This is a genomic window from Mesonia algae (assembly GCF_003253545.1).
Lineage (GTDB): Bacteria > Bacteroidota > Bacteroidia > Flavobacteriales > Flavobacteriaceae > Mesonia > Mesonia algae.
This window is the reverse complement of the sequence record NZ_QKYV01000001.1, coordinates 614,602-672,272: the sequence shown is the minus strand read 5'-3', so window position 1 is coordinate 672,272 and position 57,671 is coordinate 614,602. Positions and strand designations below refer to the sequence as shown.

The window sequence follows — 57,671 nt, the reverse complement described above, 5'->3', positions numbered from 1 at the left end:
CTGCAGTTGACCAGATTGGAGTGCCTGTAGGTGCAGCATAATCTGTTCCTTTATGAGCTTTCCATCTTTTTTGAACAGGATGAAACCTTCTTTTGGTATATCGTGAAGAGATTCTAGAATATTTTAATGGAGCTTTTAGAAAGAAACTTTGAAGTGAATTAGCTTCTTCATCATAAAATTTCGCAAATCCGCTAAGGGAGTCTTTACCAAATTCAAAAGCGTAATATGGATTCTTATAATGCGTTAATACAGCCGCCTCTATGTTTGCTAATCCGGCGTAGACCGTATCGTTTATATATTTTTCGTTATAAATAATTTTGAACTGATCTCCTTTTTGAATTTTAAAGAAATCTATTTTCCATTGGTAAATATCGGCTAACTTATCTGCTAGTAAAATACTTAATCCCTCATTGTCCATAGCAGCAGAAAGAGAAGAAGTTATCACTCCTGATACTATATTTTTTTTAATAGTTACCGGCTTTTTATTTCTTAAAGCAGAAATACTATCTTTTAAATTAACAACCGTATAATTTATTCTACTTTCTTCGTAGATGAATACCTCCACATTAGATAAAGAATCTTTTGACTTTAATATAGTGTAGGGTTTACCAACATTGATTCTAGCAGGATCAAAAACATCTTTTACTTTTTCTGAAACCTCAAAAACTCTCCCTCTAGTAACTCCATGAGAATCCATTATCGCTCCAAAACTATCGCCCGATCTTACCGTATCTCTATAGACTTGATAATCATCTAGTGTAAAACCATACTCTTTAATAGAAGGTTTTGGTTTTTTTATTTCTGTTTGGACTTCTTCTTTTGGCGCCTCGTCAAACTCACAGCCAACTGCAATTAGAATTAATAATATTAAAGGGAGGTAAGATATTTTTTTCAAAAGAAATTGGTTCAGTTATATTTTTAAAAAATTTTATCAAAAATATTTAATGCTATACTTCTATACAACTTAATAGCAGCTTATTTATTATGCTTTATTTAACCTTTAGATAAGCTTTGTTCTATTTTTTTGCTGAGAATGGATTTTTTAAACCTTTGTATTCTTCTAAATCTGCTTCGAGAGAACCTACAGCCAGCTCTGCTTTAATTTTTACAGGCATTTTATTTTCATCATCACTTACCCAAAACGTTAGACTTTCTTCTTCTTCAAATATGCGATCTGCCTGTACATAAGGTCTAAATTTTAAACATTTAACCTTTCCAAACTTAGTTTTTACGACTTCTCTCTTTAAAAAAACAGTTTTAAAACGATAATTTTCATCGTCAAAAAACAAATCGAGTACAATTTCATCTCCAGGCTCAATGGTTTTACGATCTATTTTATTTCTTAAAAAATAAAAAACAGATAACATATCCTGAACTTCTTTTTTAGTTGAAAAAGTCTTTTCTGTTTTATGCTTATTGTCAACTACTCTTGCGACATTTTTATTTTGATTAAAATATATCTCTTTGTCTTTAGTATGACCTCCTTCGCTTATTTTTCTTATAAAATGTAAAGGCAGTTGTGTTTCTTTAGAAATATAAGTTTGGTAATCATCATCAACCTCAAAAAATAAATCTAGTAATCCGGTAGATTTTCCTTTACCAATTATATAAAAGGCTTCTTTATTATTATAAACTTCATCTTTCACCTCTAGTGTAGCATAACTAGCATTAAACCACCCATAGTGAATTCTAAATTTAAACCATTCTCCTGCCTTATATGCTTTTTCTGATTGCGCTAAAGCGGAAATATTTATCAAGCAAATTGCTATAATTAAAACTGATTTTTTCATAAATGACAAGTTGGTTAATGGAGGCTCTTTTAATTATTTTACAATTTCTATTCCAAAAATAGAAAAACAAAAAACCCCATCAAATTTAATGATGGGGTTTAATGCTTATTAACCAACTAAAACTTAAATTTATGAAAAAAAATTTCAAATTTACAATTTTGGTAACCACTCCAAAAATGCTGTGCAAAAGTACAGCAACTTGCAAAGGTAGAATGTAAAAAAATAAACTTTAACCTTTTCTATATCAAATCAGTAAATAAAACACATTTTAGCTAATCAATCTCTAACTATTTGTGAGTTAGTTAAGTGTTCCTCGCAATTCTTGCTCTCTTTCAATAGACTCAAAAAGAGCTTTAAAGTTACCTGCACCAAATCCTCGAGCTCCCATTCGTTGAATTATCTCAAAAAATAAGGTTGGCCTGTCTTGTATTGGCTTAGTAAAGATTTGTAGTAAATAACCTTCTTCGTCGGCATCTACCATAATTCCTAAACTTTTTAATCTTTCAATATCTTCTCTTAATTCGTGGCTGTGTTCTTCTAATCTACCCGGTACCGCTTTATAATATTCTTCTGGTGGTGTAGAAAGAAACTCGATACCTCGTGATCTTAAATCTGATACGGTTTTAATAATATCATCTGTTGCTACTGCGATGTGTTGTACCCCAGGACCTTCATAAAAATCTAAATACTCTTCAATTTGAGATTTCTTCATCCCTTCAGCAGGTTCATTGATTGGGAATTTTATTCTTCCATTACCATTACTCATCACCTTACTCATCAAAGCAGAGTATTCAGTATGTATTTGTTTATCATCAAAAGAAAGGAAGTTAACAAACCCCATTACATCCTCATACCATTTTACCCATACGTCCATTTCATTCCAACCTACATTTCCTACCATATGGTCAATAAATTTTAAACCAACTGGTTCTGGACTATAATCTGATTCCCATTTTACGTAACCAGGTAAAAATGTTCCGTTAAAGTTTTTACGCTCAATAAACATATGAACCGTTTCTCCGTAAGTGTAGATTCCAGCTTTTACAATTTCTCCACTTTCATCTTTCTCAACCGTTGGCTCTAAAAAAGATTTAGCTCCGCGTTTTGTAGTTTCTTCCCAAGCAGATCTTGCATCTTCTACCCATAGAGCGACAACTTTAACTCCGTCCCCATGCTTAACAATATGGTTATTGATGTCTTCTTGTTTTGAAGTTAAAGGAGAAGTTAACACCAATCTTATTTTATCTTGTTTTAATACGTAAGAGACAGTATCTCTACTTCCAGTTTCAAGTCCTTTATAAGCTAGCGACTGGAATCCAAACGCTGTCTTATAAAAATGTGCGGCTTGCTTTGCATTACCTACATATAACTCTACGTAATCTGTACCCAAGAGCGGCAAAAAATCTTGCGCTCCTTCAAATATTTTTTCTAATCCGTAATTAACTGATTCTATATTTTTTTTACTCATTTTCTTATTTTTATATTATTAAACATTCTTAAAACTATGCACTATCTATAAATAGTTTACCACATAGCTCTCGCTTGCGCGGAAATGTTTAATTGTAATTTTTCGCTAAGCATGATTTTCGTCTAACCAAGATTTGTGATAAGTGTCATCTGCTATTTTCATTCCTTCCTCAGTAACTTTTAAAGGCTTAAAAGTATCTACCATCACTGCAAGCTCTTCAGTTTTAGTTTGCCCTATGCTTCTTTCTACCGCTCCTGGATGTGGACCGTGAGGAATTCCTGAAGGATGCAAGGAGATATGACCTGCATCAATATCATTTCTACTCATAAAATCTCCGTCTACATAATACAACACCTCATCACTATCAATATTACTATGATTATAAGGCGCCGGAATAGATTCTGGATGATAATCGTATAATCTCGGACAGAAACTGCATACTACGAAAGCATCGGTTTCAAAGGTTTGATGTACTGGTGGTGGTTGATGAATTCGACCTGTAATAGGCTCAAAATCGTGAATTGAAAATGCGTAAGGATAATTGTAACCGTCATAACCTACTACATCAAAAGGGTGAGTAGCATAAGTAACGTCAAATATTTCTCCTTGTTTTTTTATTTTCATGAGAAATTCTCCTTTCTCATCATTGGTTTCTAACTCATAAGGTCTTCTTATATCTCTTTCGCAAAAAGGAGAATGTTCTAGTAATTGACCAAAATGATTTCTATAGCGCTTTGGAGTATAAATAGGTCTGTTAGACTCTACAATAAATAAGCGATTATCTTCATCATCAAAATCTATTTTATAAATAGTCCCTCTTGGTATTAAAAGATAATCTCCATATTTAAAGTCGAGATTCCCTAAGTGAGTTCTTAACTTCCCTGTTCCTTTATGAATAAAAAGAAGTTCATCTTCATCTGAATTTTTATAAAAATAGTCTCCCATAGATTCTTGTGGTGCCGCTAAGGCAATCGAACAATCTGAATTGGTTAAAACTACTTTTCTACTTTCTAAAAAATCTGGCGCGGGAACAGTTTGAAATCCGCGAAAGCGATATGATTTTATATTGTTTTCTACTGCAATTTTAGGCTTTATGCTATAAGGGTCTTTTACACTCTTTATTTGTGTTGGTCGATGTTCGTGATAAAGATTGGTAGACATCCCGTCAAAACCTATGGTCCCAAAAAGTTGTTCATAATACAAATCACCATTGGGCTTTTTGAATATCGTATGACGTTTGGGAGGTATTTTTCCTAATTTATGATAAAATGGCATAACTAAATGGGCTTTTCACAAATATCGGAAAATTTTCTATTCTATTGTTTTTTGTGAGCTTGCTTTTTAAAATTTTAAATGCTCTTTAAAACCTAGAAATAATACCCTAGTGCAAAAAACCATTCGCTTTCACCTCTCTCTGGAGAATAGGTGTACTTTAACTCTACAGGTCCTAAAATAGTTTCTAAGCCATAACCAAGAGCGAAACCTGTAAAATCTGGTGAAGAAAACCATTCTCCTGTTTTATACAAATCATCATCTACGTTGGCTATATTATAGCTGGCAATAAGGTGGTTTTTTTTAATAAATTCATAATCTATATCTATTAACCCTTTTATATAACTGTCTCCTGTAATGGTAAAAAAGTCATATCCATAAAATTGAACAATATTATTAATAGGTAGGTTACCATATCCGCCAAGGGAAAAATTAAGAAAAGACATATCGTTATTTCCTACTCGAAATCCTGTTTCGGTTTGCAATCTGGTACTTACTTTTGGCAACGGACTAAATGCATAGCCTACTGTTCCTTTTGCTATTGAAAATTCTGAAAAATTAAAAGTAGACCTAGAGTCGAAAAGATATAGATTAAAATCTCCTCTAAAATGAATCCCCTTACTCGGAAAATAAGAATTATCGTAGGTATCATATTCTAAATAACCTAAAGCACTAAATACATTGCTTTGTTCTAATATAGTAAATGGAAGTTGTTCATCTGCCTCTTGATCTATAATAGTTTCGGTTTCAACTTTTGAATATTTATGTTCCGCACCTAAACCTAATTTAAAAAATTTTAAAAAGAAGGTTTCTGCGTAAATTTGATTGGTAAAATCAAAGTTTTCTAACTCTACTTTATTTACATTATAATCACCAATAGTTGAATTTTGTTTTAAAAAATCGAAGTCTACGTCCTTATTAAATTGACTCACTCTCGAGTTGACTCCTATACTCCAATAGTTTCCTTTATCTATATAGTATTGAAAATCGTATCTAAAATTATCTCCCGCAATGAAATCTAACGAAATAATATCGTTAGTTAAAAACAAACTTTTTTTCGTGAGGTTTACCAATGCAGCACTTCTAAACAACTCATCATAATGTAAGCCTAAGCGTAAATAGGTGTTATTTTTATTTTCGGTTACTCTCAATCTTAGGTTATAGGTGTTTTTCGCATTAGGCACAAGACTGTATTCTACGCGTTTAAAATTTCCTGTGGCAGAGAGTGTATTAATCCCCCTGTTTAAATCTTGATATGAAGTTAATCTTTGTGTCTCCAACTTTAATTTACCACGAATATAATTTCTAGGATAATTGTGATTTCCTACAATCTCTATTTGATGAATGTAAATTGAATCTTGAAGTATGACGGGTTTTCTTACTTCATATTTTTGAGGGTTTTGTTGAGCTGCAATTGCTTTCAATTCTTGAATTTTTTTATCAGCAGCTTCTTCTCCTTTTTCTATAATTTTACTGCCCTTTTCAAAAGAAAGAACTGAAAAATCTATAATATCTGGTTTTATATATAAATCTGTTTTTTCTCTTTTTTCTTTCATGGCTTCAATCGTTCTAAAATTATTGACCTGTGTCATAATCTCAAAAACCGATTGGAGCTTCTTTCTATCTACCAAACTATCTTGTACATCTACACCAATAATAAAATCGACTCCCCTAGATTTTAGTTCTTCAATAGGATAGTTATTAGCAATTCCTCCATCTGTCATCAATTTTCCTTCAATTTCTACTGGACTAAATAATGTAGGGATTGCTCCGCTTGCAGAAACTGCCTGCGCCAAAGACCCATTTTCTAAAATAACAGCTTCCCCAGTTTCCATATTAGTTCCTATGCAAAAAAATGGAATTGGTAGATTTTCAAATTGCTGAATGTTATTTACATGAGCTGTTAACTGCGAAAGAAGATTATAAAGATTTTGTCCTTTTGATAATCCCGAAGGAAATGAAAGCTTAAAATCATCAAAAGGCAAGGTAAGTGTATAACGTTCTGAATCTTTACGTTCGTAAAAAGTTTTTACACTTCGAGGAAGATCATCTTGTATTAAAGTATTGAAATTGGTTTCTCTAAAAATAGAATCTAATTGGTGAGGTGTATATCCTGCTGCATACAATGAGCCTATTATTGCCCCCATACTTGTTCCTGCAATATAATCTACTCTTATCCCTGCTTCATCAATTTTTTTTAACGCACCAATATGCGCCAACCCTTTTGCTCCGCCACCGCTTAGAACCACTCCTACTTTCAAATCTTTTTTTGAAGCGGTGTTTTCCTGAGCAAAAATACTTCCTGTCAAGAACAAGAAAATGTAAAGCAGGTTTTTCATTCTTTTTCCTTTTTTTTCTGATAAAACTCGAACACTAAGCTCCCTTTAGAAACTCCTACCACATCTACTAGCTCTTTTTTTGTAGCCTCTGAAATTCTCTTAATCGATCTAAATTGCTTTAATAACTCTACCGCTGTCTTTTCTCCAATCCCTTCTATAGATTCTAGTTCGGTTCCTAGCGCAGCATTACTTCTCTTATTTCTATGAAAAGTTATCCCAAAACGGTGGGCTTCATTTCTTAACTGTTGAATAATTTTTAAGGTTTCCGTTTTTTTGTCTAAATATAGAGGATATTTATCTCCCGGATAAAACAATTCTTCTAAACGTTTAGCAATACCTATTATGGCTATTTTTCCGCGTAAGCCTAAATCATCTAATGCTTTTACCGCAGAAGATAATTGACCTTTTCCTCCATCAATAATAATGAGTTGCGGTAAAGGTTCATCCTCATTTAAAAGTCTTCTATACCTTCTAAACACCACTTCTTCCATAGATGCAAAATCATCTGGACCTTCTACGGTTTTAATATTAAATTTACGGTAATCTCTTTTACTTGGCTTTCCGTTCTTAAAAACTACACAAGCTGCAACTGGGTTGGTTCCTTGTATGTTAGAATTATCAAAACATTCTATATGTCTTGGTTCTTCATGAAGTCGCAAATCTTTTTTCATTTGCGCCATTAATCGATTGACATGACGATCTGGATCAATAATTTTCATTTGCTTAAAACGATCTTGACGGAAGTATTTCGCATTCCGTAAAGATAAATCTACAATCGCTTTTTTATCACCTAATTTAGGAACTGTCACTTTTATATCTTCTCCTAAGTTAATTGAAAAAGGCACATAAATTTCCCTCGACAGAGAGTTAAAACGTTGCCTAATTTCTACAACCGCAAGTTCAAGGAGTTCTTTATCGCTTTCCTCTAGCTTTTTTTTCATTTCGATAGTATGTGATCGAATAATTGAACCGTGAGAAAGCTGTAAAAAATTGACATAACCATAGCCTTCATCACTCGTTATAGAGAAAACATCTACATTATTAATTTTAGGATTAACTACCGTAGATTTAGATTGATACTTTTCTAGAACATCTATTTTATCTTTAATTTTTTGAGCTTCTTCAAACTCCATAGCTTCGGCGTGCATTTTCATTTGCTCCCTAAACTTTAATAAAGAGTCTTTAAAATCTCCTTTTACAATTTGCCGAATGTGCTCTATATTTTTATTGTACTCAATCTCATATTGATTTCCTTCACAAGGACCTTTACAGTTTCCTAAATGATATTCTAAGCAAACTTTATATTTTCCTTGCTGAATTTTTTCTTCGGCCAAATCATAATTACAAGTTCGCAATTGATATAAACCTTTAATAAGATCTAGTAAAGTATTTACTGTTTTAAAACTGGTAAAAGGCCCGTAATATTCACTCCCATCTTTTATGACTCTACGCGTAGGAAACACTCTAGGAAAACGTTCGTTTTTTATACAAATCCAAGGATAGGTTTTATCATCCTTAAGCATCACGTTAAAACGTGGCTGGTATTTTTTTATAAGGTTGTTTTCTAACAGTAAAGCATCGGTTTCAGAATTAACAACGATATGTTTTATATCGTGTATTTTCTTAACCATCACGCCAATGCGGTGGCTATCGTGCTTTTTATTAAAATAAGAGTTTACCCTTTTTTTTAGATTTTTAGCCTTTCCTACATAAAGAATTTTCCCGTTCTTATCATAGTATTGATAGACCCCCGGACTAGAAGGAAGGGTTTTTATTTGTACCTCTAAAGATGCCTGCTCCATACCCTCAAAGATAAAGTATGTTTTATACTTTTAAAAGAAACTGTGAGTATCCTTAAAAACTATTTTTTATTAAACATTTTAGTTTATTTTTGGAGCCTTATTTCTTCCATAAATTTAAGTTTTTAATACCAGGTATTCTTATTTTTAAAGAAAATCAAACCTATATTTTTTGCTTCGTTTATTTTTAAGTAGATTAAGAAACTGTTAGTTTAAAACAAATTTTATGGTTAAAACAGTGAGATTGTTATTTTTACCACATGTATAAGAAAGAGAAAAAAATTATTGGACGAAGTGATATTGTAAATTTTCCCGATTTACAACTCGAAGAGATTGCTATAAAGATAGATACGGGTGCATACACCTCCTCTATTCACTGTAAAGACATTAGAGAAGAAAATGGCATTCTTAAATGTACATTTTTAGATGAAGATCACCCCCAATATAACTCGATGATATTTACATTTAAAGAATACAAAAAAATTACAGTTAGAAGTAGTAACGGACTAGCGCAAAAGCGTTATGAAGTAAAATCTACCATTCAATTATTTAATAAGACTTATAAAATTTCGCTTTCGCTGAATGATCGACAAGAAATGAAATTCCCTGTCCTTATCGGAAGAAAGTTTTTAAACGATAAATTTATCGTCGATACCCAACTAAAAGATTTATCTTTTCAACAACAAGATCAATAACACTATTATGAATATTAAAATATTATCAAGAAACGCCAATTTATACTCTACTAAACGTTTGGTTGAAGCGGCTAAAAAAAGAAAGCACGAAGTAGAAGTTATTGATCCGCTTAAATGCGATATCGTAATTGAAAAAAGAAAACCCAACATTTATTATAAAGGTGGGTACATAGAAAACGTAGATGCTATTATTCCTAGAATAGGATCATCGGTTACCTTTTACGGTACTGCTGTGGTACGCCAATTTGAAATGATGGGTGCTTTCACCACCATAGATTCTGAAGCTTTAGTAAGAAGTAGAGATAAATTAAGAAGCTTACAGGTATTATCTCGTGCTAAAATAGGTTTACCAAAAACTGTTTTTACTAACTATTCTCGAGACGTAGAAGGAGTTATTAATCAAGTTGGTGGCACGCCCTTGGTCATAAAACTTTTAGAAGGAACTCAAGGTCTTGGTGTAGTTTTAGCAGAAACTAAAAATGCAGCACAATCGGTTATTGAAGCATTTAACGGCTTACAAGCTCGTGTGATAGTTCAAGAATTTATCAAAGAAGCAAAAGGAGCAGATATTAGAGCTTTTGTGGTCGATGGTCACGTAGTAGGTGCCATGAAAAGACAAGGAAAAGAAGGAGAATTTAGATCTAATTTACACCGTGGAGGCTCTGCAGAAGTGATTCAGTTGACCGATGAAGAAGAAATTGCAGCTGTAAAAGCCTGTAAAGCCATGGGCTTAGGTGTTGCCGGAGTAGATTTATTACAAAGTACACGCGGACCTTTAATTCTTGAGGTTAACTCTTCTCCAGGCTTAGAAGGAATAGAAAAAGCCACTGGAAAAGATATTGCTAAAACCATTATTAGATACATCGAAAAAAACATATAGACGATATGGCTTATATCGATAAAAAAAATGTTCTTACTATTTTAGAACAACGTATAAAGCCAGGTGAAAGTGCTCGTATTAATTTTAATACCGCAAAACTTTTTACCACCAGCCCAGTAGAAGTGCCTATTATTATTGAGCGCTCTAAAAATCCAGGTCCCATTATTTTACTTACGGCAGGTATTCACGGAGATGAAATTAATGGGATTGAGGTAATTCGGCAAATTATTGCCAAAAAAATCAATAAGCCTAAAAAAGGTACAGTCATTTGTATTCCTGTAGTTAATATTTTTGGGTTTCTCAATCTAACGAGAGAGTTTCCCGATGGTCGTGACCTTAACCGAATGTTTCCTGGATCTCAAAATGGAGCTTTAGCCAGTAGATTTGCCTACCAATTTGTGCAAGAAATATTACCAGTAGCAGATCTTTGTTTAGATTTTCATACGGGTGGAGCCAGTCGTTTTAATGCTTCGCAAATTAGAATTAGAAAAAACGACGATGAGCTTATGAAATATGCTCAAATATTTAATGCTCCATTTACCGTATATTCTGCAAACATTGCTAAGTCTTTTAGAGATGCTTGTGCCAAAATGGGAAAACCTATTTTATTATTTGAAGGAGGAAAATCTTTAGATAGCAATAAAAACATTGCAAAAGCAGGTGTAGAAGGAACCATGCGTATTTTAAGTCATTTAGAGATGCTTCAAGATAGTATAGAAGTACCTGTAAAAGAAGATAAAACTATTCTTATAGAACAAAGCGCTTGGGTAAGAGCTAAATATAGCGGACTTCTACACATAAAAATTCCTATTGGGAAAGCGGTAGAAAAAGGAGAATACATTGCCATTATTACCGATCCTTATGGAGAGTTTAGACATAAAGTAAAAGCCAACACTACAGGTTATGTGATCAATGTTAATCAGGCTCCTATTGTTTACCAAGGAGATGCTATTTTTCATATTTCAAAACACGCTTAGAGTGAGTAAAAATCAAATCCGTAAAGCATACAAAACAAAAAGAACGCTATTATCTAAAGAGGAAATAGAAGAGAAAAGTATGGCAATTGCCAATCAACTTTTGTCCCTGCCTGTTTGGGATTATCAGTTTTATCACTTATTTCTAAGTATTGCTCAACATAAAGAAGTGGATACCGAATTTCTACTCCATATCCTTAGCGGAAAAGATAAAAACGTGGTGGTTTCTAAAAGTGATTTTAAAACTTTAGAAATGCAACATTTTTTATTGACAGATGCTACACCTATAAAAGTAAATGAGTGGGGAATTCCTGAACCACAAAACGGAATAGAAATACAACCTCAACAACTAGAAGTAGTTTTTCTTCCGCTTCTTGCTTTTGACCTTAACGGAAATAGAATTGGCTACGGTAAAGGTTTTTACGACCGATTTTTAGAAAAATGCTCACCAAATGTGGTCAAAATAGGTCTCTCTTTTTTTGAAGCAGAAAAACATCCTATTGAAGCTTCCCCCTTAGATATACCTTTGGATTATTGTGTTACACCAGAGAAAGTTTATACGTTTTAATCTTGTTTCTCCTCTTTAGGAAATGCTCTTTTATTGAAGATAATCAATAAAATTACCCCAATTGTAATAGCAGAATCTGCGATATTAAATACAGGTTCAAAAAAGGTAAAGTATTCTCCACCCCAAAAAGGAATCCATTCGGGTAAAACGCCGCTCCATAGCGGGAAATAAAGCATATCTACAACCTTACCGTGAAATAAGGTTCCGTAACCACCTTCAGCAGGCATAAAGCTCGCTAATTGATTAGTACTGTCGTTAAATATAAGTCCGTAAAAAACGGAATCGATAATATTTCCCAGAGCACCAGCAAAAATTAAAGAAATAGATATAATTAAAACCCTAGATCCGTTTTTTCTTACCGAATCCCAAAGCCAGTACCCAATACCAACGATGGCAACTAATCTAAAAAGGGTTAAAATTAATTTCCCATACTCACCTGGGATTTGGGCTCCCCAAGCCATACCATTATTTTCTATAAAAAGTATTTTAAACCAGTCAAAAACGTGAACGTCTTCGCCCAATACAAAATTGGTTTTAATATAAATTTTTGAGATTTGGTCTATGAGTAAGACTAAGATAATAAATAGCGTCGCTTTCTTAATGGACATGGATTAGGCATTTTAAGGTCGTAAAAATACTATTTTTATTCTTCATGCCTTACATTAATGTCACCATCAATACTTTTTAAAGAAATTTTATTTCCTTTTTTAAAAGTAGGTTCCATTTTCACCGTACCGTGAGTAGAAAAAGCTGTTATCTTTTCTTCGAGAGTTCCCACCTCAATATCTCCTTTAAAGGTGTTGATAAGCGCTTTACCCGAAAATTGATGTAATTCACACCTTCCCGATTTCAACTCTGCTTCAAAATAAGTATAATTTCCACTTCCGTAAACGGAAGCAAGATCAGATTGAATAATGACGCTTTTATGTTCTGGTATTTCTATCTCTAAACGTACTGCAAATACTTTGTGAGCGCTTAACTTATCGTAACCACTGGTTAAAATTTCAGGAAAAACGGTTTGAACAGTTAAGGTTTTATTTTCTTCCGTAAAGTTAAACCCTATATTTTGAGCATATTCCCCTTCAGAATAAGATTTTATCTTTAGCTCGTTAATTTTTGGATTAGTAGATATATATACAGCAAAAACTTCATCAACTTTTAAATGAAGCTGCTCTATGTGGTCAACAGCTATTTTTCTCTCTACGATAGATTGTGCTTTCGCTGAAAAAACTAGTGCTAAGAAAAGAATAAAAAAAGTATACCTCATCAACTTAATATATCAAAAAACGCTCCTAAAAGGAGCGTTTAAATTGATTATAAAATAATATGTTTATTTTTGAAGGTTCTTCGCTTCAATACTTAAAGTTGCATGAGGAACCAACATTAATCTTTCTTTCTTAATTAGTTTTCCTGTTACACGGCAAATTCCGTAAGACTTATTTTCTATACGAATAATCGCATTTTTTAGGTCTCTTATAAATTTCTCTTGACGAATTGCTAACTGTGAGTTCGCTTCTTTACTCATGGTTTCGCTACCTTCATCAAATGCTTTAAAGGTTGGAGAAGTATCATCTGTACCATTAGAACTATCGTTCATATAGGCACTTTTATACATCTCTAGTTGTTTGTTAGCACTAGCCATTTTCTCTAGAATAATTGTTCTAAATTCTTCTAAATCTGCATCGCTGTATCTTTCTGTAGTTTCTGTGTTCATAGTTAATTATTGTTTTTTAATAGACAAAAAGGTATTCACATCATCAAATACAACTTCTATACCTTCGTCCATACTTTCTGCTAGTTCGAGCTGAGCAGTAAGTGTTTCGTTTTTAATATACTCTTCGTTATCTAAGACTGCCTGCTCGACCACGCCGTCTTTTTTAATCGTCACCGTTATCTTATCGGTCACTTCAAAACCAGAGTCTTTTCTTAAGTTTTGAATTCTATTGACCATTTCGCGCGCAACTCCCTCTTTTCTAAGACTTTCATTAATCGTAGCATCTAAAGCAACAGTGATACCTGCGTTACTTGCGACTAACCAACCTTCGATATCTTCAGAAGAAATTTCTACATCGATGAGCTGCAAAGTAGTCATTTTTCCGTTAATTTCTAAAGAAATTTCACCCTTCATTTCTATAGTAGAAATATCGTTTGCCTCGAGCTTATTTATCGCTGCCACAACGAGTTTCATGTCTTTACCAAAACGCGGACCTAGAGTTTTAAAATTAGGCTTAATATTCTTAACCAAAATCCCCGAAGTGTCATCGATTAGTTCGATTTCTTTTACATTCACCTCTGACATAATAAGATCTTTAACCGCCATAATTTCCTCACGTACTTGATCATCTAACACAGGAATCATAATACGTTGTAAAGGTTGACGCACTTTAATCATTTCTTTTTTACGTAGTGATAATACTAAAGAAGAAATGATTTGAGCCTTTTCCATTTTTCTTTCTAACGCTTCATCTATAAACGTTTTATCTTGCTGTGGAAAAGCAGCCAAATGTACACTTTCAAAATTTTCTTTTTGCGTAGTATTTGTTAAGTCTTTGTAAAGCCTATCCATATAAAATGGAGCGATTGGCGCACTTAATTTTGCTACGGTTTCTAAACACGTATATAAGGTTTGATAAGCAGATATTTTATCTTGTTCATAATCTCCTTTCCAAAATCTTCTTCTGCTTAAACGCACAAACCAGTTGCTTAGATTTTCTTGTACAAACTCAGAGATAGCTCTAGCTGCTCTCGTAGGCTCATATTCTTCATAAAACTTGTCTACTTTTCCGATAAGGGTATGTAGTTCAGACAATATCCAACGATCAATTTCTGGTCTGTTTTCTAAAGCAACGTCATCTTCTTTGTACGTGAATTGATCAATATTTGCATATAAAGTAAAGAACGAATAGGTGTTGTATAAAGTCCCAAAGAATTTTCTTCTTACTTCTGCAATTCCTTCAATATCAAATTTTAAATTATCCCAAGGATTAGCGTTAGAAATCATATACCAACGGGTAGCATCTGGACCAAAAGCTGCCAAAGTATCGAAAGGATCTGCAGCGTTTCCTAAACGTTTAGACATTTTTTGTCCGTGTTTATCGAGTACCAATCCGTTTGAAACCACATTTTTATAGGCTACATCATCGAAGATCATGGTTGCAATGGCATGCAACGTATAGAACCATCCACGCGTTTGATCTACTCCTTCTGCAATAAAATCTGCTTTTTTATCTCCGTTTTCTACTTGTTCTTTATTCTCAAATGGATAATGCCATTGTGCGTAAGGCATAGAACCAGAATCAAACCAAACGTCTATCAAATCTGCCTCTCTTTTCATCGGTTTCCCGGAAGGAGAAACTAGCGTGATTTGATCTACAACATTTTTATGTAAATCTACTTTTTCGTAGTTCTCATCTGTCATATTACCGACTTCAAATTCCGCGAAAGCGTCATTTTTCATAAAGCCAGCTTCTACAGATTTTTGCATTTCCTGCTTTAATTCTGCGATAGAACCAATAAGAATTTCTTCTCTACCATCTTCGGTACGCCAAATAGGTAGTGGGATTCCCCAATATCGTGAACGAGAAAGGTTCCAGTCATTAGCGTTTGCCAACCAATTACCAAAACGGCCTTCTCCTGTAGATTTAGGTTTCCAATTAATGCCTTTGTTAAGTTCGTGCATACGATCTTTTACTTCGGTCACTTTAATAAACCAAGAATCTAATGGATAATATAATATAGGTTTATCTGTACGCCAGCAATTTGGATAACTGTGTACGTATTTTTCTACTTTAAAAGCTTTATTTTCTTCTTTTAATTTAATAGCAATTTCTACGTCTACAGATTTCTCTGGAGCATCTTCTTCATCATAATATTCGTTCTTTACGTATTTGCCAGCAAATTCACCCATTTCTAGTCTGAATCTACCTTGTAAATCTACCAACGGAACTAAATTATCGTTCTCGTCTTTAACTAACATTGGAGGAATTTGCGGTGTAGCTTGTTTAGCAACCAACGCATCATCTGCTCCAAAAGTTGGCGCGGTATGAACGATCCCTGTTCCATCTTCTGTAGTTACAAAATCTCCCGAAATAATTCTAAACGCATTTTCTGGATTTTCAAAAGGTAAAACGTAAGGCAATAATTGCTCATATTTTATACCTACCAAATCTTTCCCCATAAAGGTATCGATTACCATATAAGGGATTTTTTTATCTCCCTGTTTATAGGCTTCAATCACCTCTTCGTTTTCAGTCTCTACGAATTTTTTATCAAACTGTTTACTGACTAAATTTTTAGCCACAACAATTTGTACAGGCTCAAACGTATATTGATTATATGTTTTTACTAGTGCATATTCAATTTTTGGACCTACGGTTAATGCTGTATTACTGGGTAAAGTCCACGGGGTGGTCGTCCAAGCAATAAAATGTATAGTACCATATTCTGCTAAATTATCTGGTAACGTACTAGAAACTGCTTTAAATTGTGCCGTTACGGTAGTATCGGTTACATCTTGGTAGGTTCCTGGTTGGTTTAACTCATGTGAACTTAAACCTGTCCCAGCCTTTGGAGAATATGGTTGTATCGTATAACCCTTATAAATAAGGTCTTTTTTATAAATCTCTGAAAGTAACCACCAAACGGTTTCCATATACTTAGACTTATAGGTAACATAAGGATCATCCATATTTACCCAATAGCCCATTTGTTCGGTAAGGTTTTTCCAAACATCGGTATAACGCATCACCGCATTTTTACACGCATCATTGTAGGCTTCTACACTAATTTTAGTACCTATATCTTCTTTGGTAATGCCTAATTCTTTTTCTACACCTAACTCAACAGGTAAACCGTGTGTATCCCATCCTGCTTTACGCTTTACTAAGAAACCTTTTTGGGTTTTATAACGGCAAAAAATGTCTTTTATACTTCGCGCCATCACATGGTGAATTCCTGGAAGACCATTAGCCGATGGCGGTCCTTCAAAAAATACGAAAGGTTCTTTTCCTTCTCTTGTACTTACACTTTTATCAAATATGTTTTCCTCTTTCCAAAAATCTAAGATTTCCTTAGCGATTACGGGAAGGTTAAGTTCTTTATATTCAGTAAATTTTGTACTCATGGTATGCGCTTTCAAAATGATTTGCGAAATTAAGGATTTTTGCTAAACAGAAGTAACTGAATTAAAAAAAACTAGTGGTATTTATACACAAGAAAAATATTTGTAATTTATTTCAGCGTAAGCTAAATATTATAGAGAAATTTTAAAGGCTTATGTACAGCGATTTGGTTATATTTGCCTTATAAAAAACTAAGAAATTATGTCATTTTCAGATTTGTTTGGTACAGGAGAACATTCTCGTAATCTTGGTCACTTTGCTTCTATTGTAACGTTAGCATCAGTAGATGGTGAGATTAATCCAGAAGAGGAAAAGGTATTAAAGCGCCTTGCCAGAAAGTTAGATATTAACGAAGAAGATTACGCTAAAATAATTAAGAATCCTTCAGGATTCCCAATAAACCCTCCTAATACTACCGAGAAGAGATTAGAGCGTTTATTTGATTTACTTACGGTTATTTATGCAGATCACGAAATAGATGAGCAAGAAGCTTTCTTATTGAAGAGATTTGCTATTGGTTTAGGATTCTCTACAGAAGATTCTGATAAAATCATAAAAAGATCAAATCAAATTTTAGGTAGTTTATCTTTTGATGATTACATCTACTTATTGAATAGAAAATAAAAAAAGCCTTTTCAAATTACTATGAAAAGACCTTTTTAATATTATAAAAAATAAAACGGGAGCTTCCCGTTTTATTTTTTCTTCATAAATTCTTCTGCTTTTTCTACCATATTTTTACTTCCGCAGAAAAAAGGAACTCTTTGATGAAGCTCTGTAGGTTTTAAATCCATAATTCTTTGGTGACCGTCACTAGCTTTACCACCAGCTTGCTCTACAATAAAAGCCATAGGATTACATTCATACAATAACCTCAATTTTCCATTAGAAGATTTTGAGCTTTTAGGGTAAATATAAATTCCTCCTTTTATCATATTTCTATGAATGTCTGACACCAAACTTCCTATATATCGCGAAGTATAAGGACGATTGTCTTCCTCGGTTTGGCAGTATTTTATATAATCTTTTACTCCCTGTGGGAAATGAGCATAATTCCCTTCATTTATTGAATAGATATTTCCGTCTTCTGGAAATTTCATATCTGGGTGTGATAAATAATAAGTCCCAATCGCAGGGTTTAAAGTAAATCCATTTACCCCGTGACCTGTAGTATAAACTAGCATGGTAGAAGTACCATATACTATATATCCTGCAGCTACTTGTTCACTTCCTGGTTGTAAGAAATCGTCAATAGTTACTGGAGTTCCTAACGGAGTTACTCTTCGATAAACTGAAAAGATAGTTCCTACAGATACATTCACATCTATGTTAGAACTTCCGTCAAGCGGATCCATTAACACTACATACTTATTGTTATGATCTTCCTTTTGTCCACAAATGGTAATAAAATCATCATTTTCTTCAGAAGCTATTCCGCAAACAATTTCTCTATTGGTAAGCGTTTGTATAAATTTTTCGTTAGCATAAACATCTAACTTTTGCTGATCTTCGCCTTGTATATTTGTCTCTCCTGCAGCGCCTAAAATATCTACTAAACCAGCTTTGTTTACCTCGTGGTTGACCACTTTGGCTGCCAAACGAATAGAATTGATTAATCTTGATAATTCTCCCGAAGAATATTGAAAGGCTTCTTGATTCTCAATAATAAATTCTCCTAAAGTTTGGTTCTTTTTTGCCATTATATGATTGGTTTATCCCACAAAAATAGAAAAAAAGACTTTCTAATCACTATTTTTGTGATAAAGCCTTAATCTATGAATATAAATGTAAGAGAATCTCAACCAGAAGATATGCCACAAGTGCTAGAACTTATTAAAGAACTAGCGCATTTTGAAAAAGAACCTAACGCTGTCATCATAGATGCAGAACAATTAAAAAAGGATGGGTTTGGCAAACAACCACTTTTTAAATGTTTTGTAGCCGAAGTTGATGATAAAATACAAGGTATGGCTTTAATTTACTTTAGATATTCTACCTGGAAAGGAAAAACAGTACATTTAGAAGATTTAATGGTAAGAGATCGCTTTCGCGGAAAAGGATTAGGTATTGCACTGTATAAAAAAGTAATGACCTATGCTTTAGAGCAGAACGTAAAACGAGTAGAATGGGTAGTGATTGATTGGAATAAAAATGCTATCGAATTTTATAAAAATACAGGCGCAAACGTAATGACCGATTGGAATACAGTACAATTTGACGAAACCTCTATAAAAAACTTTTTAAATTCATGAAGATTTTCAAATTTGGAGGTGCCTCTGTGAAAGATGCCGATGGAGTAAGAAATCTCGCTTCAGTATTACAAAAAACAGGAATATCTAATAAAGTAGTTATTATCTCTGCAATGGGTAAAACTACGAATGCCTTAGAAAAAGTTATTGAAATTTATTTTAGTGAGAATAAAATAGATACCGAATATCTAAAAACTTATCATACAGCTATTTTAAACCCGTTGTTTGAGAACACATCTCATCCAGTTTATGCAAAAGTAAATCTTCTTTTTCATGAACTTGAATCATTTTTACAGCGAAACAAATCTCCAAATTATGACTATGTGTACGACCAAGTTATTTCTTTTGGAGAATTAATAAGCACCACAATTATTAGTGCTTATCTAGAAAAAAATGAGGTTCAAAACACTTGGTTAGATGCGAGAAATTTAGTGAAAACCGATCATACTTATCGCGACGCTAAAGTTAATTGGGATTCTACTTGTGAAAACATCAATAAAGCCGTCGAAAAAAGCAAACTCTACATTACACAAGGTTTTATAGCTTCAGACGCTAATAATTTTACCACCACATTAGGGCGTGAGGGTAGTGACTACAGTGCTGCAATTTTTGCTTACTGTTTAAAAGTAGAAGACGTTACAATTTGGAAAGATGTAGACGGCGTTTTTAACGGTGACCCCAGAGTTTTTGAAAACACAACTCTTTTAAATGAAGTTTCTTATTCTGAAGCTATTGAACTTGCTTTTTACGGAGCTTCTATTATTCACCCTAAAACATTACAACCGCTTCAAAAAAGAGAAATTCCTTTATTTGTAAAATCGTTCTTCCATCCAGAAAACGCAGGAACTATCGTTTCTAATGGTCAAAAGATAAATCCACATATTCCTTGTTTTATTGTCAAGAAAAACTTGGTTTTACTTTCCCTCTCAGCGTTAGACTTTTCTTTTTTTGTAGAAGAAAATATTAGCGAAGTTTTTGCTCTATTGCATAAATACCAAGTTAAGGTAGACCTTATTCAAAATTCTGCGATTAGTTTTTCAGTTTGCGTAGATAATCGATTTAACCAAGTAGACCAACTTATCAATCATTTAAGAGGTAAATTTAGAGTTTCTTTTAACAAAAATGTATCCTTATATACCATTAGACATTTTACCGAAAGTGCTATAAATCAGATAGAAAAAGATAAAGAAGTTTTATTAAAGCAGCTTACTCGAGAAACGGTTCAATTAGTTACCAGAGAATAAAAAATTCGTAAAAGCCTTATTTTACTATCTTTGTAGATAAACTAATCTATAAATGGGAATTGTAACCGCCAAAGAAGTCGCTAAAGGACTTAACTTAAACAAGTTTGGCTTTTTAGGTACCGCTCTAAGTGCTACACTAATGAGTGTTACCAAAATAAATGCACTCAATGAAATTTATGATGACCGTAAACATCTTTCCGGTCCAGAATTTCTAGCATCCTGTTTAGAGCATTTAGAGATAGATTATGAAATCCCCGAAAAGGATTTGAAAAGAATCCCAAAAACAGGTCCTTTTATAACTATTTCTAACCATCCCCTTGGCGGAATTGATGGGATCATCCTCATGCAAACACTTATTAAGCAGCGTGATGATTTTAAAATCATTGCCAACTTTTTATTGCATAGACTAGAGCCTTTGAAACCTTTTATCATGCCTGTTAATCCTTTTGAAAATCGAAAGGAAGTAAAATCGAGCATGGTGGGGATAAAAGAATCTATTCAACATTTACGCAAAGGACACCCTTTAGGAATTTTTCCTGCTGGAGAAGTTTCAACACATAAAGAAGATAAAACTATTGTAGACAGACCATGGCTGCAAGAAGCGATGAAATTGATACAAAAATCTCAGGTTCCCGTAGTTCCTATCTATTTTCATGCTAAAAACAGTAGTTCTTTTTACCGTCTAGCAAAATTGAATGACTCATTTAGGACGGCAAAGTTACCCGGGGAAATGCTTACGCAAAAGCATCGAAAAATAAAGGTAAGAATTGGAAACCCTATTTCGGTTGAAGACCAAAATCAGCATAAAACCTTAGAAGATTATACACTTTTCTTAAGAAAAAAAACCTATATGCTTTCTAGTGGTTTTGATGGTAAGAAAAGTTTACTTAAGAATATTCCTAAGCAAATAAAATTTCCTAGCAGACCTCCAAAAGCTATTGTAAAAGAAACATCAGAGTTTTTGATGCAACAAGAAATTGACTTTTGTAGAGAAAATGAAAAACGTCTTTTAGTAAGTAAAAACTACGAAGTCTTTTTGGCTGAAAGAAAAGATATTCCAAATATTGTAAAAGAAATTGGACGCTTGCGCGAAATTACTTTTAGAGCCATTGGAGAAGGAACTAACAATCCAACAGATTTAGATGAGTTTGACGATTTTTATCACCATCTTTTCCTGTATGATTCTGACGCCGATAAAATTGTAGGTGCTTACCGAATGGGATTTGGATTAAACATCTTCCCTAAATATGGTATTGACGGCTTTTATTTGCAGCAATTATTTAGGTTCGAACCCGAGCTTCACAAGCTTATGAGCGAATCTATAGAAATGGGTCGGGCCTTTATTGTAAAAGAATATCAGCAAAAACCTATGCCGCTTTTTTTACTTTGGAAAGGAATAGTTCATTGCACATTGCGTTTTCCTGATCATAAATACCTCATAGGAGGGGTAAGTATAAGTAATAAATTTTCTGAATTCTCTAAATCTATGATGATTGAATTTATGAAATCTCATTACTACGATCCCTATGTAGCTCAATACGTGAGACCAAAAAAGGAGTATAAAGTAAAGCTTAAAGATGCCGATAAAGATTTTGTCTTTGATGAAACTGAAGCCGATTTAAATAAGTTTGATAAAATTATAGACGAACTAGAGCCAGATAGTTTAAGAATGCCTGTCTTGCTTAAAAAATACATCAAACAAAACGCAAAGGTAATTGCTTTTAATGTAGACCCGCTTTTTAATAATTCGGTAGACGGACTTATGTATATTCGTATATCCGATTTACCCGAAAGTACTGTAAAACCTGTAATGGAAGAATTTCAGGAAGAATTAGAGAAAAAAATTAGTCAGCAAGATGTATAAGAAAGTAATCTTCTTATTTTCTTTTCTCTTTTATAGCTATTTTATATTTGCACAACACACCATTAAAGGAACGATTGTAGACGCATCTCAACAACCTATTGAAAGCGCCAATATTTACTTTGACGGAACCACTTTTGGCACGGTCACCAATTCTCAAGGTAAATTCTCTTTACAACTAGATAAAGCTACTCAAGCTCCGTTAATTATAAGTTCCTTAGGATACAATTCAGTATTTAAAGAGGTTTCTCTTAATAAGGAAATTATCGTATTAAAAACTATTGTACTAAAAGAAGGAGTTAATGATTTAGAAGAAGTTTATATAGAGAATGATCCTTGGCCAAGAAAAAGGAAACTCGCTTATTTTAGAAAATGGTTTCTAGGAGAAGATCACAAAGATAAAAAGACTAAAATTTTAAATGAAAATGACGTAAAACTTCGGTTTATTCCTTCTACAAATACCTTGGTGGCAACGAGTAAAATTCCGTTAAGGATCCAAAATAAATATTTAGGTTATTTGATTGAGTATGATCTTATGGATTTTGAATTAGTCTTTAAAAAAATAGTTTACAAAAGAGATGGGAAGAGAAAAACTCACTATAACGAACATTCGTCTTATTACGCTGGGACTTCTTTTTTTAAGGAAATAAAAGATAAAACCAAGAAGAAAATCTTACAGCGAAGAGAAAAAACTTACGAAGGTTCTATTTTGCATTTTATGCGAAGCCTAGCCTCTAAAAAATTAGAAGAAAACAAGTACAAAATTTTCAACAGGAGATTTCAAGTGCCTTTCTATAAATTTTTTAATGTAGTTGAAGGAAAAAATCGCACTGCCGTGGATATCTTAACCAATAGAATTACAGTATTGTACGATGGTTTTGACCAGTCTTTTATTCAAATAGATAAAACCCCAACAACATTCTACATTGATGCTTACGGAAACTTTGCTCCTATTAATTCTTTATATTTTGGCGGAAAAATGGGTAAAGAAAAAATGTCCTCCCTTCTTCCTTTAAATTTTAAACCTCAACCCTAGTCACATCATTTCCCAAAACTGTATGAATATTAGAGCCATTGCTAGAAACAAAAGCAATGCGCTTAAAATAGAATATCTTGATGCTGCTTTTATAAATAACCCCATGGCAACACATAGCAAACTAATATGTATCCAATTACTCCTTAAGAAAAAAGGATAATTATTTGCAAAGATATTTTTAGCTTCTATAAAAGAGTTACTATTTTCTGAGATAATGAACCAATACACTAATTTCGATATCGGAATTGAAACCAATACGATTCCTATCACTAATTTCTTTGCTGATCTATTCATTTTCCTTCTTTCAGTGAAAATCTAAGTTGCAATGCAATATAAATAATTCTTAAAACAATGTAATTTCCGTTAAGCCTTTGTTATTTAAGTATTTATTAATACAACTTATGGGCTACTAACTATACCTTTAAATAAAAAAAGAAAAAAGATGGAAAAAGTATTGATAGCAGGAGCAAACGGAACTACAGGAATGGAAATAGTAAAAAACCTACAAGGTCATCCAAGTTTTGAGCCCATCGCAATGATAAGAAAAGAAGAGCAACAAGCTACTTTTGATAATATGAATGTAAAAAGTATTATCGCAGACTTAGAAGGTGATGTAGAGCCTGCAGTACAAGGTATAGATCGTGTTATTTTTGCTGCCGGATCTGGAGGAAAGAAAGTAAAAGAAGTAGACCGTGATGGCGCAATCAATCTTATTGACCGTTCTAAGGCGGCAGGAGTAAGAAAATTTGTAATGCTAAGCTCTATGGGAACAGATGATCCTTCACAAAACGAAGAACTACAAGAGTATTTAGAAGCTAAAAAAGAAGCAGATGAGCATTTAAAATCTAGTTTTTTAGAATATAGCATTGTACGTCCTGGAGCATTAACCAACAACGAAAAAACAAATAAAATTAAAGCTGCTGAAAAATTAGGAGAATACGGAGAAATCCCAAGAAAAGATGTAGCGCAAGTTTTAGTAGATTGCCTACAGCCTAATATGCTTAAAAATAAAACCTTTGAAATTTTAAGTGGTGAAAGAGCAACAGAATTAGCCTTACAAGAAATCGATCAGGTTTCTTAGTAAAGAATCACTTAAAGAAAATAGCCTTGTAAATTTTACAAGGCTATTTTTTTATTTAAAAGCATCATCCTTAGGCTCCCATAATTCAATTTTATTGCCTTCAGGATCTAATATCCAACCAAATTTTCCATACTCAAACTCCTCCATCTCTCCTACAACTTCTACACCCTCTTCTTTTAATACCTTCAACAACTCTACTAAATTTTCTACACGAAAATTCATCATAAATTGCTTTTGCGAAGGCTCAAAATATTTAGTTTCTTCGCCCATTGGGCTCCACTGGGTAGTACAATCATTCCCTTCTTCATCTTTCCACCAAAAAGTTTTACCGTACTCATCGGTTCCTAAACCCAAATGCTTATCATACCATTCTTTGGTTTTCTTTGCATCTTTAGTTTTAAAGAAAAAACCTCCTAAACCTGTTACTCTATTTTTCATCTTAAATTATCGTTTTATGTTTTCTTCGTAGATAGAAATCCACTCTTCCATTGACATCTTTTGTACGAGTTCGGCTATTAAACCATAAGGGATATTTTCAACTTTTTTAAAACGCACACAGCTTTTCCCCATGTCTAATTTCGTTTTTACGTGTTTGGGATATTCATTTACAAACCAATCATGTAATTTCTTATTTGCATAAATCCCCGAATGATACAAATTAACCGAGTTTTTTTGAGAGGCAAAACTCATAAAAGGTAAAGGTTCTTCTGGCTTGCAATGATAACCTGCAGGATAAGCCGAATGTGGTACATAATATCCTATCATCCCATATTGCATCCCTTCTTCAAAACCCTTTGGTAAATTTTGTTGAATCGTTTTTCTTAGCTTTTTTAAAGCCTCTTGGCGCTCTTCTGGAGCTTTTTGAATATATTCTTCTGGTGTAGTAGCTTTTGAGGTCATTTTATACTTTTTATTCAGTAATTGGCAGTAAAATACTTGTGGGTATTTCTCTAAATTACTTTTATATCTAATCTTTCGTTATTACGCTTCCGCGGAAGCGAAAACATAAATTTAAAAAACTTGCTTGATTTTATCGACGATAACTTGAGCCAATTTCTCTTTACTTTCTATGGTCCATCCTGCAATGTGCGGACTTAATAACACATTATCTGTTTCAATAAGATATTGAAAAGCTTCTGGAAGTGCATGTTCGTCGCTAAAAAGATTTTCAAATGAAGATTTTTCATACTCAAGTACATCTAATCCCGCTCCTAGAATAGCACCCGATTTTAGTGCAGAAACCAAATGTTTTGTCACTACAGATTTTCCTCTCGCCGTATTAATAAGCCAAAAAGGATTTTTAAATTGGTTTATAAAATCGCTATTTATCATATTTTTAGTAAGACTTGTAAGTGGAGTATGTAAACTTAACACCTCAGCATTTTCTTGTAACTCTTTTAAACTTACCTGTCTTGCATCTTGGTTAGCTATATTTTCTTTTAAATCATAAAAAATCACTTCGCAATCAAAACCTCTTAGCTTTTTTGCAAATGCTTTTCCCATATTTCCAAAGCCAATGATACCAACGGTTTTCCCTTCAAGTTCTAGTCCGCGGTTTTCTTCTCGTTTCCAAATACCATTTCTAACCTCTTGATCTGCTCTTCTCAAATGATTAAATAAACTAAGTAACATTCCCAAGGCATGTTCACCTACCGCATTGCGATTCCCTTCGGGAGCAGAAAATAATTGTATCCCTTTTTTCTCGGCATAAGCAGTATCAATATTTTCTAGTCCTGCGCCCAACCTTCCTATAAATTTGAGGTTGGTTGCTGCATCTAAGAAAGTTTGATCTATCGTAAATCGGCTTCTTATAATAAGGCCGTCATAGTTAGAAATTTTATCCTCTATTTCGCTTTTCGCGGAATTATAGTCTTCATCATTTTGAAAACCGTAAGCCTGAAGCTGTTCTAGCATTAATGAATGGTTGCGATCTACGTGTAAAATTTTCATAACTAAGATTCAAAAAAAGGTTCTGTGATTTTTGGCTGAATACGCTGCGGCTTCTGTTTTTCTAGATCTATAAAACACCAAAGTGTTTTTGCTTTGGCTACTATCTTTTGATCTTTTTGTCGGTATATTTCGGTTCTACGCTCACTTTTTACTCCGCCGTAATTTTCTATCCACGTTTTTAACGTTAGAGTTTCCCCCTCAAAAGCAGGGTATTTATATTCTATATAGTGATTGAGAACTACCCATCCATATTTTTTTCTGATATCTTCTGGCGCTTTTGCTTTCCAATGCTTTTCTCCTATATCTTGTACCCATTGTAAATAGGTAACGTTATTTACATGGTTAAGATCATCGATAACCTCTGGAGTTACTACCAGTTCATCTATAAAGGGGATGGGTTTCATTTTTTTAATTTGTGGGCGAATTTACAATAAAATTCTTTTGAAATAGATTAACGTTAAAACTGACCCTTATGGTTTTATTTAAGTTACAAAATTTCGCATTAGGGATAGTAGTGATAGCTTTTTGTATGGCTTTAGCTTACAAAAACTACAAACGTATAGCCCGACCCGAAGGGAAATGCCCTAAAACCCTAAAATAAGTTTAGCAATGGTAAAATAAATAAGAATACCACAAATGTCATTACTAGTCGTAATAAACGGTCCTGTAGCCATAGCGGGATCTATGCCTTGTTTATCTAAAATAATAGGAACAAATGTACCTATTAAAGAAGCTATAATAATTACCGAAATAAGAGATATACCTACCGTTAGACCAAAGTCTAAATTAAGGTTTAATAAAAACATACCTCCTACAATTAGTAAAATGGCTAACACTGCACCATTAAGTAAGCTTAGTAATACTTCTTTTATAAGACGTTTAAACAAAGAGCCTTTTAAGCTTTGATTGGCCAAACCTTGCAATACTATCGCCGAAGATTGTACACCCACGTTCCCTGCCATAGCGGCAATAAGGGGTACAAAAAAGAAAAGCTCTCCGTGTTTTTCCATAGCAGCATCAAAAGTTCCTAAGACTTTTACAGAAACAAAACCTCCAATAAGCGCTAAAATTAACCAAGGTAATCGTGCGCGAGTTAATTGCCAAACACTATCATCTGCTTCTACATCTTCAGAAATACCCGCAGCCATTTGGTAATCTTTTTCGGCTTCTTCTTTAATAAAATCGATAATATCATCAACGGTAATTCTTCCTACCAAGCGACCCATTTCATTAATAACGGGAATAGCTTCTAAATCATATTTTTGCATGATTCTAGCCACCTCATCACCTGGAGTATGAACGCTTACATAATCTACTTTATCTATATAAATGTCGCTTATTTGAGCATCGCTAGAAGCGGTAAGTAAATCTTTTAAAGAAAGTCTTCCTTTAAGACGATCTTTATTGTCTACCACATAAATAGAATGTACGCGTGTTACTTCTTCGGCCTGCTCTCGCATCTCGCTCATGCAACCCGTAACACTCCAATTTTCGTTTACTTTCACCAATTCTTTCGCCATTAAACCACCGGCAGAATCTTCATCGTAGCGTAAGAGTTCTACAATATTATCGGCGTGTTCTTCATCTTCAATATGAGAAATTACGCTCTGCTTAAGATCGTCAGAAAGTTCTGCTACAATATCTGCAGCATCATCGGTATCCATTTCTTCAATCTCTTCGGCTATTTCTTTAGCAGAAAGATTGTTAATGATCTTATCTCGATCATCTTCATCTAGCTCCATTAAAACCTCTGCGGTTTTATCACTTTCTAGGAGTTTAATGACATAAGTAGCGTCATCTAGCGAAATTTCGTCTAAAATTTCGGCAATATCGGCGTGGTGTAATTCTTCTAAATGCAGCTTTAGCTCCTCGTTGTTTCTTTCTTCAACGAGTTGCTCAATACGTTCTATAAGTTCTTTACTTATCTGAAACTGCATCTTCAGCTATTTTTTGGGTGAGTTCTAAAAATTTTGCCACCGATAATTGTTCTGGTCGCTGGTCAAATATACTATCTTCTTTTAATTTGTCTGATAGTTGGAAGGTTTTTAAACTATTTCTTAACGTCTTTCGACGTTGATTAAAAGCTGTTTTTACCACTTTAAAAAATAACTTCTCCTCTACGGGAAGAGAATAATCTGCTTTACGAATGAGCCTTAACACACCGCTATCTACTTTTGGCGGAGGATTAAATACGGTTGGTGGAACGGTAAACAAATATTCAGCTTCAAAATAAGCTTGCGTAAATACAGATAAGATTCCGTAGGTTTTGCTTCCTTCCTTTTCACAAATACGTTTGGCCACTTCCTTTTGAAACATCCCTGTGAATTCGGGCACTAAATCTCTATTTTCAATGGCTTTAAATACAATTTGTGAAGAAATATTATAGGGGAAATTTCCAGTAATGGCAAAAGGTTCCCCGTCAAACAAAGTAGTCAAATCTGCTTTAAGGAAATCGGCTTCTAAAATTTCAAAATCTCTTACAGGAACTTCTGGGTGTTCTAATGCAAAGCTATTCTTTAAATAATGGATAGATTCTGTATCCAAATCCATCGCCTTTACTATTTTTCCTTTTTGAAGAATATACTTGGTAAGTACTCCAGTCCCTGGACCTATCTCTAATACATTTTCATAATTATTCAGCGTAAGCGTATCTCCAATACGTTGAGCTACCTCTTCGTCTTTTAGAAAATGCTGACCTAAATGCTTCTTTGCCTTAACCGCATCTTGCTCTGGTTTTCCCGAAGAAAAGTTTTTCTTTTTAAAGTATTTAGGTTTTTTCTTCATTGCTCGCTTACTACTTCTAACTCGGTTCTAAAAGCTACAAATTTACCTTTAAATCGTTTAGAAGCAGCCCTTAATTCGGTGGCATTTTCATTGTAATACGCTTCTAAGGTAGCTTTATCTTTGGTGGTATATTGTACAGAATAGGTGATTCCTCCCATGGCTTCTTCTACCAATACTCTAGTCATTAAAGCTTTGGTAAATTTTCCTGTATCTAACATTTGTGGAATATGTTCCTCTTTCATCCATTGTAACCATTCTTCATGGGCTTCTTCCACTACATTGATCGTAACGTTATATATATACATAAAATGCTTTTGGGTTAAAACGTAAAATTAAGACTAATTTAATTGATAGCGTCTCCACGAAGCTGCCTATATTTTTTACGCGCTTCATTATAGTAAATACTATCTTCGTGCTCAAAAATAATTTTTTCGTAATTACTTTTTGCCTCTTCAGGATTATTTAACTGTTCTTCGTAGATTTTTGCCATTGTAAAGTAGGTTTCATCTGCATAAATACTGCGTTGAGTACTCACAGCTATATCTTTAAAGCTCTCTAAGGCTTCTTGGTATTTTTTCTGCACAAAAAGGATATTTGCTTTCATAAACAAGACATCATCTTCTATAGGCTGACCTTTATTTTCTGCTAAAATAGTATTGAGAAGAGAAATAGCTTCTGTATTTTTTTTCTGATAAGCTAATAAATCCGCTTTAGCGAATTGCTTTAAAGCTGTATGTGTAGAATCTACTTCGGTTTGCATATTATCTCCAATTAACAAATGTAGCTGCAAAGCATCATTAGCGATTAATTTTGAGGTTGCCGTTTTTAATACTTTGAGTTGGGTTTTTGCCCAATCAAAATCACCTTTATAAAAACTGGTTTTAGCAATTTTAAAAGTAGCTTCTTGCGCTATTTCAGAGTTTTCTAACAATTTTTGAATTTGACTATAATAAATAAGCGCTTGGTTAAACTTTTCTTGTAATACCAAAATATCGGCTTTTATCATTTTTGCCTGAGCCTCTTCATACCTATTGATTCTCGAATTTAAGAGCGTGTCTAATTTCGCTAAAGCGGAATTTTTATCACCCTTTTGAAAAGCTAAAAATTGAGCATATTGCAATTGAATGGGGAAAATTTCTGTCGAGGAAGCTTGAGTGTAAGCTTCAAAAACTTGTTGAAAGTCTTCTTCTATTTTTTGATATTCTTTTGCTGTGGCTTCATTTATTTCTAGCTGTAAAAGTGCGGCCTGTGCTTCAATTTTTCTTGCAATAATATCTTCGTTTGTAATTAGGTAATTGTAAATTTCACTCGCCGCTTCTAATTGATTTTCTTCTTGCGCTAAGTTGGCCAACTCAAACATAGGGCGCATATTTTTTTGGGGAGATCTCACATATATAGCGCGTTCTTGCACAAATGCTTTTTGATATTCTTTTTGTTGCGTAAACAACCAACTTAATAATGAATTATACATCACATCTGGTGTTTGCTGATTTTTTACCAATAAGCTTTTTCGAAGCATTTGATTGGCTTCATTTTCCTTATCTTCGGTAACAAACTCTGCGAAATTGCGTTTAATAGCATAAACATATTTCGGTTCTTTTTCTATGAGGTTAAGGTAGCTTTCAAACATCTTATTCAACTCCCCTTTTTCTCCATAAATTCTGGCTAATTCTACCGTAAAAGTGGCATTTGCTTTTTCCTTTAGTGCAGTCTCATAAGTGATCACTGCTTCATCTAATAAATTATACTGCTGAAAAGATCTCCCAATGGTGTAAGCATAAGCCGAAGATTCTCCCACTCTGTCAATCGCTTTTTGATAGTTTTCTTGTGCTTTTTCGGGCTGATCTTGTAATTGATAGTTGTAACCTAAATCTACCCATAAATTAGGATATGTTACATTGCCTTGTAACTGTTCTAATAGCAATTTTTCTGCAGAAGCATATTCTTGAAGCTCTTGGTAGGTCGCTACTAACTGATTGATATTTTTTAAATCGCGCGGACTTTGCTCATAAATTTTTTCATAAATAGCTTTTGCTTTTTCATATTCTCCTTGGTCAAAATAATTATTCGCCAAAGCTGAAGATTGTGAAAAGCCTATACTTACTGAAAAAAATAATATGATAGAAACTAAAAAACGCATCTCGCTAAGATAGCAAAATGCGTTTAAATATAGTTTTAAAATGTTTTTAATCTATCATATCAAAACCTGTGTAAGGCACTAATACTTTTGGTATTTTAATCCCATTTGGAGTTTGGTAGTTTTCTAAAATACCTGCGATAACACGAGGCAATGCTAAAGAACTTCCGTTAAGGGTATGGATTAACTCCTTTTTACCTTGCTCGTTCTTATATCTTACCTTTAATCTATTGGCTTGGAAAGTTTCAAAATTAGATACCGAAGAAATTTCTAACCAACGGTCTTGACCGGCAGAAAACAATTCGAAATCGTAAGTTAATGCCGAAGTAAATCCTAAATCGCCTCCGCATAAGCGTAACACACGATAAGGTAATTCTAATTCTCTCAAAATCTCTTTTACGTGCTCTACCATGTTATCCAACGTAGCATAAGAATCTTCTGGTTTTACCAAATTCACCAATTCTACTTTATCAAATTGGTGCAAACGGTTAAGACCACGAACGTGCGCTCCATAAGAACCTGCCTCTCTTCTAAAACAAGGCGTAAATGCTGTACAAGAAATAGGTAATTGGTTTGCCTCTAGTAAATTTCCTCTAAACATATTGGTTAAAGGTACCTCTGAAGTTGGAATTAGATATAAGTCATCTTCTGGCATATGATACATTTGTCCTTCTTTATCGGGCAATTGTCCCGTACCAAAACCAGACTCTGCGTTTACCGCCAATGGCACTTGATATTCGGTATATCCCGCTGCCGTATTTTTATCTAAAAAGTAAGTAATCAAAGCACGTTGTAGCCTTGCTCCTTTTCCTTTATAAACAGGAAAACCAGCTCCTGTGATTTTATTACCTAATTCAAAATCTATGAGGTCGTATTTTTTTGCTAATTCCCAATGAGGTAAAGCATCTTTTTCTAAAGTTGGAATTTCTCCCTCTTTAAAAATCTCTTCATTATCATCTTCAGATACTCCAGCAGGAACAGAGTCGTGCGGAACGTTAGGAATAGTATATAAAATCTCATTTAACTGATTAGAAACTTCATTAAGTTTTTCGTTCAGTTCTTTAGAGGTTTCTTTTAACGCTCCTGTTTGCTCTTTAACTTTATTGGCTTTTTGCTGTTCACCAGATTTAAATAGCAACCCAATTTCTTTGGACAAACGATTAGATTCTGCCAAAGTTTGATCTAACTCTGCCTGAGTTGTTCTTCGGGTTTCATCTAACTGCAAAACTTCTTCAAAAAGGGCTTCTGCCTTAAAATTTCGCTTTTCTAAAGCTTTAATGTAAGCTTCTTTGTTTGCTTTAATTTGAGCTACTTGTAACATAGAATGTTCAATTTATATAACGGTTACGTTTTTACTTCCGCTTGACGGAAATAAAATAAAGCCTCAAAGTTAAAGATTTGATTTAAGATTTAGCGCTCTTCGGGTAGTAAAATCCATTCGTTATGAAAGAAATAATCCCACTCTGCCGATGCCATATCTACAGATGAATCTATAAGAGAGACATACGGACCGCGATTAATGCTCACTTTAGCATCTACATACACGGCAACATCTCGTCCTTTTGCTGCGTATTCTTGCTTTAAACGTCTAGAAAATTGCCAAATAACATCGGGTTTGGTGCTTACCGTACGTAATTGCTTTTTAGAGAGGTAATCGCCTTTTTTTATGATGGTAGTTTTTCCTGTATTTTTATCGACTACTTTAAACGTGCTAATTCCGCTTTTGCTACGTAACATCATGCGCCAGCTTAAGCGGTGGCCTTCTTCGGTTAATAAAACATCGCCTTTAATAAACCAATGCCTTAACGGAAGACTAATTTGAACCACAAACCACGTTATAAAAAAAGCTTTCATTAATCCGCTTTTAGATGGTACTTTCACCTCTCCTTGATCATAATATTCTTTTTTTAATTTAAAACGCTTATGAATAATTTGCGTAGGAAAGAAAAACAAACAAAAGGCAAGTGACAAATAAGGGAAAATTCCTATTTGAAAAACAATACTATTAAATAAATGAAAAAAGATAGCAAAGATAAATACTGGAGTTCTAGTTCTCTTCCACAACAATAATGGAACAACGAGTAAATCGAATAATATCCCAAAATAAGTGATGGTTACGTGTGTCCATTTTTCTTGAAGTATATCGCCAATTAACCAATAGTCTTTTTTAGATTTCATTAGCAGCTCTGGCACAGAACCATCTAACCAATCGGGGTATAGTTTTGCACAAGATGCATAGGTATAAACAATTAGTAGCTGCAAAATAATAAATAAGTGTACCCAACGTGGTGTAGATAAGGACCGTATTCTATCATTTTGTTTTGCATCGATAGAGAAATAGGCGTTTGCTGGCACCAATAACATAAATATGCAAATAAGAACAAGTAAATAATAATGGTTGTTGTAACTGGATTTTTGCATCAGATAGACGCATGTCCACATAATAGTATAGGCAGAAAGGCTCCAGCGGTATTTATAACCAATGGTCACTAATACACCAAATACTCCCATTAAAAAATAATAGAAATACATACCGTTTCCTGGAAGCGGTTGTAAAAAATCGAAACCTATAAAATTAAAAGTTTGTTGAGGTTCTAGTAAGGTTCTAGTAATCCATCCAGTAAAAATGGCTCCCCAAGCTTCTAATGTAATTAATACCCCAAAGAAAATTCTAAAAAGAATGAGAGCACTATTATCTATATGCTTAAACAACCACTTATTAATCATTATTAATCGCTTTTGAGTCTTGAATATAGCTTTTTGTATAATTTAAATCATTATTCATAGCCTCAATTAATTGATCGACATCTCCAAATTTTATTTCATCACGTATTCTTTTTAGGATTTGAATGCTGAGTTCTTGACCGTATAAATCTTGACTAAAATCTAAAAAATAAGTTTCGATGGTTTGTGTATCTCCTCCAACGGTGGGATTAGTCCCGATATTCATCATACCGAAAACCCACTTATTATCTAAGTGAGCTTTTACAATGTAAACTCCGTTTTTTGGAATAATTTTATAATCTTCTTTAATCTCTAAATTGGCTGTTGGGAAACCTAAAGTTTTACCTAAGCTCTTTCCTTTTACTATTTTTCCGTTAAGGGAAAAAAGATTGCCCAAAAATGTATTAGCTTTTTCTATGTCGCCTTCTTCTATAGCTTTTCTAATTTTAGTAGAACTTACTGCAACTTCTTCTACATCTTGTTTAGAAATTTCTTCTACCGTAAAACCAAAGGTCTTTCCTAATTCTTTTAAATCTTGAATATTAGCGTTCCTATTTCTACCAAAGCGGTGGTCGTAGCCAATGATAATTTTTTTTGCATTTAATTTATTGACTAAAATTTGCTCCACATATTCTCTTGCTGTAAGTCTAGAAAATTCTTTTGTAAAAGGGTAAATCACTAAATGATCTACTCCTTTACTCTTTATAATCTTCTTTCTCTCCTCTATAGTATTTATTAACTTGATTCCCACTTCTTTTTGCAAGACCATTCTTGGATGCGGAAAAAAAGTAAGGATCGCAGACTCCAAATGATTTTTTTGAGCTACATCTATTAATCGGTCAATAATTTTTTGATGACCCACATGCACCCCATCAAATGTACCAATCGTAACTACAGAAGGGTTTATTATCTCACTCATTTCCTTAGAGTTATTCATATTTTAACTTAAATATCTTTTCTTAAACCTTAAAAATACACTAATTTTAAAGCTTAACTTAATCCTACATACACAATGAATACAAATTTACGTCATGTTTTAGGTTTAGTATTATTTTTCTTGGCTTTTTCAGTTTCAGGACAAGATAACTATTGGACCAAAACATCTAAAAAAGCTCTAAGTAATTTAGAGAAAACCAAAAGATCATCGAACCCTACATCTTATCATTTATTTCACTTAGATCTAAATGCATTTAAGAATATTGTGGAGCAAGCTCCAAAAAAAGGTACCTTCACAGGACAATCTCCTGTCGTAGTTGAGTTTCCTATGGAAACAGGTAAGCTAGAAAAATTTAGAGTAACTTCTTCTTCAATCATGGAAGATGAATTACAAGCTAAATTTCCAAATATAAAAACATATAAGGCTGTTGGAATTGATGATCCAACTGCAACGATGAGGTTTAGCGTTACTCAATTTGGCTTACACACTATGAGCCTTTCTGGAGTTAGAAGTGCAACTTACATAGATCCCTATACCACCAATACAGAAAACTATATAATATATAATAGAAAAGATTTAACAAAAGGGTCATCAAGTTTCGAATGTTTAACAGAGCAAGGAATAGATTTACCCTCTTTAAATGGATCTTCAAGTCGCGTCTTAAATGTAGATGACAGTGTTCATAGAACTTATAGACTAGCTCAATCTTGTAATGCCGAATATGGTAACATTTTCGCTAATCCAGGAACTGAAGTAGAAGATATTCAGGCACAAATGACCATTACAATTAATAGAGTAAATGAAATCTATGAAAGAGATTTAGCAATTACCTTATTGTTTGTAGCTAATAACGACGAAATTATTTACTACGGTGCAACCAATTCAGATCCTTGGGCTGGAGAGTACAACAACACTACTCAAAACGTAATCGACAATATTATTGGTGATACCAACTATGATATTGGTCATAATTTTAACACTTCGGGTGGAGGTAACGCTGGATGTATTGGTTGCGTTTGTAGTAGCGGAGAAAAAGGAAGCGGATACACAGGACGCCCTAATCCTACTGGTGACCCATTCGATATTGATTATGTAGCTCACGAAATGGGACACCAGTTTGGTGGCTACCACACCATGAACACCTGTTCTAGAAGTGGTAGTGGACAGACTGAAGTTGAGCCTGCTAGCGGTAGTTCTATAATGGGATACGCAGGAATTTGTCCAACTAACGTGCAATCTAACAGTGATGCACATTTCAATTATGTAAACATAAGAGATATTAGCGCCAATATTAAAAATGGAGTAAGTAGTTCTTGTGATGAAGAAACAATAATTTCAAATCAAGCTCCAATAGCTGATGCAGGAAATGATTATATTATCCCTAAGTCTACTGCATTCGTATTGAGAGGAAATGCAACCGACGCAGATGGTAGTGAAACTCTTACTTATAATTGGTCTCAAAATGATCCAGAACAAGCTCCAGGAAGTGGAACACCACAATCCAACTGGGCGCAGGGACCTTTATACAGATCTATAATGCCTAACAATTCTCCTAATAGATATATGCCTAATTTAGCCAGTGTAGTAAATGGTAACTTAACACCTACTTGGGAGGTTACACCTTCTGTTGCTAGAGAGATGAATTTCTCATTTTTAGTGAGAGATAATGGAAGTGGGTTTGCTGAAGGTGTTGGACAAACTGATGCAGACCTAATGAAGGTAACTGTAAACGGTACGGCTGGTCCGTTTTTAGTTACTTCTCAAAATAACGAAGGTGTTACCTGGAATGTTGGAGAAAATCAAACCATAACTTGGGATGTCGCAAATACAAATGTAGCACCAATCAACACGTCTAACGTTAATATATTAATGAGTATAGATGGTGGTGTAAATTTTGATATTACGATAGCCGAGAATTTACCAAACAATGGTTCTGCTGACATTGTAGTACCTTCTGTAGGAACAGTTTCAAATGCCAGAATTATGATTGAAGCTGTTGATAATATTTTTTATGCTGTAAATCAAGAAGTTATAACAACTCAAGAGTCAGAGTTTATTGTAACACTAGAAGAAAGTGAAATATCTATTTGTCAACCAGAAGATGCAATATACAGTTTTACCTATAATACTTTTTTAGGATTTGATGAAACAACTACATTTTCAGTAGAAGGTCTTCCAAACGAATTAACTGCTTCTTTCGATACAGCATCTGCAACAGCAGATGGAACAGATGTTACTATGACCATATCTGGAACAGAGGATGTAAGTGTAGGTAATTATCCTTTTCAAATTGTAGGTACATCTGCCACAATAGTTAAAACTTTTGATGCACAACTAGATATTTTTGGAAACAATATTATGACTCCTGTCTTGTTGAATCCTATAGACGGTGATGTTGATGTATCTAGCACACCTGTATTGACTTGGGAAACTTCAGAGAATGTAGAATTCTATACCGTACAAATTGCTACAGATTTAGAATTTACAGATATCATAGAGAATTCAGATGTATATACCGGTAATACGTATGCATTCCTATCTGCAGAAAATGAAACTACATATTACTGGAGAATATTAGCTACTAACAACTGTCTGAGCTCAGATTTCTCTGAAATTTTTAGCTTTACTACTATTTCTTGTGAAAGCTGTCCGTCTTCAGGAAATATAAATTATGATACTGGCGTAACTTTAGTAACTTTTAATACCATTAACAATAGCACACCATCAATTAAAAGTGTAGGATATAACGATTTTACTTCAATTTCTACAGAGATAGTAAAAAATCAAAGCTATGACCTTTCTGTAAATGTGAATACTGATGGTAATTATTTATCAAGAACTTTGGTGTGGATAGATTGGAATCAAAACTGTAGTTTTGATGACCCAGGTGAGGAGTACAATATGGGAACCGCCTTTGGAGTAACCAATGGCGCTACTAGTTCTTCACCCTTAAGCATCTTAGTACCTGAGACAGCTTTAACAGGAAGTACTACTATGCGTGTTTCTACAAGATATAGCCAAAATCCTACTTCTTGTGCAGATGATTTTGATGGTGAGGTTGAAGATTATACTCTTAATGTAGGAACTCTTTCTACTGATAGTAATTCTATGACTTCTACTTTTAATTTATGGCCAAACCCAAATCACGGGGAGTTTACGGTTAGCTTAAACTCTACAAGTTCCCAACCTACCAAATTAGCAGTATATGATGTTACTGGAAGGTTATTTTATAGCAAAGACTTACAAACCCAAACCAAGGTTCAAGAAAATGTAAGTCTAGCAAATGCTCAAGCTGGTGTTTACTTTGTAAATGTAAGTGATGGTAACAACTCTATTACCAAAAAAATAATAGTTCAGTAATTTGAATTTCATTTTGATAAAAAAAAGAGGAAGCAAATGCTTCCTCTTTTTTTATTTTCCGTTAAAGCTGTTCATAGTGTTAGATAAACCTGCGGTACCAAAAGATTTTATCAAGGCAACCGACTTATCTAGTCGTTCTTTCATTTGTTTATTTTCTTCTTCACTCCATTCTCCTAACACATAATCTATTTGTTTGCCTTTAGAGAATTCGTCACTAATGCCAAACCTAAAACGATTGTATTTAGTTGTATTAAGCTGCTGCTGAATATCTTTTAAACCATTGTGACCTCCATCACTACCTTTAGCTTTTAGTCTTAACGTTCCGTATGGAAGATTTAAATCGTCGGTAATGACTAATAAATTTTCTAAATCTACTTTTTCTTTTTCTAGCCAGTATCTTACTGCTTTTCCGCTAAGGTTCATATACGTACTAGGTTTTAAAAGAATAAATGTTCTCCCTTTAAATTTATAGGTTGCTTTATCTCCCAATTTCACAGTTTCAAATGTGATCTCATTTTCTTGCGCAAGATGATCTAATACTTTAAAGCCTATATTATGCCTTGTATTATGATATTTAGGTCCTATGTTACCAAGTCCTACTATTAGAAACTTTTTCATATCAGTTTCAATATTTTTAGATGTTGCTAAAATTTTTCCGAAGAAAGAAAGCATGTTTTTAAATTTTAGTAAAAATAAAAAAGCATTCCGTAAAGGAATGCTTTTCTAATAAATAAATTCTTGAATGCTGCTTATGCGTCATTAGATGCTGCTGCTGCTCCTTCGTCTTTAACTTCGGTAGCTGGCACATCTCCTGCATCAACATCATCTTCATCATCTGCATCTGCAACGATGTTTCTAGATGTTTTCACTTGGCAAATTACAGTGTTATCTGGGTGAAGAATAGTATAATCTTCGTTCTCTACAGCGGTAACATATAATTTATTTCCAATTTTAAGTGGAGAAACATCAGCAATAATATAATCTGGTAATTTGCTTGCTAAACCTTTCACTTTCATTCTACGTAAGTTAAAACGTAAAACACCACCATTTTTAACCCCTCTTGGTACACCTTCTGCGTGTACAGGAATTTCCATGCTAATTTCTTGATCTTCACCAAACTCATAAAAATCCATATGTAGGATATTATCTGTTACTGGGTGAAATTGAATATCTTGAAGAACTGCGTTGTACGACTTACCATCTTCTAATTCGATCACTACCGTGTGAACGTCTGGTGTATAAATCAAGCTATTGAATGACACTTCTGGTGCCGAAAAATGTAATGCTTGTTCCCCTCCGTATAACACGCAAGGAACCTCTCCAGCATTACGTAAGGCTTTTGTTACTTTTTTACCTACGCTTTCTCTTTTAGATCCTTTGATCGTAATTGACTTCATTTTTAAATATATAAGTGTTAATAAATAATATTTACATTAAAAACTTTGAACTAATCGATTTGTTTTCGTGTACAGCTTTCATTACATCTGCAAAAAGATGTGCACAAGAAACTACTTTTATCTTATCGCTCTTTTCCGTTAACGGAATAGAATCGGTAACAATTAATTCTTCTAGTTTTGAGTTATTGATTCTTTCATATGCATTACCAGACAATACAGGATGTGTACAAATTGCTCTTACACTTTTTGCTCCTTTTTCGATCATCACATCGGCAGCTTTAGTAAGCGTACCTGCCGTATCTACCATATCGTCTACTAGTACCACATTTTTACCAGATACATCACCAATTAATTCCATATGAGAAATTAAATTAGCTTTAGCACGTTGCTTATAACAGATTACCACATCACTTTCTAAAGCTTTAGAATAAGCGTAAGCTCTTTTTGAACCTCCCATATCTGGTGAAGCAATTGTCAAATTATCTAAAGCTAAGTTTCTTAAGTATGGTAAAAATACCGTTGAAGCAAATAAGTGATCTACTGGTTTTTCAAAAAATCCTTGAATTTGATCTGCATGTAAATCCATCGTAATAATTCGAGTGGCTCCAGCAGTTTCTAGCATCTTAGCAATCAATTTTGCTGCAATTGGCACTCTAGGTTTGTCTTTTCTATCTTGTCTCGCCCAACCAAAGTATGGCATCACTGCGGTAATGTGTCTAGCCGATGCTCTTTTAGCTGCATCTAACATCAACAACATTTCCATAAGGTGATCGCTACTAGGATTGGTAGAACCAATAATAAAAACACGTGCCCCTCTTACAGATTCTTCAAACGAAGGTTGAAACTCCCCATCACTATAGGTAGAAGTAATTACATTCCCTAAAGGAATTCCATAATGCTTGGCAATATCTTGAGCTAGGCTCATACTTTGCGTACAAGCAAAAAGTTTAGCATCGGTAACTACTTGTGACATAACGATTTGTTGTTTTAAACCTATTGTACTTTCTGACTATCAATAAGTTTGCAAATTTAAAAATAAATTTGAAGCTAAAAAGTAATATTATAATTTATTTCTTGCGTTATAATCATTTTTATTTCTAATTTTGCACTTCCAAAATTGCTCAAGTGGCGGAACTGGTAGACGCGCTGGATTCAAAATCCAGTTTCTTAGGAAGTGCGGGTTCGATTCCCGCCTTGAGTACAACAAAACCCAAAGAAAATTTTCTTTGGGTTTTTTATTTTAAAAGCGTATTTCCATTCATTTTTTTAGGTATTTTCTATTTTCAAATGTATGTTTGAAATAGCATAAATTTTTACCTATGAATGAATTTTGGATTTACTTTAAATTAGGACTTACCCACGTTTTAGACTACAACGCCTACGATCACGTATTATTTTTAACCGTTCTAGTCGCTGCCTACACTTTTTACGAATGGAAAAACGTTGTGGGCTTAGTAACAGTTTTCACTATTGGGCATACCATATCACTTATACTAGCTTCTTACGACATAGTAAATGTAAGTAGCAGCATTATTGAATTTTTAATCCCCATCACTATATTTATAACCGCACTTTATAATTTATTTACAGCGGGAAAAAACAATAATTCCAGAATCAGTATTTTATACGCTACTACCCTATTTTTTGGAATCATCCATGGGTTAGGTTTCTCTTCTTTCTTTCTAAGCACAACGGGCAGTAAAGGAGTCGAAATATTAAGACTCTTAGAATTCGCATTAGGGATTGAAGCAGCTCAACTTATTGTAGTACTAGTAGTTCTTATACTATCTTTTATCTTTCAGTCTATTTTTAAATTTTCTAAAAGAGATTGGACTTTGGTTATTTCATCTATAGTTATAGGTTTAGTAATTCCTATGTTAATTGCAAATTGGATTTTATAACAGCTGAATTCATAAAACCTTACAAAACTCGCTCTAAGTTTTAATCATGAAAGATAAAAAACAACTTAAATTTGATAAAGCCTACCTACGTATTGCCAAAGAGTGGGGAAAACTATCTCACTGCAATCGAAAGCAAGTAGGCGCACTTATTGTAAAAGACCGTATGATAATTTCAGATGGTTATAATGGCACACCTACCGGCTTTGAAAATCCTTGCGAAGACGACGAAGGCTACACCAAATGGTATGTTTTACACGCCGAAGCAAATGCTATTTTAAAAGTCGCTGGTTCAACTCAATCTTGTAAAGATGCCACATTATACATTACTATGAGTCCTTGTAAAGAATGTAGCAAGCTTATACACCAGTCTGGCATCAAACGTGTAGTGTACCATATAGATTATAAAGACAATTCTGGCTTATCTTTTCTAGAAAAAGCAGGAGTTATTATTGATCATATAACCGACTTAAACGAATAATTATTGAAAACATACGCTCAAAAATATTTGCCACTTATTATAGGAGCGGCTTTAGCTGTAGGAGTTTTACTTGGCGGATTTTTTAATTTTGGCGGAGACACTAAAAACACGTTCACCTCTAACGCAAAAAAAGCTAAACTTAACAAACTTATAGATTACATAGACTACGAATATGTAGACAGTGTAAATACTGACAGTATTGTAGATGTAACCGTTAACTCAATCCTTACCAATTTAGACCCTCACTCTACCTATATTCCTAAAAGCGATTACGAAGGAGTAGCCCAAAATATGAAAGGCGACTTTGTAGGTATTGGTATCAATTTTTATAAAATAGACGACACTATAACTGTTATTCGCCCGTTAACCGGAAGCCCCAGTGAAAAAGCAGGAATAGAAGCAGGCGATAGAATATTATATGCTAACAATATTCCCTTGTTTAACCAGCAAGTAGATAATGATTCTTTAACCAGTATTTTAAAAGGAAAGGTAAACACGTCAGTAAACTTAAAAGTATTTCGCAAAGGCAAAGAAAACCTTTTAGAGTTTAAAGTAAAAAGAGATCACATCCCCATACAAAGTGTAGATGCAACCTATATGTTAAGCAATACTTTAGGCTACATTAAAGTAAACCGTTTTGCTGAGACTACGTATGATGAATTTAACGCTTCCGCGGAAGCGTTATTAAAAGAAGGCGCCAAAAATCTTGTCTTAGACCTAAGAGATAACGGCGGAGGATACGTTGAACAAGCCATACAAATTGCCGATGAATTTCTAAAAGAAGACCAACTTATTTTGTTTACTAAAAATAAAAATAACTCGGTTAAAGAAACTTTTTCTACCAACGGTGGCAAATTTGAAAACAGTAAAGTATATGTGCTTATCAATGAAAATACAGCTTCAGCAAGTGAAGTTATTGCCGGAGCGTTACAAGACAATGACGTAGGAACTATTATTGGGAGACGTTCTTTTGGAAAAGGCTTAGTACAAAGAGAAATGGACTTAGGGGATGGTAGCGCCGTGAGACTTACTGTGGCCAGGTATTACACACCTACAGGAAGATCTATTCAAAGACCATACACCAACGGAAATGACGCCTACTTCAAAGATTATGAAAATAGGTATAAAAACGGAGAGCTAGAAAATAGAGACAGCATACATGTAAACGACTCTTTAAAATTTAAAACCCCTAAAGGAAAAATTGTTTATGGCGGAGGCGGAATTATACCCGATATTTTTATTCCTAAAGACACTAACTACAATTCCGAAAGCCTTAAATATATGCTTAGAAGCGGAGTAATGGATCGTTTTATCTTTTCGGAATTAGAAAAAGATAGACTTTACTATAAGTCACTGAGCTTAAATGAGTTTTCCAACTCTTTTAAAATTACCGACGAATTAGTAGAAAATTTCATCGATTACTTAAGACAGTTTAGTTTTGATTACCAAACAGGAAAATACAAGCCTTTATTAAAACGCTACCTTAAAGCCACCATCGCTCAACAATTGTTTGGCTCTAACGCCATGGAAAAAATTGTGAATCAAGAAGATGTAATGATCCAAAAAGTAATCGAAGTTGCTAAAGAAAATTAAAGTCTAATTTTCGTATTTTTCTTTGATTGCTCTAGACATTAATAAGATAAGCATAAGCACAATTACACACAAACAAGCTAAAATTCCTGCTAAAGCTATACTGCTATCTTTCGCCATAAGATCATTAAAATCTAATAATGTAGCATTATAACCTAATAAAATACTGGCCGATATAATTAAAAAGTAAATAAAATATTTCATTTCTAAGAAAATAGATTTTGAATGTTGGTCGCAAAAAGTTTTACTGCGATGGCTAACAAAATTACACCAAATATTTTACGTATAACGTTAATTCCTTGAGAACCTAAAACCTTTTCAATTTTTCCAGAAGATTTAAGCACCAAGTACACAAAAACTACATTTATAACAATCGCACATATAATATTTACAGTTTCATACTCCGAACGTAATGACAACAAAGTAGTCATGGTTCCCGCACCCGCAATAAGAGGAAAAGCCAACGGCACTATAGACGCCGTCTCTGGCGCATCATCTTTATATAATTGAATTCCTAAAATCATTTCTAATGCTAAAAAGAAGAGAATAAAAGCACCTGCAACCGCAAAAGAATTAACGTCTATACCAATAAGACTTAAGATCTCTTCTCCCACAAAAAGAAACATCACCATTAAAATAGCAGCGACAATAGAGGCCTTTTCACTTTCTATATGCCCTACTTTTTTTCGTAGATCTACGATAATAGGTATGCTTCCAATAATATCAATAACTGCAAATAAGATTAAGCTCGCTGTAATTATTTCTTTGAAGTCAAAATTCATAACTTAGAATATTCAGATTTTTTAAAGGGGGCAAAATTATTCCAAAAACCTTAGTATACAAGTATTTAAAAGTGAATTTTTTCTTAAAAGTTAAATCCCATATTTCTCCTTAATTCTTGTAAAATAAATTTAAATTTGCCCTATGTTTCAAATAGGAAAAACCATCGTTTCAGAAGATATCCTAACTAAGGATTTTGTTTGTAATCTAAATGCTTGCAAAGGAGCTTGCTGTGTAGCAGGAGAAGCAGGAGCCCCTGTAGAACCTGAAGAAGTAGAACTTTTAAAAGACGTTTATTCAAAAGTTAAGCCTTTTCTTAGAAAGGAAGGAATAGAATCTATTGAAGAGCAAGGCACTTACATTACAAATGATTTTGGCGAACTAGAAACACCTCTTGTAAATGGTGCAGAATGTGCTTACGTTACTTTTGATGACCGCGGAACTGCCCTTTGCGGAATTGAAGCTGCATACCGAGCAGGTGAAATTTCTTGGAAAAAGCCAATCTCTTGCGAACTTTACCCCGTAAGAGTTCAGAAATACTCCGAGTTTTCTGCTGTAAATTATCATCGTTGGCCAATTTGTGATGACGCCTGTTCTTTAGGTAAAGAATTACAAACTCCTATTTACAAATTCGTAAAAGAAGCGCTTATCAAAAAGTTTGGCGAAGATTGGTATGAAGAAGTAGAGAAAACAGCTTTACAATTGTAAACTCATAAAAATGAACTTTAAGCGTTATTTTTTCTAATTCTATTTTTTAGAAACTACAAACAAATCTCTTAATTATTCTATTCCATTTTACCTAAACCCCTTTAAAATAAAGAGATTCATTTTTCTAATAATATCGAAGAAAATCTTTTTTCAGTTAAACAAATAAATTTTTATATTTTTTTGATTATCAACACATTATTTAACAAATCACGCTAATCTTCTTAGACTCTTTGAGTTGCAACGATGTTTAAAACTTGTTGAAAACCTAAGCTCTTTTTTTGATGTAAAAGCCATGAATATTTTAGATATTTGCAGACTATAATTTTCAGTAAATAAATTGAACCGACGACGAAAATAAATTTCAATTTTACAAGAAAGCTTGGTAAGATTTTATTTTTAAATGTTAATCATTCCAGAGGTTTATAAGCTGAATTTTATTTGACAAAAAACAATAAATAGTAACCAAATTAAAGATTTTGGGTTGAAGTTTTTAAAAACTAAACCTCTTAAAAGGATAAAAAAATTGCATTTTAAATTAATAAAATCTTATGTCACCAAGTGAAAACACTATGTTTTTAAAAGCTGCAAACTAACTTAACACCAAACACTTAAAGCCTGTTCATAACATGTTAAGAACAAAAAAGCACTCACTTAAAATCATTTAAATTAATTTATCATCTTTACATATATCGTTTTTATCCCCATTAATTCTTGTTTATTTTTAAGTTTAAATTATGACCATTACCCATATTACCAAAAGAGATTTTAGCCACAAGACATTTGAACTTAGTAAAATTACTCTAGCCATATATAAATCTATGAAGGCAGTTGGCGTTGGAGAAATTGAAGACGCGCAACTTATTGCGAATCATGTACATGAAACACTATTAGAGCGTAAAAAGCAAGATACAGACTACACTCCCATGGTAGAGGAAGTTCAGGATATTGTTGAAGAACAATTAATGAGAAGCGAGTTTCCTAATGTTGCAAAAGCTTATATTCTTTACAGAAATAAACAAGCTCAAGGTAGAAAAACCAATGTTTTTGAAAAACGAATTAACCTTAAACCTTATGAATATCCACAGCTTAACGATTATGTGGCTGCGATAAGACATTCTTACTGGATCCATACAGAGTTTAACTTCACCAGTGACATTCAAGATTTTAAATCCAACTTGAATGAAGCTGAAAAAAATGCTATCAAAAATACCATGCTAGCTATTTCTCAAATAGAAGTAGCCGTAAAAACATTTTGGGGAGATATTCACCACAGAATGCCCAAACCCGAAATTGGTTCGGTAGGTTCAACTTTTGCAGAGAGTGAAGTAAGGCACCACGACGCTTATTCTCACTTACTAGAAATATTAGGACTCAATAAAGAGTTTGAAGAATTAAAGAGAAAGCCCGTGATTATGAAAAGGGTTCAATATTTAGAAACCGCTCTTAAAAATTCTAAAAGTGAAAACAACCGAGAATATTCAGAATCTGTTTTGTTATTCTCTTTGTTCATTGAACACGTATCTCTATTCTCTCAGTTCTTAATTATCATGGCCTTTAACAAGCATAAAAATATGCTAAAAGGTATTTCTAATGTAGTAGAGGCTACTTCTAAAGAAGAGCAAATTCACGGAGATTTTGGTATTGATATTATTAATATTATCAAAGACGAACACCCAGAGTGGTTTGATGATAATTATAACTACATGATTCAGCAAATGTGTGAAGAAGCATTTTTAGCCGAAAGCAAAATTATTGACTGGATTTTTGAAGAAGGAGAATTAGACTTTTTACCAAAAGATGTAATAAATGAATTTATTAAAAACCGTTTCAATAAATCTTTAGAGAGTATTGGTATTGATAAAGTATTTAGCATCGACGAAAAATTATTAGCACAAACCGAATGGTTTGATGATGAGATTATAGGAACGAAACACGGAGACTTTTTCGTGAAACGATCTATCAATTATAGTAAGAGAACACAAAGTATAACCAGCGACGATTTATTTTAACCTATGGAGAACAACACATTACAGCAAAAAGAGCTACAAAAAGATAGCACTCAGCAACTTGTTAACGCAAGAAAAGAAGCTTTACACAACACCGCTAATCAAGAAGGTGATTTTGAATGGTTAAATGATTTTAGTCAGAAATTCTTATTATCTGGTTATCTTACTGAAGGGGTTACTCCTAAAGGACGAATTAGAGAAATTGCAGAAAGAGCCGAACAAATTTTGGATATTCCTGGTTATGCCGATAAGTTTTATCACTATATGTCGCAAGGTTTCTTTTCATTAGCTTCTCCAGTTTGGTCAAATTTTGGAAAAGAAAGAGGTTTGCCAATTAGTTGTTTTGGATCTCACGTAGATGATGATATGGGTAATATTTTATACACCCAATCTGAAGTAGGAATGATGTCTAAACTTGGTGGAGGTACTTCTGGATACTTTGGTAAAATTCGTCACCGTGGAGCTGCTGTAAAAAATAATGGACAGGCGTCTGGTGCTGTTCACATTATGCAATTGTTCGAATCTATGGTCGATGTGGTAAGTCAAGGTTCTGTACGTAGAGGTCGCTTCTCTCCATATTTACCAATTGAGCATCCAGATGTAAAAGAGTTTTTAGAAATAGGTACCGAAGGTAATCCTATTCAAGGTCTTACTCACGGGGTTACTGTGACAAGCAAATGGATGGATGAGATGATAGCAGGCGATGAAGAAAAACGTTCTCTTTGGGCTAAAGTATTGCAAAGTAGAGGAGAAATGGGTTATCCATATATTTTCTTTACGGATAATGCTAATGAAGGAAAACCAGAAGTTTACAAAGACAAAGATTTACCAATCTATGCTAGTAATCTTTGTACAGAAATTATGTTGCCTTCTAATGATGAGTGGTCTTTTGTTTGTGTACTTTCTAGCGTAAACGCTTTACATTATGACAAATGGAAAGATACAGATGCTGTCGAAACCATGATCTATTTCTTAGATGCTGTGATTACTGAATTTGTAGAAAAGTTAGAAGTTTACCGTGATTCCGACAAGAAAGAAGACCAACAAACCTTTATGTTCATGGAGCGTGCATATAATTTTGCAAAAGAAAATCGCGCTTTAGGATTAGGGGTTTTAGGATGGCATTCTTTATTACAATCTAAAATGGTTTCTTTTGAAAGTCAAGAAGCTTTTAATCTTAACCGTGAAATATTTAAAACTATAAAAGAGAAATCTTACAAAGCTTCAGAAGAATTGGCTGAAAGATTTGGAGAGCCAAAAGTTTTAAAAGGCTATGGCAGAAGAAATACAACCTTAAACGCTATTGCCCCAACGACTTCTTCAGCATTTATTCTAGGTCAAGTTTCTCAAGGAATTGAGCCAATATGGTCTAATATTTATGTGAAAGATATTGCTAAAATAAAAACCACCATTAAGAACCCGTTTTTAGAAGCTTTATTAGAAGAGAAAGGAGAAAATACATTAGAAGTGTGGAGAAGTGTTAGAGATATGGATGGTTCTGTACAACACTTAGATTTTTTATCTGAAAATGAAAAAGAAGTATTTAAAACCTACTCAGAGATTGATCAGTTAAACATTATTTATCAAGCAGCAGGAAGGCAGGATTTTATAGATCAAGGACAGTCCTTAAATATTATTGTGCATCCAGAAATGCCTGTAAAAGAGATTAACAACATTCACGTTACTGCGTGGAAGTTAGGCTTAAAGTCTTTATACTATCAACACAGTATGAATGCCGCTCAAAAATTTAAACAAAAGAAAGAATGTGCGAGCTGTGAAGCTTAATCAAACTTAAAAAAAGAAAAGGTCGGTTGAGAAACTGGCCTTTTCTTTTTTTATAATTAAAATTAAATAGACTACTGAGTTTGTTATTTTTGCAAGGCAACTAAACAAAATATTTTATGAACTGGGAACAATTACTTTCTTTAAAAAGATTTGGAGATACTCAAAAGCGATTACGCATAGATCAAGATGATACGCGTCTGGGTTTTGAAGTAGATTATGACAGAATTATCTTCTCTTCTGCCTTTAGAAGCTTACAAGATAAAACTCAAGTCATCCCCCTATCAAAAACAGATTTTGTTCACACAAGGTTAACCCATAGTTTAGAAGTATCGGTAGTAGGAAGGTCTTTAGGAAGAAAAGCAGGTAAGAAAATTATAGAAAAGCATCCGCATCTTGCTGCAACCCACGGCTATCACTTTAATGATTTTGGCACTATTGTCGCTGCTGCCGCATTAGCTCACGATATAGGAAATCCTCCATTTGGACATTCTGGTGAAAAAGCAATAGGAGAATATTTCCTTAACGGAAAGGGACTTCGTTTTAAAGAACAACTCACAGATAAAGAATACCATGATTTAACACATTTTGAAGGTAATGCCAATGGTTTTAAGCTACTCACCGAAACTAAAAATGGTAACAAAAACGGATTAAGATTATCATACGCCACTTTGGGGGCTTTTATGAAATACCCAAAAGAGTCGTTACCCCACAAGCCCACAAAGGCTATAAACGATAAAAAATTTGGTTATTTTCAGTCAGAAAAAGAGATTTTTAAAGACATAGCAAAAGAATTGGGCTTAATTAAAACAGGAATTGAGACCGACATTCACTACAAGCGCCATCCCCTAAGTTTTCTAGTTGAAGCTGCCGATGATATTTGTTATACAATTATAGACTTTGAAGATGGAATTAATCTTGGGTTAATAGAAGAGGAAAAAGCACTAGAATTATTAATTAAATTAGTGGAAAATAATATAAAACCCGAAAACTATTCTCAACTTACTACCACACAAAGCCGTCTAAGCTATTTAAGATCATTAGCTATTAATACTCTAATTGAAGAAGCCTCGAATATATTTATTGAGAATGAAGAAAAAATTCTAAATGGTGAATTTCACTCATCACTTTTAGATCAATCAAAATATACCGCACAAATAGAAGATATTATTAGTATCTCAATAAAAAACATTTATCAAAGTCAAGAAGTAACAGAGAAAGAAATTACAGGTTATCAAATTATAAATACCTTATTAGATAAATTTTGTACTAGTATTGAAAGAGAGTCAAACCAAACTGCTACCAATTACGATACATTAATAAGTAATACGTATTTAAAAAACTCATATGCTAATCAAAACACCCACCATTGGCTAATTGATATTTGTAGTTATGTAGCTTCATTAAGCGACGGAAATGCACTAAGGATTTATCAAAAAATTAATGGATTTTACATCTAATACACTGAACTTAAATAGTAAAAAAGATATTTTAACAGTTGTTGAACAATATAAAAGGATTAAATTCTATATTTTTACATTTATTTAACACTTTAAATACTCCAAATTAATGATAAGAAATTTCTACCCGATAATGTTTTTAATAGCATTATTTACAGGTAATTCTGTTCAAGCACAAGATGAATACTTGCCTATAATAAAAAAATATTTATCAGAAAACCTGAATGGATTTTCTGCATCAGATGTCTCTGAATTAGAGATTACTAATTCCTATTATTCTAAGAACACAGAAACTCAGCACGTTTATGTAAATCAAAACCATAATGATGTTAAGATCTTTAATGCCCAAGGAAACTTTGCCATTAAAAATAATAAAGTGGTTTATTTTTCAAATAGTTTTCAAAATAAAATAAATACTAAAACTAACAATTCTTCCCCTAGTTTAGACCCTATCACTGCTGTACAAAAATTAGCTTCAAAATTGAATTTAAGTCCTTCTAATTTTGAAATTATTAATTCAAATGGTAAAGAATTTTTGTTATCCAATGGTGGTATCTCCCAAAAAGAGATTCCAGTTAAGTTAATGTACCAAACTGTAGGAGAATCTATTAAATTGGCTTGGAATATTAATATTAATACGCTAGATGACAAACACTGGTGGGATATTTCTATAGATGCGAGCAATGGAGAGATTTTATTTAAAAATGACTGGGTATTATCTTGTAATTTTGATAACAAAGAGCACACCCACACTAAATTTGAAAAATTAGATCACCCTATTCAAAATTCAAATAACCAATTTGGATTTTTTAATATCACCACTTTAGTTGATAATTCTGACTATAATGTTTTTCCTATTCCAATTGAATCACCTATAGATGGAGTTAGACAAATTGTTAAACAACCTGCAAATTTAAATGCATCTCCAAATGGTTGGCACGATAATAATGGATCACCTGGAGTTGAATTTACTATAACAAGAGGTAATAACGTATTTGCCTTTGAAAATAGAGGTGATGGTCCTGGTTCATTTCCCGATGGTGGCGATTTATTGAATTTCGACTTTCCTCTTAATTTAAATCAAGATCCAGAAGGTTATATTGACGCTTCCGTTACTAATTTATTTTATCTAAACAATATGATGCATGATGTTTGGTATGAATACGGATTTAATGAAGCAAGTGGTAATTTTCAGAATAGAAATTATTCTAGCGAAGGAAACGAATTCGACTTTGTTTTAGCAAGAGCCCAGGATGATGCAGATGCTGGTCCAGGGAATAATGCTACCTTTTCAACACCTCCAGATGGTCAAAATCCTACCATGAGAATGTTTACTTGGCAGACTAGTGCTGGATTTGAAAAAGACGGTTCTTTAGATTCTGGAATTGTTGCTCACGAATATGGGCATGGTATTTCAAATAGATTGACAGGTGGTCCAGCGAATGCTAGCTGTTTATATGCTTGTCAGGTTTTTGGCAATGATGGTGATTGCGACCAATATACAGAACAGATGGGAGAAGGATGGAGTGACTTTTTTGCTCTTATCATGACTTTAAAACCTGGTGACACGGCAGATGATCCAAAAACTATCGCAAATTATGCACTGAGCCAAAATCAAAATGGATCAGGATTGAGACCTGCACCATATTCAAGAGATACTTCAATTAACCCTGCAACTTATGGAACTACAAATAATGGTAATATCTCTGCTCCACACGGTGTTGGTTTTGTATGGGCTACTATGTTATGGGACATTACTTGGGATTTAATAGATGAATATGGTTATGATAACGATCTATTAAATGGCACAGGAGGAAATAATATCGCCATGCAATTAGTGATGGATGGTTTAAAATTACAAACTTGCAATCCTGGTTTTGTTGACGGAAGAGATGCCATTTTACAAGCGGATATACTGAATAATGGTGGCGCAAATCAGTGCTTAATTTGGCAAGCATTTGCAGATAGAGGCTTAGGTTATAGTGCAGATCAAGGAAGTTCTTTAGATCGATTTGATCAAATACAAGCTTTTGATATGCCTCCATTAAATGTCTTAGATTGTTCTTTAAATGCTAATTCTTTTTTAAATGAAAAAGAATTTAGTATATACCCTAATCCTGCTTCAGGATATGTGAATATAAAAGCTAGCTCGGTTCAAAATGATGTTACGGTAGCAATTTATGACCTTAACGGAAGAATGGTTGTTAATCAATTTCTTCAAAACACTCATAACGCACAGATTAATATTAATAGTTTAGCGATTGGTGTGTATGTAGTAAAAATAAATTCGAATGGCAATTCTCAAACTGAAAAATTAATTATTCAGTAAGTAAAATAAATACTGTTTTCATAAAAAAGAGCCTCTTGAAAATTCAAGAGGCTCTTTTAATTTTATACACATCTAATGCTGTATATCATAATTTTTAAGACCTTCAAAAAATTTAAAAAGGTAATATATCAAACAGAGATAAAAGTCACTAAAAATAAGCTTTATTAAGACCAGGCTTAAGGGTTAATTCAGCTAATGTAACAATGAATGCTATTGTTAGTAATTAAACGAGTAATAGTAAAGATTCATCTAAAGATATATCTACCTTAAAAGATATTAAATATAATACAAAATCTATACGCTACTAATCGGCTAAATTATATGACCTCTTTACATCTTATAAATCCATAAAGCAGGATCCAACGAAATGGTATCCTTGAAAAGAGAAAGATAAAGTGTTGGACGTCTTGTAGAAGTTGCATTCCCAACCAATCCTAAAATTTGCCCTGTAGTGATTGGGTCCCCTGTTTGAACTTGAAGAGATTCAAGGTTGTTATAAACAGAGATATAATTTCCATGCCTTACCATTACCGCTTTATTAGCGCCTTTAATAGCCAAGATTTTCATTACCTCTCCTTTAAAAATAGCTTTTATAGGTTCATTAGCATTCGTTTCTATTCTAACTCCATTACTTTTTACTTTAACTGAAGGAACAGTTTTATGTGCGTGTACACCAAAACGCATAGAGATTACTCCAGATTTTACTGGCCAAGGCAATTTTCCTTTATTAGAAGTGAAATCGGCTGCTAAAGCTTTTGCTTCTGGTGTAAGTGCAAAAGTTTTTGATGGGGTACTGCCTTTCTTTTTATTTTCAGCAGCAATAGCTTCCCGAATCAATTTCTCTATTTGGTCATCAATTCTAGAAACTTCTTTTTGTCTTTCTTTCAATTGGTTTTCAAATGTGCCTTGTTTCTCTTGAATTGAGGCAATTAGAATTTGTTGCTGTTTTTTATCTTCTTGTAATTTCTTTTGAGTTACTCTATTTTCCGCCAAAAGCGTTTCTTTAGCTTTACGTTGCTCAATCAAATCTTCGTTTAGCTGTTGAAGAAGTTTAGTTTGAGCTTTTATTTCATCCCCTTGTTGTTTCCTATAATTTGCATACTGCTTCATATATTGCAAACGTTTATAGGCCTGTAGAAAGTTTTCTGAAGAAAAAAGAAACATAATTCTACTTTGATTAGACTTGCTTTTATATGATTTACGAATCATTTTTGCATAATCCTCTTTTAAAGCTTCTAGATCTTTTCTTAATTTAGTAATCTTGTTGAGATTTTCATTAATCTCTCTGGTAAGTAAATTTGCTTCTTGATTGGTAACTTTTATAAGGTTTTGAGTAGCGTTAATTCGTTTATCTAAATCTTCTACTTGAACTAAAACAGATTGTTTTTTCTTTTTATTATCTATCAATAAACTATTAATCTCCTTAATTTCTTCTCTAAGAGCCAAACGACGCTGCTCTAACTGCTTTCTTTCTTTACTTTGACTAAAGCCGTTCAAAAAGCTGAAACAGATTAATAATAAGCTTAAAATAAAGGTCTTTTTATTGCTAATCATTCTATGGTAATTTCTTTGTAACCAGATGGGATACTAAAAGGAAAACTTACGGGCTCATCTAGATCTATATCTCGATAATCCACTTCTATTTGAGTACTTTTTTCCTCCTGAGTAACGATAATTTTTATCTTTTTTGGAAACCATTGTTTTTCTATTTCCTCATAATCTTCATAAGTAATAAAAACCGATTCATTTTTAGCGACTCTTTCAATACGTTGCCCTTTTAATCTAAAATTAGAAGATTGTATAGCAAACATAGTTTTGAGTAATGAAGATTCGTTAGATTTTAAAATATAGTCCGTTTCCGTAAAGCTTAAAGACAATTCATTTTTTTCTAATGGATAAATGGCTTGTCCTAATAATAGATTTTGTACTTTATTAAAATCCAATTCCATCCCCAACCAATCACTCAATAAACTAAAATCTCCATCAAAATAAGTTCCTTCAATTTTTTCGTAATACTGCACTTGATTTGGAGTAATGTATACTTTTGCCAACGGAATAATACCAGCGAGTTTAGCACTCATCCAAATAGCTTTGTCTTTTTCCATTCTTACGCTTATAGAGATAGACTGGTCTTCATCTTCCGTTTTATAAGAACCTTTTATTCGTGCTTGTAAAGTATTGAACGATGCCTCGGAATTATTGTGTGTTTTAATGATACTCTTAGTACTTACATTTTCAGAAACAGTACCTGTCACAGCTTTTTTTGTTCCGCAGGAAACAAAGAAAAAAATGGACATAAAAGCAAATATGGATTTCAATTGACTCATTAAGATTTATTATTTTTTAAGGCTTCTATTTTCTGTTGATATTTTTTTATCATCTCTACATCACTTAAAACTTTATAACTCTCAAACATTTCTTGGTAAAAATAAAGTTCTAACTCCTTGTTTTCTATTAAATACTCTAAACCTTCTTGAAAACTGTCTATCGCTAAATTTGGTTTGCTTAAATTTCTTAGCGCAACTCCTTTATAGTAGTAGAAGAAAGGTTGAGTTGGGTAAACATTTAGAGCTTCATTAGAACGTTTAAGTGCCGTTTCGAATTTTTGGTTTTTCACCTCTAAATGTATCACTTTCTTTAATAGTTCAAAATTATTAGGATCGTTTTTTAAACGGTTTAAATAATGTTCATAAGCTTTATTATTGTTATTTTTTGCTAAATATTGCCCCACAAGCTCATCTGACTCTTCACTTGAATCCATTTGATTCTCTAAGGTAGAAATTAGCTCATCTTCATATTGTGGCTTTTCTTTTACTAACTGAATAAATGCTTGTATAACCGACTTTTTTATAACCTCATTATTCGTATTCTCTAAAACGATCTTCATAGAAGCAATCGCTTTCTCATCCTCATAATTGACTAAGTGCTTTTTAAATAAAATAAAATGTGCGGCACTAGAATTAGGTTTTCTTTGCTGAAGCTCTTCTACAACTTTGTAGGCCTTATCCATATTATTTTGAGTCGCATAAAAATGCATAAGCTCTAAATAATTATCTTCCATATTAGGAAACTTCTCAATTTCCTTTTTTAGATAGGCTTCCCGTAACTTGGGATCATTAGATTCAGAAAAAATCTTATTCCGTAAAGCTTCTCGGTAATCACTATAACCTTCACTTTCATCTATTTTTTCTAATGCATCTAAAGCTTTTTCATACTGTTTGGTAAGTCCGTAAAGGTTGGCTAAATCTTCATAATAATTTACACTATATTTTGCTAAAGACTCAGCAATTGGAATTGCCTTTTTATAATTTTGAATAAGGTAATAGACTTCATAGATTTCGCTTAAAACATCTTTATCATTAGGACGCTCTTTTAAAACTTTTTTAAAACTATCCTCTGCATTATCATAGTTTTTTAAAGCCTTATAATTTTTTCCTAATTCAAAATCTACAATTGTCTTCTTAGGAGCAATTTTCTTGCATTGCATTAAAGCGTCAATTGCTTTCTCGTAATTTTCTATTCCTTTTTGAGCTAAAGCTTCAAAAAAATGTTCTTGGAATTGATCTTCTACATTTCCTAAATTATCTTGAACAAGTGTATCTTTAAGAGGTTCTCGAACTTGCGCTATAGTACTTTTCGGAATAATTATTATCCCGAAAAGCAGTAAGAAAATATGATATGTAAAAGACTTATTTTTCAAATGTTTATTCTAAAACGGAATAATCTCCTATACTTATTTGTTTAAAATTACCATCAAATCTTGCGTGATTACCTATCATCGCCTGGTCTAATTCGGCATTTTTAATTTCACTATGAGTTTGTATTAAACTGTTTTTGATTGTCGAATTACTCACTGTACAATTTTTACCAATCGAAACATTAGGTCCTACTGTTGTGTTTTCTAACACTACATTTTCTCCAATAAAACAAGGTTCTATAATTTTTGAGTTGTTTAATTGAACAGTATCTGCAACCAATTTCTCCTTATCGGAATGAAGAAAGTTAAGCATTCTAGTATTGGTTTCTACAGTTACTTTTTTGTTCCCACAATCCATCCATTCATCTACTGTTCCCGTCTTGAAAATTTTGCCTTCTGCCATCATTTTCTTAATGCCATCATTGATTTGATATTCTCCTCCATGCATGATATTTTCTTCAAGAACTTCTTGCAACTTACCTTTTAAAACTGAAATATCTTTAAAATAGTATATTCCTATTACCGCTTGATCACTTACAAAGCTGGTTGGTTTTTCTACTAATTCTATAATTTCTTCCTTATCATTTAAGTTAACAACTCCATAAGCTTCAGGGTTCTCAACCTTTTTGGTCCAGATTACAGCATCTGCAGCTTCATCTAATTTAAAATCGGCTTTGATTAAAGTATCCGCGTAAGCGACTACAGCAGGCCCCGAAAGTGATTCCTTTGCACTCATAATCGCATGTCCTGTTCCCAAAGGTTGATCTTGGCGATAAATAGATGCTTTAGCATTTAAGCCTTTTGCTAGCTCTTTTAAACTTTCTTCTACATCTGTTCCAAAAAATGCTGGATCACCCAAAATAAAAGCAACTTCTTCAATAGGCTGATCTAATACTTTGGCTATATCTTTTACTAAACGATGAACTATAGGTTCTCCAGCCACTGGAATTAATGGTTTTGGAACTGTTAATGTATGTGGTCTTAGACGAGATCCTCTTCCCGCCATTGGTACAATTATTTTCATATCTCTATTCGCTTTTGCAGCGTATCTTTTAAATTAAATAATTTTGTTTTATTCTATTTCAGAAAATTTAAACTCCGGTACTTCCAAAACCACCTTCTCCGCGGTCGGTTTCTCCCAAAATTTCAACATTCTCCCAATTAGCTCTTTCGTGTTTTGCTATCACAAGTTGTGCAATACGTTCGCCATCATTAATGACAAAAGCTTCTTTAGAAAGGTTGACTAAAATTACACCAATTTCTCCACGATAATCA

General features: G+C 33.3%; 51 protein-coding genes and 1 tRNA gene (2 of these 52 only partly in view). 20 read left to right on the top strand and 32 right to left on the bottom strand.

From position 1 onward, the window contains the following. The 6 genes from LX95_RS03165 to uvrC form a co-directional block, all read right to left on the bottom strand. Positions 1-895, bottom strand: partial view of a M23 family metallopeptidase gene (locus LX95_RS03165; RefSeq protein WP_111539961.1) — the 5' portion only. It extends 344 nt beyond the left edge of the window; only the first 895 of its 1,239 coding nucleotides appear in the window; its start codon is at positions 893-895; the stop codon falls past the left edge of the window. A 121-nt stretch (positions 896-1,016) separates the two neighbouring features. Then, positions 1,017-1,790 (bottom strand): DUF3108 domain-containing protein, encoded by a 774-nt coding sequence (locus LX95_RS03160; protein WP_111539960.1) that lies wholly within the window; start codon positions 1,788-1,790, stop codon positions 1,017-1,019. A gap of 298 nt (positions 1,791-2,088) precedes the next feature. Next, on the bottom strand, positions 2,089-3,258 hold the full coding sequence (gene hppD / locus LX95_RS03155; RefSeq protein WP_111539959.1) for a 4-hydroxyphenylpyruvate dioxygenase: 1,170 nt from the start codon (positions 3,256-3,258) through the stop codon (positions 2,089-2,091). Between the two features lie 105 nt (positions 3,259-3,363). After that, entirely contained in the window at positions 3,364-4,533 is a 1,170-nt protein-coding gene (locus tag LX95_RS03150) for a homogentisate 1,2-dioxygenase (protein ID WP_111539958.1), read from the bottom strand. 92 nt (positions 4,534-4,625) lie between these two features. After that, positions 4,626-6,869: a patatin-like phospholipase family protein gene (locus LX95_RS03145; protein WP_111539957.1), complete on the bottom strand. Its 2,244-nt coding sequence runs from the start codon at positions 6,867-6,869 to the stop codon at positions 4,626-4,628. Then, the gene (gene uvrC / locus LX95_RS03140) at positions 6,866-8,671 is read right to left on the bottom strand and encodes an excinuclease ABC subunit UvrC (RefSeq protein WP_111539956.1); all 1,806 of its coding nucleotides are present in this window, start codon (positions 8,669-8,671) and stop codon (positions 6,866-6,868) included. Before uvrC ends, LX95_RS03145 begins: the two co-directional genes overlap by 4 nt. Positions 8,672-8,928: 257 nt before the next feature. Between uvrC and LX95_RS03135 the strand changes: the two genes are divergently transcribed. Genes LX95_RS03135 through LX95_RS03120 form a run of 4 tightly spaced genes read left to right on the top strand, consistent with a single transcriptional unit; the run spans position 8,929 to position 11,785 of the window. After that, on the top strand, positions 8,929-9,363 hold the full coding sequence (locus LX95_RS03135; protein ID WP_111539955.1) for an ATP-dependent zinc protease family protein: 435 nt from the start codon (positions 8,929-8,931) through the stop codon (positions 9,361-9,363). A gap of 7 nt (positions 9,364-9,370) precedes the next feature. Beyond that, the gene (gene rimK / locus LX95_RS03130) at positions 9,371-10,243 is read left to right on the top strand and encodes a 30S ribosomal protein S6--L-glutamate ligase (protein ID WP_111539954.1); all 873 of its coding nucleotides are present in this window, start codon (positions 9,371-9,373) and stop codon (positions 10,241-10,243) included. Between the two features lie 5 nt (positions 10,244-10,248). Then, positions 10,249-11,220, top strand: a complete 972-nt coding sequence (locus tag LX95_RS03125) for a succinylglutamate desuccinylase/aspartoacylase family protein (RefSeq protein WP_111539953.1) — start codon at positions 10,249-10,251, stop codon at positions 11,218-11,220. Position 11,221: 1 nt separating this feature from the next. Beyond that, complete coding sequence (locus LX95_RS03120; protein ID WP_245924714.1) at positions 11,222-11,785, top strand: 5-formyltetrahydrofolate cyclo-ligase; 564 nt, start codon at positions 11,222-11,224, stop codon at positions 11,783-11,785. Here the strand turns inward: LX95_RS03120 and LX95_RS03115 are convergent. From LX95_RS03115 to ileS, 4 genes are all read right to left on the bottom strand, one after another. Then, a complete protein-coding gene (locus LX95_RS03115; protein ID WP_111539951.1) occupies positions 11,782-12,393 on the bottom strand; it encodes a lipoprotein signal peptidase in 612 nt (203 codons plus the stop codon). The genes LX95_RS03120 and LX95_RS03115 overlap by 4 nt on opposite strands. 35 nt (positions 12,394-12,428) lie before the next feature. Further along, positions 12,429-13,052: a DUF4097 family beta strand repeat-containing protein gene (locus tag LX95_RS03110; RefSeq protein ID WP_111539950.1), complete on the bottom strand. Its 624-nt coding sequence runs from the start codon at positions 13,050-13,052 to the stop codon at positions 12,429-12,431. A 63-nt stretch (positions 13,053-13,115) separates the two neighbouring features. After that, positions 13,116-13,499, bottom strand: coding sequence for a TraR/DksA family transcriptional regulator (locus tag LX95_RS03105; protein ID WP_111539949.1), 384 nt, complete (start codon positions 13,497-13,499; stop codon positions 13,116-13,118). A 6-nt stretch (positions 13,500-13,505) separates the two neighbouring features. Continuing rightward, entirely contained in the window at positions 13,506-16,907 is a 3,402-nt protein-coding gene (gene ileS, locus LX95_RS03100) for an isoleucine--tRNA ligase (protein ID WP_111539996.1), read from the bottom strand. 199 nt (positions 16,908-17,106) lie between these two features. Here ileS and LX95_RS03095 point away from each other — a divergent pair, with 199 nt between their 5' ends. Beyond that, the gene (locus LX95_RS03095) at positions 17,107-17,529 is read left to right on the top strand and encodes a tellurite resistance TerB family protein (protein ID WP_111539948.1); all 423 of its coding nucleotides are present in this window, start codon (positions 17,107-17,109) and stop codon (positions 17,527-17,529) included. 71 nt (positions 17,530-17,600) lie between these two features. On the opposite strand, the gene fbp is transcribed toward LX95_RS03095, so the two are convergent. Next, positions 17,601-18,605: a class 1 fructose-bisphosphatase gene (gene fbp / locus LX95_RS03090; RefSeq protein WP_111539947.1), complete on the bottom strand. Its 1,005-nt coding sequence runs from the start codon at positions 18,603-18,605 to the stop codon at positions 17,601-17,603. 75 nt (positions 18,606-18,680) lie between these two features. On the opposite strand from fbp, the gene LX95_RS03085 reads away from it, so the two are divergent. From LX95_RS03085 to LX95_RS03060, 5 genes are all read left to right on the top strand, one after another. Next, positions 18,681-19,157 carry a GNAT family N-acetyltransferase gene (locus tag LX95_RS03085; RefSeq protein ID WP_111539946.1) on the top strand — a complete coding sequence of 159 codons (477 nt, stop codon included), beginning with the start codon at positions 18,681-18,683 and terminating at the stop codon, positions 19,155-19,157. Continuing rightward, a complete protein-coding gene (locus tag LX95_RS03080) occupies positions 19,154-20,398 on the top strand; it encodes an aspartate kinase (protein ID WP_111539945.1) in 1,245 nt (414 codons plus the stop codon). Before LX95_RS03085 ends, LX95_RS03080 begins: the two co-directional genes overlap by 4 nt. Positions 20,399-20,450: 52 nt before the next feature. After that, the gene (locus LX95_RS03075) at positions 20,451-22,262 is read left to right on the top strand and encodes a GNAT family N-acyltransferase (RefSeq protein WP_111539944.1); all 1,812 of its coding nucleotides are present in this window, start codon (positions 20,451-20,453) and stop codon (positions 22,260-22,262) included. Next, a complete protein-coding gene (locus LX95_RS03070) occupies positions 22,255-23,295 on the top strand; it encodes a carboxypeptidase-like regulatory domain-containing protein (protein WP_111539943.1) in 1,041 nt (346 codons plus the stop codon). Before LX95_RS03075 ends, LX95_RS03070 begins: the two co-directional genes overlap by 8 nt. Before the next feature lie 442 nt (positions 23,296-23,737). Then, complete coding sequence (locus LX95_RS03060; protein WP_111539941.1) at positions 23,738-24,376, top strand: SDR family oxidoreductase; 639 nt, start codon at positions 23,738-23,740, stop codon at positions 24,374-24,376. Positions 24,377-24,427: 51 nt separating this feature from the next. Here the strand turns inward: LX95_RS03060 and LX95_RS03055 are convergent, their stop codons facing one another. The 11 genes from LX95_RS03055 to LX95_RS03005 all read right to left on the bottom strand — a co-directional run bounded on the left by LX95_RS03055 (position 24,428) and on the right by LX95_RS03005 (position 34,908). Further along, entirely contained in the window at positions 24,428-24,814 is a 387-nt protein-coding gene (locus LX95_RS03055; RefSeq protein ID WP_111539940.1) for a VOC family protein, read from the bottom strand. 6 nt (positions 24,815-24,820) lie between these two features. Then, complete coding sequence (locus LX95_RS03050) at positions 24,821-25,276, bottom strand: DUF1801 domain-containing protein (RefSeq protein WP_111539939.1); 456 nt, start codon at positions 25,274-25,276, stop codon at positions 24,821-24,823. A gap of 111 nt (positions 25,277-25,387) precedes the next feature. Beyond that, positions 25,388-26,326 carry a 2-hydroxyacid dehydrogenase gene (locus LX95_RS03045; protein WP_111539938.1) on the bottom strand — a complete coding sequence of 313 codons (939 nt, stop codon included), beginning with the start codon at positions 26,324-26,326 and terminating at the stop codon, positions 25,388-25,390. Between the two features lie 2 nt (positions 26,327-26,328). Beyond that, a complete protein-coding gene (locus LX95_RS03040) occupies positions 26,329-26,730 on the bottom strand; it encodes an acyl-CoA thioesterase (RefSeq protein ID WP_111539937.1) in 402 nt (133 codons plus the stop codon). A gap of 180 nt (positions 26,731-26,910) precedes the next feature. After that, positions 26,911-28,263 carry a magnesium transporter gene (gene mgtE / locus LX95_RS03035; RefSeq protein WP_111539936.1) on the bottom strand — a complete coding sequence of 451 codons (1,353 nt, stop codon included), beginning with the start codon at positions 28,261-28,263 and terminating at the stop codon, positions 26,911-26,913. Beyond that, positions 28,244-29,110, bottom strand: coding sequence for a 16S rRNA (adenine(1518)-N(6)/adenine(1519)-N(6))-dimethyltransferase RsmA (gene rsmA, locus LX95_RS03030; RefSeq protein ID WP_111539935.1), 867 nt, complete (start codon positions 29,108-29,110; stop codon positions 28,244-28,246). Before rsmA ends, mgtE begins: the two co-directional genes overlap by 20 nt. Next, positions 29,107-29,415, bottom strand: a complete 309-nt coding sequence (locus LX95_RS03025; RefSeq protein ID WP_111539934.1) for a DUF4286 family protein — start codon at positions 29,413-29,415, stop codon at positions 29,107-29,109. The genes rsmA and LX95_RS03025 overlap by 4 nt, the downstream gene beginning before the upstream one ends. 38 nt (positions 29,416-29,453) lie before the next feature. Next, positions 29,454-31,250: a tetratricopeptide repeat protein gene (locus tag LX95_RS03020; protein WP_111539933.1), complete on the bottom strand. Its 1,797-nt coding sequence runs from the start codon at positions 31,248-31,250 to the stop codon at positions 29,454-29,456. A gap of 46 nt (positions 31,251-31,296) precedes the next feature. Next, positions 31,297-32,568 carry a serine--tRNA ligase gene (serS, locus tag LX95_RS03015; RefSeq protein ID WP_111539932.1) on the bottom strand — a complete coding sequence of 424 codons (1,272 nt, stop codon included), beginning with the start codon at positions 32,566-32,568 and terminating at the stop codon, positions 31,297-31,299. Between the two features lie 89 nt (positions 32,569-32,657). Further along, a complete protein-coding gene (locus LX95_RS03010) occupies positions 32,658-33,974 on the bottom strand; it encodes an HTTM domain-containing protein (protein WP_111539931.1) in 1,317 nt (438 codons plus the stop codon). Then, on the bottom strand, positions 33,967-34,908 hold the full coding sequence (locus LX95_RS03005; protein WP_111539930.1) for a bifunctional riboflavin kinase/FAD synthetase: 942 nt from the start codon (positions 34,906-34,908) through the stop codon (positions 33,967-33,969). Before LX95_RS03005 ends, LX95_RS03010 begins: the two co-directional genes overlap by 8 nt. Positions 34,909-34,983: 75 nt before the next feature. On the opposite strand from LX95_RS03005, the gene LX95_RS03000 reads away from it, so the two are divergent. Next, complete coding sequence (locus tag LX95_RS03000; protein ID WP_111539929.1) at positions 34,984-38,268, top strand: zinc-dependent metalloprotease; 3,285 nt, start codon at positions 34,984-34,986, stop codon at positions 38,266-38,268. Positions 38,269-38,319: 51 nt separating this feature from the next. Here LX95_RS03000 and pth read toward each other — a convergent pair whose 3' ends face one another. The 3 genes from pth to LX95_RS02985 form a co-directional block, all read right to left on the bottom strand. Continuing rightward, positions 38,320-38,940: an aminoacyl-tRNA hydrolase gene (pth, locus tag LX95_RS02995; protein ID WP_111539928.1), complete on the bottom strand. Its 621-nt coding sequence runs from the start codon at positions 38,938-38,940 to the stop codon at positions 38,320-38,322. A gap of 77 nt (positions 38,941-39,017) precedes the next feature. Next, on the bottom strand, positions 39,018-39,665 hold the full coding sequence (locus tag LX95_RS02990; protein ID WP_111539927.1) for a 50S ribosomal protein L25/general stress protein Ctc: 648 nt from the start codon (positions 39,663-39,665) through the stop codon (positions 39,018-39,020). A gap of 31 nt (positions 39,666-39,696) precedes the next feature. Next, positions 39,697-40,638 carry a ribose-phosphate pyrophosphokinase gene (locus tag LX95_RS02985; protein WP_111539926.1) on the bottom strand — a complete coding sequence of 314 codons (942 nt, stop codon included), beginning with the start codon at positions 40,636-40,638 and terminating at the stop codon, positions 39,697-39,699. 146 nt (positions 40,639-40,784) lie between these two features. Here LX95_RS02985 and LX95_RS02980 point away from each other — a divergent pair. The 4 genes from LX95_RS02980 (at position 40,785) to LX95_RS02965 (ending at position 43,637) form a co-directional block, all read left to right on the top strand. Then, positions 40,785-40,866: transfer RNA gene (locus tag LX95_RS02980), tRNA-Leu, on the top strand. A gap of 118 nt (positions 40,867-40,984) precedes the next feature. Further along, positions 40,985-41,566, top strand: a complete 582-nt coding sequence (locus LX95_RS02975) for a HupE/UreJ family protein (protein ID WP_111539925.1) — start codon at positions 40,985-40,987, stop codon at positions 41,564-41,566. A 46-nt stretch (positions 41,567-41,612) separates the two neighbouring features. Next, positions 41,613-42,044, top strand: a complete 432-nt coding sequence (locus LX95_RS02970; RefSeq protein WP_111539924.1) for a deoxycytidylate deaminase — start codon at positions 41,613-41,615, stop codon at positions 42,042-42,044. A gap of 3 nt (positions 42,045-42,047) precedes the next feature. Next, complete coding sequence (locus LX95_RS02965; protein ID WP_111539923.1) at positions 42,048-43,637, top strand: S41 family peptidase; 1,590 nt, start codon at positions 42,048-42,050, stop codon at positions 43,635-43,637. A 3-nt stretch (positions 43,638-43,640) separates the two neighbouring features. On the opposite strand, the gene LX95_RS02960 is transcribed toward LX95_RS02965, so the two are convergent. Both LX95_RS02960 and LX95_RS02955 read right to left on the bottom strand, forming a co-directional pair. Then, complete coding sequence (locus tag LX95_RS02960) at positions 43,641-43,838, bottom strand: hypothetical protein (RefSeq protein ID WP_111539922.1); 198 nt, start codon at positions 43,836-43,838, stop codon at positions 43,641-43,643. 2 nt (positions 43,839-43,840) lie between these two features. After that, positions 43,841-44,416: a MarC family protein gene (locus tag LX95_RS02955; RefSeq protein WP_111539921.1), complete on the bottom strand. Its 576-nt coding sequence runs from the start codon at positions 44,414-44,416 to the stop codon at positions 43,841-43,843. Between the two features lie 142 nt (positions 44,417-44,558). On the opposite strand from LX95_RS02955, the gene LX95_RS02950 reads away from it, so the two are divergent. The 5 genes from LX95_RS02950 to LX95_RS02930 all read left to right on the top strand — a co-directional run bounded on the left by LX95_RS02950 (position 44,559) and on the right by LX95_RS02930 (position 52,699). After that, a complete protein-coding gene (locus LX95_RS02950; RefSeq protein WP_111539920.1) occupies positions 44,559-45,122 on the top strand; it encodes a DUF3109 family protein in 564 nt (187 codons plus the stop codon). A 734-nt stretch (positions 45,123-45,856) separates the two neighbouring features. Then, positions 45,857-47,131 (top strand): ribonucleotide-diphosphate reductase subunit beta, encoded by a 1,275-nt coding sequence (locus tag LX95_RS02945; RefSeq protein WP_111539919.1) that lies wholly within the window; start codon positions 45,857-45,859, stop codon positions 47,129-47,131. 3 nt (positions 47,132-47,134) lie between these two features. Then, positions 47,135-48,913: a ribonucleoside-diphosphate reductase subunit alpha gene (locus tag LX95_RS02940; protein WP_111539918.1), complete on the top strand. Its 1,779-nt coding sequence runs from the start codon at positions 47,135-47,137 to the stop codon at positions 48,911-48,913. A gap of 116 nt (positions 48,914-49,029) precedes the next feature. Beyond that, positions 49,030-50,370 carry a deoxyguanosinetriphosphate triphosphohydrolase gene (locus LX95_RS02935; RefSeq protein WP_111539917.1) on the top strand — a complete coding sequence of 447 codons (1,341 nt, stop codon included), beginning with the start codon at positions 49,030-49,032 and terminating at the stop codon, positions 50,368-50,370. Positions 50,371-50,503: 133 nt separating this feature from the next. Continuing rightward, a complete protein-coding gene (locus tag LX95_RS02930) occupies positions 50,504-52,699 on the top strand; it encodes a M36 family metallopeptidase (protein ID WP_245924712.1) in 2,196 nt (731 codons plus the stop codon). Positions 52,700-53,029: 330 nt separating this feature from the next. Here LX95_RS02930 and LX95_RS02925 read toward each other — a convergent pair whose 3' ends face one another. The 5 genes from LX95_RS02925 to dut form a co-directional block, all read right to left on the bottom strand. Next, positions 53,030-54,253, bottom strand: a complete 1,224-nt coding sequence (locus tag LX95_RS02925) for a murein hydrolase activator EnvC family protein (protein WP_111539915.1) — start codon at positions 54,251-54,253, stop codon at positions 53,030-53,032. Further along, positions 54,250-55,026: a DUF4292 domain-containing protein gene (locus LX95_RS02920; RefSeq protein WP_111539914.1), complete on the bottom strand. Its 777-nt coding sequence runs from the start codon at positions 55,024-55,026 to the stop codon at positions 54,250-54,252. Before LX95_RS02920 ends, LX95_RS02925 begins: the two co-directional genes overlap by 4 nt. Continuing rightward, on the bottom strand, positions 55,026-56,399 hold the full coding sequence (locus LX95_RS02915; protein ID WP_111539913.1) for a tetratricopeptide repeat protein: 1,374 nt from the start codon (positions 56,397-56,399) through the stop codon (positions 55,026-55,028). Before LX95_RS02915 ends, LX95_RS02920 begins: the two co-directional genes overlap by 1 nt. A 4-nt stretch (positions 56,400-56,403) precedes the next feature. Then, complete coding sequence (locus LX95_RS02910) at positions 56,404-57,420, bottom strand: sugar phosphate nucleotidyltransferase (protein WP_111539912.1); 1,017 nt, start codon at positions 57,418-57,420, stop codon at positions 56,404-56,406. A 67-nt stretch (positions 57,421-57,487) separates the two neighbouring features. Then, positions 57,488-57,671: the 3' end of a dUTP diphosphatase gene (gene dut / locus LX95_RS02905; RefSeq protein WP_111539911.1), read on the bottom strand. Its footprint extends 248 nt past the window's final position; the window shows 184 of its 432 coding nt (coding positions 249-432); the start codon falls outside the window, past its right edge — the gene reads right to left on this strand; it ends in the stop codon at positions 57,488-57,490.

Excerpts from the sequence above, each read along its gene's own strand:
- LX95_RS03160 (WP_111539960.1), bottom strand. The coding sequence starts at position 1,790 with ATGAAAAAATCAGTTTTAATTATAGCAATTTGCTTGATAAATATTTCC.
- hppD (WP_111539959.1), bottom strand. The coding sequence starts at position 3,258 with ATGAGTAAAAAAAATATAGAATCAGTTAATTACGGATTAGAAAAAATA.
- LX95_RS03150 (WP_111539958.1), bottom strand. The coding sequence starts at position 4,533 with ATGCCATTTTATCATAAATTAGGAAAAATACCTCCCAAACGTCATACG.
- LX95_RS03145 (WP_111539957.1), bottom strand. The coding sequence starts at position 6,869 with ATGAAAAACCTGCTTTACATTTTCTTGTTCTTGACAGGAAGTATTTTT.
- uvrC (WP_111539956.1), bottom strand. The coding sequence starts at position 8,671 with ATGGAGCAGGCATCTTTAGAGGTACAAATAAAAACCCTTCCTTCTAGT.
- LX95_RS03135 (WP_111539955.1), top strand. The coding sequence starts at position 8,929 with ATGTATAAGAAAGAGAAAAAAATTATTGGACGAAGTGATATTGTAAAT.
- rimK (WP_111539954.1), top strand. The coding sequence starts at position 9,371 with ATGAATATTAAAATATTATCAAGAAACGCCAATTTATACTCTACTAAA.
- LX95_RS03125 (WP_111539953.1), top strand. The coding sequence starts at position 10,249 with ATGGCTTATATCGATAAAAAAAATGTTCTTACTATTTTAGAACAACGT.
- LX95_RS03115 (WP_111539951.1), bottom strand. The coding sequence starts at position 12,393 with ATGTCCATTAAGAAAGCGACGCTATTTATTATCTTAGTCTTACTCATA.
- LX95_RS03110 (WP_111539950.1), bottom strand. The coding sequence starts at position 13,052 with ATGAGGTATACTTTTTTTATTCTTTTCTTAGCACTAGTTTTTTCAGCG.
- LX95_RS03105 (WP_111539949.1), bottom strand. The coding sequence starts at position 13,499 with ATGAACACAGAAACTACAGAAAGATACAGCGATGCAGATTTAGAAGAA.
- ileS (WP_111539996.1), bottom strand. The coding sequence starts at position 16,907 with ATGAGTACAAAATTTACTGAATATAAAGAACTTAACCTTCCCGTAATC.
- LX95_RS03095 (WP_111539948.1), top strand. The coding sequence starts at position 17,107 with ATGTCATTTTCAGATTTGTTTGGTACAGGAGAACATTCTCGTAATCTT.
- fbp (WP_111539947.1), bottom strand. The coding sequence starts at position 18,605 with ATGGCAAAAAAGAACCAAACTTTAGGAGAATTTATTATTGAGAATCAA.
- LX95_RS03085 (WP_111539946.1), top strand. The coding sequence starts at position 18,681 with ATGAATATAAATGTAAGAGAATCTCAACCAGAAGATATGCCACAAGTG.
- LX95_RS03080 (WP_111539945.1), top strand. The coding sequence starts at position 19,154 with ATGAAGATTTTCAAATTTGGAGGTGCCTCTGTGAAAGATGCCGATGGA.
- LX95_RS03075 (WP_111539944.1), top strand. The coding sequence starts at position 20,451 with ATGGGAATTGTAACCGCCAAAGAAGTCGCTAAAGGACTTAACTTAAAC.
- LX95_RS03070 (WP_111539943.1), top strand. The coding sequence starts at position 22,255 with ATGTATAAGAAAGTAATCTTCTTATTTTCTTTTCTCTTTTATAGCTAT.
- LX95_RS03060 (WP_111539941.1), top strand. The coding sequence starts at position 23,738 with ATGGAAAAAGTATTGATAGCAGGAGCAAACGGAACTACAGGAATGGAA.
- LX95_RS03055 (WP_111539940.1), bottom strand. The coding sequence starts at position 24,814 with ATGAAAAATAGAGTAACAGGTTTAGGAGGTTTTTTCTTTAAAACTAAA.
- LX95_RS03050 (WP_111539939.1), bottom strand. The coding sequence starts at position 25,276 with ATGACCTCAAAAGCTACTACACCAGAAGAATATATTCAAAAAGCTCCA.
- LX95_RS03045 (WP_111539938.1), bottom strand. The coding sequence starts at position 26,326 with ATGAAAATTTTACACGTAGATCGCAACCATTCATTAATGCTAGAACAG.
- LX95_RS03040 (WP_111539937.1), bottom strand. The coding sequence starts at position 26,730 with ATGAAACCCATCCCCTTTATAGATGAACTGGTAGTAACTCCAGAGGTT.
- mgtE (WP_111539936.1), bottom strand. The coding sequence starts at position 28,263 with ATGCAGTTTCAGATAAGTAAAGAACTTATAGAACGTATTGAGCAACTC.
- rsmA (WP_111539935.1), bottom strand. The coding sequence starts at position 29,110 with ATGAAGAAAAAACCTAAATACTTTAAAAAGAAAAACTTTTCTTCGGGA.
- LX95_RS03025 (WP_111539934.1), bottom strand. The coding sequence starts at position 29,415 with ATGTATATATATAACGTTACGATCAATGTAGTGGAAGAAGCCCATGAA.
- LX95_RS03020 (WP_111539933.1), bottom strand. The coding sequence starts at position 31,250 with ATGCGTTTTTTAGTTTCTATCATATTATTTTTTTCAGTAAGTATAGGC.
- serS (WP_111539932.1), bottom strand. The coding sequence starts at position 32,568 with ATGTTACAAGTAGCTCAAATTAAAGCAAACAAAGAAGCTTACATTAAA.
- LX95_RS03010 (WP_111539931.1), bottom strand. The coding sequence starts at position 33,974 with ATGATTAATAAGTGGTTGTTTAAGCATATAGATAATAGTGCTCTCATT.
- LX95_RS03005 (WP_111539930.1), bottom strand. The coding sequence starts at position 34,908 with ATGAATAACTCTAAGGAAATGAGTGAGATAATAAACCCTTCTGTAGTT.
- LX95_RS03000 (WP_111539929.1), top strand. The coding sequence starts at position 34,984 with ATGAATACAAATTTACGTCATGTTTTAGGTTTAGTATTATTTTTCTTG.
- pth (WP_111539928.1), bottom strand. The coding sequence starts at position 38,940 with ATGCTTTCTTTCTTCGGAAAAATTTTAGCAACATCTAAAAATATTGAA.
- LX95_RS02990 (WP_111539927.1), bottom strand. The coding sequence starts at position 39,665 with ATGAAGTCAATTACGATCAAAGGATCTAAAAGAGAAAGCGTAGGTAAA.
- LX95_RS02985 (WP_111539926.1), bottom strand. The coding sequence starts at position 40,638 with ATGTCACAAGTAGTTACCGATGCTAAACTTTTTGCTTGTACGCAAAGT.
- LX95_RS02975 (WP_111539925.1), top strand. The coding sequence starts at position 40,985 with ATGAATGAATTTTGGATTTACTTTAAATTAGGACTTACCCACGTTTTA.
- LX95_RS02970 (WP_111539924.1), top strand. The coding sequence starts at position 41,613 with ATGAAAGATAAAAAACAACTTAAATTTGATAAAGCCTACCTACGTATT.
- LX95_RS02960 (WP_111539922.1), bottom strand. The coding sequence starts at position 43,838 with ATGAAATATTTTATTTACTTTTTAATTATATCGGCCAGTATTTTATTA.
- LX95_RS02955 (WP_111539921.1), bottom strand. The coding sequence starts at position 44,416 with ATGAATTTTGACTTCAAAGAAATAATTACAGCGAGCTTAATCTTATTT.
- LX95_RS02950 (WP_111539920.1), top strand. The coding sequence starts at position 44,559 with ATGTTTCAAATAGGAAAAACCATCGTTTCAGAAGATATCCTAACTAAG.
- LX95_RS02945 (WP_111539919.1), top strand. The coding sequence starts at position 45,857 with ATGACCATTACCCATATTACCAAAAGAGATTTTAGCCACAAGACATTT.
- LX95_RS02940 (WP_111539918.1), top strand. The coding sequence starts at position 47,135 with ATGGAGAACAACACATTACAGCAAAAAGAGCTACAAAAAGATAGCACT.
- LX95_RS02935 (WP_111539917.1), top strand. The coding sequence starts at position 49,030 with ATGAACTGGGAACAATTACTTTCTTTAAAAAGATTTGGAGATACTCAA.
- LX95_RS02930 (WP_245924712.1), top strand. The coding sequence starts at position 50,504 with ATGTTTTTAATAGCATTATTTACAGGTAATTCTGTTCAAGCACAAGAT.
- LX95_RS02925 (WP_111539915.1), bottom strand. The coding sequence starts at position 54,253 with ATGATTAGCAATAAAAAGACCTTTATTTTAAGCTTATTATTAATCTGT.
- LX95_RS02920 (WP_111539914.1), bottom strand. The coding sequence starts at position 55,026 with ATGAGTCAATTGAAATCCATATTTGCTTTTATGTCCATTTTTTTCTTT.
- LX95_RS02910 (WP_111539912.1), bottom strand. The coding sequence starts at position 57,420 with ATGAAAATAATTGTACCAATGGCGGGAAGAGGATCTCGTCTAAGACCA.